This window comes from Pseudothauera rhizosphaerae (assembly GCF_004801305.1).
Classification (GTDB): Bacteria; Pseudomonadota; Gammaproteobacteria; order Burkholderiales; family Rhodocyclaceae; genus Pseudothauera; species Pseudothauera rhizosphaerae.
Map to the genome: position 1 here is coordinate 55,699 of NZ_SSOD01000019.1, position 45,453 is coordinate 101,151.

At 69.8% G+C, this 45,453-nt stretch carries 49 protein-coding genes (1 of these 49 only partly in view); 14 read left to right on the forward strand and 35 right to left on the reverse strand.

The annotated features are described in order from the left end of the window. The 7 genes from E6O51_RS18760 to E6O51_RS18785 form a co-directional block, all read right to left on the reverse strand. A protein-coding gene (locus tag E6O51_RS18760) for an ExbD/TolR family protein (protein WP_136386547.1) crosses the window boundary here: on the reverse strand, positions 1-357 show its 5' portion. Its footprint begins 60 nt before the window's first position; the window shows 357 of its 417 coding nt (coding positions 1-357); the start codon lies at positions 355-357; its stop codon lies off the left edge, out of view. After that, entirely contained in the window at positions 357-1,127 is a 771-nt protein-coding gene (locus tag E6O51_RS18765; protein WP_136386548.1) for a MotA/TolQ/ExbB proton channel family protein, read from the reverse strand. Before E6O51_RS18765 ends, E6O51_RS18760 begins: the two co-directional genes overlap by 1 nt. A gap of 2 nt (positions 1,128-1,129) precedes the next feature. After that, positions 1,130-1,972, reverse strand: coding sequence for an energy transducer TonB (locus E6O51_RS18770; protein WP_136386549.1), 843 nt, complete (start codon positions 1,970-1,972; stop codon positions 1,130-1,132). A gap of 29 nt (positions 1,973-2,001) precedes the next feature. Beyond that, positions 2,002-2,142, reverse strand: a complete 141-nt coding sequence (locus E6O51_RS21940) for a hypothetical protein (protein ID WP_168735334.1) — start codon at positions 2,140-2,142, stop codon at positions 2,002-2,004. A 124-nt stretch (positions 2,143-2,266) separates the two neighbouring features. Continuing rightward, positions 2,267-2,743, reverse strand: coding sequence for a bacterioferritin (bfr, locus tag E6O51_RS18775; RefSeq protein WP_136386550.1), 477 nt, complete (start codon positions 2,741-2,743; stop codon positions 2,267-2,269). Beyond that, a complete protein-coding gene (locus E6O51_RS18780; RefSeq protein WP_136386551.1) occupies positions 2,740-2,967 on the reverse strand; it encodes a (2Fe-2S)-binding protein in 228 nt (75 codons plus the stop codon). The genes bfr and E6O51_RS18780 overlap by 4 nt, the downstream gene beginning before the upstream one ends. A 62-nt stretch (positions 2,968-3,029) precedes the next feature. After that, a complete protein-coding gene (locus tag E6O51_RS18785) occupies positions 3,030-3,224 on the reverse strand; it encodes a hemin uptake protein HemP (protein WP_230976849.1) in 195 nt (64 codons plus the stop codon). 249 nt (positions 3,225-3,473) lie between these two features. Here E6O51_RS18785 and E6O51_RS18790 point away from each other — a divergent pair, with 249 nt between their 5' ends. Next, positions 3,474-4,178 carry a fumarylacetoacetate hydrolase family protein gene (locus E6O51_RS18790; protein ID WP_136386552.1) on the forward strand — a complete coding sequence of 235 codons (705 nt, stop codon included), beginning with the start codon at positions 3,474-3,476 and terminating at the stop codon, positions 4,176-4,178. On the opposite strand, the gene E6O51_RS18795 is transcribed toward E6O51_RS18790, so the two are convergent. Then, complete coding sequence (locus E6O51_RS18795) at positions 4,179-5,402, reverse strand: AsmA family protein (protein ID WP_136386553.1); 1,224 nt, start codon at positions 5,400-5,402, stop codon at positions 4,179-4,181. It abuts the gene before it with no gap. Between the two features lie 157 nt (positions 5,403-5,559). On the opposite strand from E6O51_RS18795, the gene mscL reads away from it, so the two are divergent. Next, the gene (mscL, locus tag E6O51_RS18800) at positions 5,560-5,985 is read left to right on the forward strand and encodes a large conductance mechanosensitive channel protein MscL (protein ID WP_136386554.1); all 426 of its coding nucleotides are present in this window, start codon (positions 5,560-5,562) and stop codon (positions 5,983-5,985) included. 31 nt (positions 5,986-6,016) lie between these two features. On the opposite strand, the gene E6O51_RS18805 is transcribed toward mscL, so the two are convergent. Further along, positions 6,017-6,658 (reverse strand): MBL fold metallo-hydrolase, encoded by a 642-nt coding sequence (locus tag E6O51_RS18805; RefSeq protein ID WP_136386555.1) that lies wholly within the window; start codon positions 6,656-6,658, stop codon positions 6,017-6,019. 337 nt (positions 6,659-6,995) lie between these two features. Between E6O51_RS18805 and E6O51_RS18810 the strand changes: the two genes are divergently transcribed. Continuing rightward, positions 6,996-9,026, forward strand: coding sequence for a TonB-dependent receptor plug domain-containing protein (locus tag E6O51_RS18810; RefSeq protein WP_136386556.1), 2,031 nt, complete (start codon positions 6,996-6,998; stop codon positions 9,024-9,026). 23 nt (positions 9,027-9,049) lie between these two features. Here the strand turns inward: E6O51_RS18810 and E6O51_RS18815 are convergent, their stop codons facing one another. The 7 genes from E6O51_RS18815 to E6O51_RS18845 all read right to left on the reverse strand — a co-directional run bounded on the left by E6O51_RS18815 (position 9,050) and on the right by E6O51_RS18845 (position 17,036). Further along, the gene (locus E6O51_RS18815) at positions 9,050-10,864 is read right to left on the reverse strand and encodes a DUF4153 domain-containing protein (protein ID WP_211091462.1); all 1,815 of its coding nucleotides are present in this window, start codon (positions 10,862-10,864) and stop codon (positions 9,050-9,052) included. A 77-nt stretch (positions 10,865-10,941) separates the two neighbouring features. After that, positions 10,942-12,291: a di-heme oxidoreductase family protein gene (locus tag E6O51_RS18820; protein ID WP_136386557.1), complete on the reverse strand. Its 1,350-nt coding sequence runs from the start codon at positions 12,289-12,291 to the stop codon at positions 10,942-10,944. Then, positions 12,288-13,616, reverse strand: coding sequence for an ABC transporter substrate-binding protein (locus E6O51_RS18825; protein ID WP_136386558.1), 1,329 nt, complete (start codon positions 13,614-13,616; stop codon positions 12,288-12,290). Before E6O51_RS18825 ends, E6O51_RS18820 begins: the two co-directional genes overlap by 4 nt. 24 nt (positions 13,617-13,640) lie before the next feature. After that, positions 13,641-14,711: a molybdenum ABC transporter ATP-binding protein gene (gene modC / locus E6O51_RS18830; protein WP_230976850.1), complete on the reverse strand. Its 1,071-nt coding sequence runs from the start codon at positions 14,709-14,711 to the stop codon at positions 13,641-13,643. Then, on the reverse strand, positions 14,708-15,397 hold the full coding sequence (modB, locus tag E6O51_RS18835; protein WP_136386559.1) for a molybdate ABC transporter permease subunit: 690 nt from the start codon (positions 15,395-15,397) through the stop codon (positions 14,708-14,710). The genes modC and modB (E6O51_RS18835) overlap by 4 nt, the downstream gene beginning before the upstream one ends. Positions 15,398-15,417: 20 nt before the next feature. Beyond that, on the reverse strand, positions 15,418-16,179 hold the full coding sequence (gene modA, locus E6O51_RS18840) for a molybdate ABC transporter substrate-binding protein (protein ID WP_136386560.1): 762 nt from the start codon (positions 16,177-16,179) through the stop codon (positions 15,418-15,420). Positions 16,180-16,214: 35 nt separating this feature from the next. Beyond that, entirely contained in the window at positions 16,215-17,036 is an 822-nt protein-coding gene (locus E6O51_RS18845) for a TOBE domain-containing protein (RefSeq protein WP_136386561.1), read from the reverse strand. Positions 17,037-17,219: 183 nt separating this feature from the next. Here E6O51_RS18845 and E6O51_RS18850 point away from each other — a divergent pair, with 183 nt between their 5' ends. Beyond that, entirely contained in the window at positions 17,220-18,170 is a 951-nt protein-coding gene (locus E6O51_RS18850) for an ABC transporter ATP-binding protein (RefSeq protein WP_136386562.1), read from the forward strand. On the opposite strand, the gene modB (E6O51_RS18855) is transcribed toward E6O51_RS18850, so the two are convergent. The 4 genes from modB (E6O51_RS18855) to modD are packed head-to-tail and all read right to left on the reverse strand — an operon-like array spanning position 18,124 to position 20,863. After that, a complete protein-coding gene (modB, locus tag E6O51_RS18855) occupies positions 18,124-18,807 on the reverse strand; it encodes a molybdate ABC transporter permease subunit (RefSeq protein ID WP_136386563.1) in 684 nt (227 codons plus the stop codon). The genes E6O51_RS18850 and modB (E6O51_RS18855) overlap by 47 nt on opposite strands. Positions 18,808-18,818: 11 nt before the next feature. Beyond that, positions 18,819-19,574: a molybdate ABC transporter substrate-binding protein gene (modA, locus tag E6O51_RS18860; protein ID WP_136386564.1), complete on the reverse strand. Its 756-nt coding sequence runs from the start codon at positions 19,572-19,574 to the stop codon at positions 18,819-18,821. Between the two features lie 46 nt (positions 19,575-19,620). Then, positions 19,621-20,013: a hypothetical protein gene (locus tag E6O51_RS18865; RefSeq protein ID WP_136386565.1), complete on the reverse strand. Its 393-nt coding sequence runs from the start codon at positions 20,011-20,013 to the stop codon at positions 19,621-19,623. Beyond that, positions 20,006-20,863: a ModD protein gene (gene modD, locus E6O51_RS18870; RefSeq protein WP_136386566.1), complete on the reverse strand. Its 858-nt coding sequence runs from the start codon at positions 20,861-20,863 to the stop codon at positions 20,006-20,008. The genes E6O51_RS18865 and modD overlap by 8 nt, the downstream gene beginning before the upstream one ends. A 209-nt stretch (positions 20,864-21,072) precedes the next feature. Here modD and E6O51_RS18875 point away from each other — a divergent pair, with 209 nt between their 5' ends. Both E6O51_RS18875 and E6O51_RS18880 read left to right on the forward strand, forming a co-directional pair. After that, entirely contained in the window at positions 21,073-21,501 is a 429-nt protein-coding gene (locus tag E6O51_RS18875; RefSeq protein ID WP_136386567.1) for a TOBE domain-containing protein, read from the forward strand. 199 nt (positions 21,502-21,700) lie between these two features. Then, positions 21,701-22,261 carry a hypothetical protein gene (locus E6O51_RS18880; protein ID WP_136386568.1) on the forward strand — a complete coding sequence of 187 codons (561 nt, stop codon included), beginning with the start codon at positions 21,701-21,703 and terminating at the stop codon, positions 22,259-22,261. 39 nt (positions 22,262-22,300) lie between these two features. Here the strand turns inward: E6O51_RS18880 and recD are convergent, their stop codons facing one another. From recD to nifH, 12 genes are all read right to left on the reverse strand, one after another. After that, positions 22,301-24,127 carry an exodeoxyribonuclease V subunit alpha gene (gene recD / locus E6O51_RS18885; RefSeq protein WP_136386569.1) on the reverse strand — a complete coding sequence of 609 codons (1,827 nt, stop codon included), beginning with the start codon at positions 24,125-24,127 and terminating at the stop codon, positions 22,301-22,303. Positions 24,128-24,131: 4 nt separating this feature from the next. Continuing rightward, on the reverse strand, positions 24,132-27,788 hold the full coding sequence (gene recB, locus E6O51_RS18890) for an exodeoxyribonuclease V subunit beta (protein WP_136386570.1): 3,657 nt from the start codon (positions 27,786-27,788) through the stop codon (positions 24,132-24,134). Between the two features lie 45 nt (positions 27,789-27,833). Then, complete coding sequence (locus tag E6O51_RS18895) at positions 27,834-29,474, reverse strand: methyl-accepting chemotaxis protein (RefSeq protein ID WP_136386571.1); 1,641 nt, start codon at positions 29,472-29,474, stop codon at positions 27,834-27,836. Between the two features lie 70 nt (positions 29,475-29,544). Next, entirely contained in the window at positions 29,545-30,117 is a 573-nt protein-coding gene (locus E6O51_RS18900; RefSeq protein WP_136386572.1) for a DNA-deoxyinosine glycosylase, read from the reverse strand. Next, on the reverse strand, positions 30,114-30,662 hold the full coding sequence (thpR, locus tag E6O51_RS18905; protein WP_211091463.1) for an RNA 2',3'-cyclic phosphodiesterase: 549 nt from the start codon (positions 30,660-30,662) through the stop codon (positions 30,114-30,116). The genes E6O51_RS18900 and thpR overlap by 4 nt, the downstream gene beginning before the upstream one ends. Positions 30,663-30,750: 88 nt before the next feature. Next, positions 30,751-31,023 carry a DUF6129 family protein gene (locus E6O51_RS21945; protein ID WP_168735331.1) on the reverse strand — a complete coding sequence of 91 codons (273 nt, stop codon included), beginning with the start codon at positions 31,021-31,023 and terminating at the stop codon, positions 30,751-30,753. Then, positions 31,020-31,742 (reverse strand): dinitrogenase iron-molybdenum cofactor biosynthesis protein, encoded by a 723-nt coding sequence (locus E6O51_RS18910; RefSeq protein WP_136386573.1) that lies wholly within the window; start codon positions 31,740-31,742, stop codon positions 31,020-31,022. The genes E6O51_RS21945 and E6O51_RS18910 overlap by 4 nt, the downstream gene beginning before the upstream one ends. A 64-nt stretch (positions 31,743-31,806) precedes the next feature. Then, a complete protein-coding gene (locus tag E6O51_RS18915) occupies positions 31,807-32,004 on the reverse strand; it encodes a 4Fe-4S dicluster domain-containing protein (RefSeq protein ID WP_136386574.1) in 198 nt (65 codons plus the stop codon). Positions 32,005-32,028: 24 nt separating this feature from the next. Beyond that, positions 32,029-32,253, reverse strand: a complete 225-nt coding sequence (gene nifT / locus E6O51_RS18920; RefSeq protein ID WP_136386575.1) for a putative nitrogen fixation protein NifT — start codon at positions 32,251-32,253, stop codon at positions 32,029-32,031. A 60-nt stretch (positions 32,254-32,313) separates the two neighbouring features. Further along, positions 32,314-33,882 (reverse strand): nitrogenase molybdenum-iron protein subunit beta, encoded by a 1,569-nt coding sequence (gene nifK, locus E6O51_RS18925; protein ID WP_136386576.1) that lies wholly within the window; start codon positions 33,880-33,882, stop codon positions 32,314-32,316. Positions 33,883-34,051: 169 nt separating this feature from the next. After that, complete coding sequence (gene nifD / locus E6O51_RS18930) at positions 34,052-35,527, reverse strand: nitrogenase molybdenum-iron protein alpha chain (RefSeq protein ID WP_136386577.1); 1,476 nt, start codon at positions 35,525-35,527, stop codon at positions 34,052-34,054. Positions 35,528-35,641: 114 nt separating this feature from the next. Beyond that, a complete protein-coding gene (gene nifH / locus E6O51_RS18935) occupies positions 35,642-36,529 on the reverse strand; it encodes a nitrogenase iron protein (RefSeq protein WP_136386578.1) in 888 nt (295 codons plus the stop codon). A 244-nt stretch (positions 36,530-36,773) separates the two neighbouring features. On the opposite strand from nifH, the gene E6O51_RS18940 reads away from it, so the two are divergent. Beyond that, a complete protein-coding gene (locus E6O51_RS18940; RefSeq protein WP_211091464.1) occupies positions 36,774-37,556 on the forward strand; it encodes an NAD(+)--dinitrogen-reductase ADP-D-ribosyltransferase in 783 nt (260 codons plus the stop codon). Positions 37,557-37,605: 49 nt separating this feature from the next. Here E6O51_RS18940 and E6O51_RS22470 read toward each other — a convergent pair whose 3' ends face one another. Both E6O51_RS22470 and E6O51_RS18950 read right to left on the reverse strand, forming a co-directional pair. Continuing rightward, on the reverse strand, positions 37,606-39,099 hold the full coding sequence (locus E6O51_RS22470; RefSeq protein ID WP_136386580.1) for a methyl-accepting chemotaxis protein: 1,494 nt from the start codon (positions 39,097-39,099) through the stop codon (positions 37,606-37,608). 10 nt (positions 39,100-39,109) lie between these two features. Then, a complete protein-coding gene (locus E6O51_RS18950) occupies positions 39,110-39,634 on the reverse strand; it encodes a PAS domain-containing protein (protein ID WP_230976851.1) in 525 nt (174 codons plus the stop codon). A gap of 230 nt (positions 39,635-39,864) precedes the next feature. On the opposite strand from E6O51_RS18950, the gene E6O51_RS18955 reads away from it, so the two are divergent. The 4 genes from E6O51_RS18955 to E6O51_RS18970 all read left to right on the forward strand — a co-directional run bounded on the left by E6O51_RS18955 (position 39,865) and on the right by E6O51_RS18970 (position 42,396). Further along, positions 39,865-40,713: an SIR2 family protein gene (locus E6O51_RS18955; protein WP_136386581.1), complete on the forward strand. Its 849-nt coding sequence runs from the start codon at positions 39,865-39,867 to the stop codon at positions 40,711-40,713. Between the two features lie 2 nt (positions 40,714-40,715). Further along, positions 40,716-41,033 (forward strand): hemerythrin domain-containing protein, encoded by a 318-nt coding sequence (locus E6O51_RS18960; RefSeq protein WP_230976852.1) that lies wholly within the window; start codon positions 40,716-40,718, stop codon positions 41,031-41,033. Between the two features lie 68 nt (positions 41,034-41,101). Further along, complete coding sequence (locus tag E6O51_RS18965; RefSeq protein ID WP_136386582.1) at positions 41,102-41,515, forward strand: acyl-CoA thioesterase; 414 nt, start codon at positions 41,102-41,104, stop codon at positions 41,513-41,515. Between the two features lie 14 nt (positions 41,516-41,529). Then, positions 41,530-42,396: a tRNA nucleotidyltransferase gene (locus E6O51_RS18970; RefSeq protein WP_136386583.1), complete on the forward strand. Its 867-nt coding sequence runs from the start codon at positions 41,530-41,532 to the stop codon at positions 42,394-42,396. 12 nt (positions 42,397-42,408) lie between these two features. Here E6O51_RS18970 and E6O51_RS18975 read toward each other — a convergent pair whose 3' ends face one another. After that, positions 42,409-43,320 (reverse strand): aldo/keto reductase, encoded by a 912-nt coding sequence (locus E6O51_RS18975; RefSeq protein ID WP_230976853.1) that lies wholly within the window; start codon positions 43,318-43,320, stop codon positions 42,409-42,411. A gap of 190 nt (positions 43,321-43,510) precedes the next feature. Here E6O51_RS18975 and E6O51_RS18980 point away from each other — a divergent pair, with 190 nt between their 5' ends. The 3 genes from E6O51_RS18980 to E6O51_RS18990 all read left to right on the forward strand — a co-directional run bounded on the left by E6O51_RS18980 (position 43,511) and on the right by E6O51_RS18990 (position 45,396). After that, complete coding sequence (locus E6O51_RS18980; protein WP_136386585.1) at positions 43,511-43,954, forward strand: NfeD family protein; 444 nt, start codon at positions 43,511-43,513, stop codon at positions 43,952-43,954. A gap of 58 nt (positions 43,955-44,012) precedes the next feature. Continuing rightward, positions 44,013-44,876 carry an SPFH domain-containing protein gene (locus E6O51_RS18985; protein ID WP_136386586.1) on the forward strand — a complete coding sequence of 288 codons (864 nt, stop codon included), beginning with the start codon at positions 44,013-44,015 and terminating at the stop codon, positions 44,874-44,876. 91 nt (positions 44,877-44,967) lie between these two features. Further along, on the forward strand, positions 44,968-45,396 hold the full coding sequence (locus E6O51_RS18990; RefSeq protein ID WP_136386587.1) for a hypothetical protein: 429 nt from the start codon (positions 44,968-44,970) through the stop codon (positions 45,394-45,396). Positions 45,397-45,453 lie beyond the last annotated feature (57 nt).

The window sequence follows — 45,453 nt, forward strand, 5'->3', positions numbered from 1 at the left end:
CATCACCTCGGCGATCTTCTGGTAGCGCGTCTCGCGGTCGGCACGCAGGTGCAGTTCCGGCTGCGGCACGGCGGCGGCGGCGATGGCCAGGCGGCCCGCCAGGTCGGCATCGGTGATCGGCTCGTCGTTCCAGTACAGCTTGCCGTCGCCGTCCATCGCCAAGGCCACCGTCTCCGGCTTTTCCTCGTTGGGCTGGCTGGAGGCGGCCGGCAGGTCGATCTTGACGCCGTGGGTGAGCAGGGGCGCGGTGATCATGAACACGATCAGCAGCACCAGCATCACGTCGATCAGCGGCACCATGTTGATCTCGCTCATGGCGTTGTTGCCGCCGCCCTGGTTGAAGCCGCCGAAAGCCATCACGCCGCTCCCGCGCTGGGCCGCAGCGACACGGAGTTCTTCGCGCCGCGCGCCTCTCGCGCCGCACCGGCATCGGGCTGCGCGGCCAGGCGCGAACCGGTGGTGAACCAGGCGTGCAGGTCGTGGGCAAAGGCGTCGAGTTCGGAGAGTTCCAGCCGGTTGGCACGGCTGATGGCGTTGTAGGCGAGCACTGCGGGGATGGCCACGAACAGGCCGAAGGCGGTCATGATCAGCGCTTCGCCCACCGGCCCGGCCACCTTGTCCAGCGTCGCCATGCCGGAGACGCTGATGTTCACCAGCGCATGGTAGATGCCCCACACGGTGCCGAACAGGCCGATGAAGGGCGCCGTGGAGCCGATCGACGCCAGCATGGTCAGGCCGGATTCGAGCTGCGCGGTGGACAGCGCGATGGACTTGCGCAGCGCGCGGGTGACGAATTCGTCCGTATCGAGCTTGCCGCCCAGGGATTGCTGGTAGGTGTGCTGGCGCACGTGGTCGGCCGCCGCCGCCCCCTGGCGCGCCAGGGCTTCGAAGGGCGAATCGGGCGCCAGGGTACGCAGGCGGTCCAGGCCGTCTTCCAGGTCGGGGGCGGCCCAGAAGGCCTCCACCGCACGGTCGTGGCGGCGGGCCTGGAACTGGCGCACCACGCGCACCAGGATCAGGTACCAACTGGTCACCGACATCAGCACCAGGGCAAAGGCGACCAGGCGGATCGCCAGGTCAGACTGCGCCCACAGGTGGGCCAGGCCGAAGCTTTGTTGCACGTCCACGTTCAGGATCCTTCCAAGTTGAAAACGTAGGGTATCAGCACCACGGATTCGATAGCACGATCACCGCGCCGGGCGGGCGTGAACCGACAGCGGTGCGCGGCCTCGCTCGCCGCCTTGTCGAGGCGGCCGGAGCCGGAACTGTTGGCAAGTTCGACGTGCGCCGGCCGGCCGTCGGACGACACGCGCACCCGCACCATCACCCGGCCTTCCTCGCGCATGCGGCGGGAAAGGGCGGGGTAAGGCGGCTTCCTACAGTCGAGGTAGTCGGCGGAGACGCGCGCCGCGCTCTCCACGGACATGGACGCGTCGCCCTGCGACGGCGCGGCGGCGGCGACCGACGGTGCGGCCGGAGCGGGTTCGGACTCGGCGGCTTGAGCCACCTCCTCCACTTGCGGCTGTTCGGGCTCTTTCTCGGCGGTCAGTGCGCTGGGGGATTCGCTGACGACCGGCACGGGCCTGGGTTTGGGCTTGTGCTTGACCACCGGCTTCGGCTTGACGACCGGCTTGGGCGGGACGGGTTCCGGCGGTACGGGAGCGGGTGGCACTTCGGCGGGCGGTGCGGGTTGTTCGGCGGCGATAAGCGCCACCTGCAACGACGCCGCGCCGACAAGAGCCGGCTGCCAGTCGGTTTGCGTCAGGGCGTAGAGGCCTCCGCCATGGGCGAACACGACCAGGGCCAGGGCGAAACCGCGCGTGCCGCGGCGCGGACCGCCGATGCGCCCACGCCGGCTCATGGAGGGCACCGCTGCACGCGGGGCGGCCGGCCTGGTGTTGACGCGCTCCGCCGCCACGTCGTGGGGCGGAAAGGCGGTCGAGACTGAAAGCGCATGATCGGCTGCACTCATGATTCCGCGGTTCCCGTCCGGCCGTCCATTCACACGCCTGCGCCGGGCGTCAGCGAGCCCATCGCGAGATTCATCAGCACCGCCGCCGCCACCAGGTAAAGCACTACCCGCCGCGCCGCGAACGCAGCACCGGCCAGCCGCGCCGGCAATCCCCGCATGGTCGAAAACATGGCAAACCAGTCCTATCTCTAAGCTCGGCGCTGGCTAGCCCGCTGCGAGGCGGGGCATGGCTGGCATGCGGCGCGTCCGGGCCGCCCGGTGCGGCGGGTGGCCGAGCCCCGCCGCCTGTGTCGCTTACTCTTCCCCGCCCATCTGCGACTGCAGGTAATTGTGCAGCCCGACCTTGTCGATCAGTTCGAACTGGGTCTCGAGGTAGTCGATGTGTTCCTCGGTCTCTTCCAGGATGTCCTCGAAGATTTCGCGGGACACGTAGTCCTTACAGGACTCGCAGTACGCAATGGCTTCCACCAGTTGCGCGCGCGCCTCGGTTTCCAGCTTCAGGTCGCCCTGCAGGCATTCCGGCACGTTCTCGCCGATCAGCAGCTTGTCGAGGTTCTGCAGGTTGGGCAGGCCTTCGAGGAACAGCACGCGCTCGATGAGCTTGTCGGCGTGCTTCATCTCCTCGATGGATTCCTTGTATTCGTGCTTGCCCAGGCCGTTGAGCCCCCAGTTCTTGAACATCCTGGCGTGCAGGAAGTACTGGTTGATCGCTGTCAGTTCGGTTGTGAGTTGCTTGTTCAGGTATTGAATGACCTTCTTGTCGCCTTTCATCGCGCCTCCATCACCAGAGAGAATGCTGCCGGAAACGCCTGCGGCGTGCTCGCGGCCTGCGACCCCAGCGCCGACTTGAGGCAGGAATGCGCGCAAGTCGCACAACGACCGCAATCGGCGGCCACCCCGAGGTGGTCGCGCAGGTCGCGCATGCGCTTGACGCCCTGCTCCACGGCATCGTGGATGTGGCGCTCGGTCACCGCGTTGCAAACACAGACGTACATGACAGTCTAGCCCCTGGTGATGGTCACGACCAGCGCGGCGGGCCGCGCTGCACGGATTTCAGCTACTTCGTCAGGATCAGCTTGCCCGCCCGCGTTGCGCGCAATGCATACAGCGCGTCGCCGTGGCGGATCAGCACGCACGAGCGGCCCTGCAGAATCTGCTCGCTCGCGATCGGCTGCCCTTCGCCGCGCGGCAGTTCCGGCTCGGCCATGTCGGCCGCGGCGGACTGCGCATCGGGACACGTGGCACTGGGCATGTGATCCATCTGAGTGAAAAACTAAATAAAACAAGAATGATTCGCATTAAATCACTCGGTGACCACAGGGTCAACCCGCTTCTCTCCATGCAGGAAGCGTGCCTTGCCCGCAGGCGACGGCCGCGCCCCGCGCCCGTGCCACGCAGCGGTGCAGGACGCGCGGCCACTGCGGGAATGTCGGTATGTCGGTCCGGCGCACGGAATGCGACAATCCGGCCCATCTCTGTCGCCCATCCAACAGGAGCCCCCATGTCCGACCAGTACGTCATCGCCCAGCCCGCCCAGCCCGCCGTGCCGGTAGCCGGCGGCGGGCTGTTCCCGGTGCGCCGGATTTACTGCGTGGCGCGCAACTATGCCGCCCACGCGAGGGAGATGGGTGCCGACCCCACGCGCGAGGCGCCGTTCTTCTTCACCAAGCCGGCCGACGCGGTGCTGCCCGTGCGCAACGGGGAGGCCGGGCACTTCCCCTACCCGCCGGCCACGCGCGACGTGCATCACGAACTGGAACTGGTGGTGGCGCTCGGCCGGGGCGGCCATGACCTGTCCGCCGAACAGGCCGCCGCCTGCATCTGGGGCTACGCCGTGGGACTGGACATGACGCGGCGCGACCTGCAGGCCGAAGCCAAGGCCAAGGGCCGGCCGTGGGACGTGGCCAAGGCCTTCGACGCCGCCGCCCCCGTGTCCGAGATCGTGCCGGCAAACGGGCGGGTGCTCGCCGCGGGCGAGATCGTCCTGACGGTCAACGGCGAGACCCGCCAGCGCGGCGATCTGGGCGACATGATCTGGTCGATCCCCGAAGTGATCGCCTTCTTTTCCCGCTACTACCATCTGCAGCCGGGCGACCTGATCTTCACCGGCACGCCAGAGGGCGTGGGGCCGGTGGTACCCGGCGACCGTCTGAGCGGGCGCGTCGCCGGCGTCGGCACGCTGGAAATCGAGGTGGTGGGGCGCTGATCAGCGGCCAGGCGTCGCGCCAGTGAGGCGCAGCCGGGCATTGCGGCTTTCCAGCCCGCCCACACTCAGGCGGCCGACGCGGACCTCGCCGGTGAGCGGCCAGTCCTGCCAGCGCGGCGGGCCGCCTTCCCCTTCCGTATCGCCGGGCGGCAGGCGGGCACGCAGGGCATCGAGGTCCAGCCGTTCCACCGCCAGGTCCAGATCGAGCACACCGCCGAGGGGCCACGACCAGCGGCCGGCAAGGGGACTGCCGGCGAGCGAGCCGTCTACCGTTCCATCGAGCACACCATCGCCGAGACCGTAGCCGGCGCGCAGCTCGGCGTCGAACTGCGCCGCCGCGAGCGACAGCGTGCCGCCCGCGCGCCATCCTGCGGCATTCCTTCCGGCCTCGTCGGCCTTCGCATTTACGGCCACCGGCCCCCAGGGGCCGGCCAGCGCGGCATCGACGGCCAGTGTCTGCAACACCGCTTCATCCGTGCCGAATCCGGCCTGCCCGAGCGTGAGCCGCCCCCCATCCATCCGCCAACCGCCGGACAGTTCGCCGCCCAGTTCAGCGGACAGTGCCTGCAGGCGCAGGCCGCGCTCATCGGCCTGGTAGGCCATCGCGCCAGCCAGGCGCAGAACGCCGGTGACCGGCGCCTGCAGTTCAGCCGCCGCCTGCAACTCCAGCCGGCCCGCCTCTCCCGGGGCCAGGGGCCCGGCAGTGAGGGCGGGCAGCGTCAGCCGCAGGCGCACGCCGCGCCGCGGGTCTTCCAGTTCCACTTCGGCGTCGGCGAGTTCGAGGCGCCCGATGCGCGGCAGCGCCAGGCCACCATCCGCCTCGGCGGACGGCGCCGGCAGCAGCCAGTCGAGCACGCTGGGCCGGCCCTGCGCGTCCACATCCACGCGCAAACGCAGGCCGCGCACCTTGACCAGGTTGATGCGCGGCGGTGCCGCCAGCAGCTCGCGCGGGGCGAACTCGATGGCGATCTCCTCGACCGCCGCCAGCCGGCCGCCGTCCGCGCCGGTCAGTGCGATGCCGCGCAGGGCGAGCGCGCCCTCCGGCCACACCTGCCACTGCGCCGGCGCGGCGACGCTCACCTGGGGCAGCAGCCGCGCCTGCAGGGCCGCTTCCACGCCGCCCCGCAGCCATTCGCCGCCGCGCCACAGCAGCACGCCGACGGCCGCGCCCAGCAGCAGGACGGGCAGCAGCAGGACAAGGGCAAGGCGGCGCAGGAATTTCATCGGTTCAGGACCAGGCGGCGGCCGCGGGCGCGGCCGATGCACGATGGTAACGGCATCTGCAGGATTGAAAGGATCATGGACCGGTGGCTATGATGCGGGCGTGCCGAAAACCACAACCCCCAAGGCACCCCTACCCTTCCAGACAGGAGAACCCAGCATGAGCTTCATCCAGGAATTCAAGGAATTCGCGATGCGCGGCAATGTCATCGACCTCGCGGTCGGTGTCATCATCGGCGGCGCCTTCGGCAAGATCGTCGATTCGCTGGTCAAGGACATCGTGATGCCCATCGTCGGCCGCCTGGTCGGCGGGGTCGATTTCCGCCATCTCTATTTCAACCTCGGCAGCGAGAGCTACGAGACGCTGGAAGCGGCCGAGAAGGCCGGCGCGCCGCTGGTGAAGTACGGCGCCTTCATCAACACCGCCATCGACTTCCTGATCATCGCCCTCGCGATCTTCGTCGCCATCAAGGCCATCAACAAGCTCAAGCGCGCCGAACCGCCGGCGCCGGAACCGGAACCCGCGCCGGAACCGGAAGACGTCAAGCTGCTGCGCGAAATCCGCGACGCTCTCCAGCAGCGCTGATACACCCGTCCGCCTGCGGCGCGGACCGCGCTCAGGCGTAGTCGCCCACGTAAGGGTTGCCCGCGCGTTCGTCGCCGAAGGTGGAGCGCGGGCCGTGGCCGGGCACGAAGGTCACGTCGTCGCCGAGCGGGAAGAGCTTTTCCCGGATCGAGGCGATCAGCGCATCGTAGTCGCCGCGCGGAAAATCGGTGCGGCCGATGGAGCCGGCGAACAGCACATCGCCGACGATGGCGAGCCGGCTCGGCGCATGGAAGAACACCACGTGGCCCGGCGTGTGGCCGGGGGTGTGGATGACCTGCAGGGTCTCCTTGCCCACGGTCACCGTGTCACCGTCTTCCAGCCAGCGGTCCGGCTCGAAGGCTTCCACGTCCGGGAAGCCGAACATCTTGCTCTGCTGCGGCATGCCGGCAATCCAGAAGCGATCCTCCCGCTGTGGGCCTTCCACCGGCACCGCCAGCCTGCGGGCCAGCACCGCGGTGCCGCCGGCATGGTCGATGTGGCCGTGGGTGATCAGGATCTTCTCCACCTGCACGCCTTCCTCCCGCACCGCGGCCAGGATGCGCTCCAGGTCGCCGCCCGGGTCCACCACCGCGGCACGCCCGGTGGCATCGCACCACAGCAGGGAGCAGTTCTGTTCGAAAGGCGTGACGGGAATGGTGCGGCAGTGAAGCATGGGGCGTACCGGCTATGGGAAACGAGACAGCCCCCAGTCTAGCCCAAGCCTGCCCGTACTCACAGGTCGCGGCGGCAGGCTCGGCCCCGGTGTAGCATCCACGACATTTGTTGTATAGAACGCTACATATAAAAATCTCCCTCGGGTTGATGCCCAATCTTTCCGCAGGTCGGCTTCATTAGGCTTTCTTGTGGGACGAAGCATTCCTTTCTCTGCAGTGCCGCGGTCCGTTATTTATATTGGTACATATATTGCGTACCACTTCCGCGGTAGGCGCCCTTCCGCTGAAGGTTCTGCCTCTCCCCGCCCCTTCACTCGCTCAAAGGAAAGGATGCACATGAAGCTCAAACGCATGCCTGCGCGCTGTACGCTCGCGATCGCCGTCGCCATGGCCGTGCACGGCGGTGCCCGCGCCGCCGAGGCCGGCCACGTATTCACCCTCGGGCAGATCACCGTGACCGGCCAGCACGAGGACGACACCCCCATCGGCGCCGCCACGCTGGACCGGGAGCAACTGCGCGATTTCACCCGCGACGGCCTCCCCGAAGCGCTCGACATCATGCCCGGCGTGATCACCACTCCCGGCGACAGCCGCCGCAACGAGACCGCGATCAGCGTGCGCGGCTTCGGCCGCTGGCAGGTGCCGCTGCTGATGGACGGCATCCGCCTCTACCTGCCCGCCGACAACCGCATCGACTTCGACCGCTTCCTGACCCCCGACCTGGCCGAAATCCAGGTCTCCAAGGGCTACGTGTCGGTACTCAACGGCCCCGACGGCATGGGCGGGGCGATCAACCTGGTGACGCGCAAGCCCGTCCAGCCCTTCGAGGCGGAAGTACGCGCCGCGGCCAATCTCGGCGGCAAGGGGCAGTATGACGGCTATACCGCCTACGCCAACCTGGGCGGCAGGAACGACACCTGGTACTGGCAGGCCAGCGCCCAGCAGCGCGACATCGACCAGTGGCGCCTGTCGGAGGACTTCAAGTCCACGCCGCTGGAAGACGGCGGCAAGCGCGACAACAGCGCCAAGAAGGACTGGCGCGTGAACCTGAAGGCCGGCTTCACGCCCAATGCCACCGACGAGTATTCGCTCAACTTCGTCAAGCAGAGCGGCGAGAAGACCCAGATCAGCTCGGTGATCAACGACGACAACCAGTGGTGGGAATGGCCGACCTGGGACACCTGGAATCTGTACTGGCTCTCCCACACCGAACTGGGCGGCAAGACCTGGCTGAAGACCCGCCTCTACTACAACAAGTTCGACAACAGCCTGGTGCGCAACAACCTCAGCAGCGGCCAGAGCTGGCAAAGCTGGTACGACGACGCGGCCTACGGCGGCAGCGTGGAAGTCGGCACCGACTACCTCGCCGGCCATACGCTCAAGGGCTCGATCCACTACCGCCGCGACGAACATACGGAGCACGAGGTCACCATCCTCACCGGCGTCTCGGAACCCAAGCAGGACAACATCGAATCGACCTGGTCGTTCGCGCTGGAGGAAACCTGGCACGTCACGCCGCAATTCGACCTCGTCGCCGGCGTCAGCCGCGACCTGCGCGACGCGAAGAAAGCGGAGGACTACACCGGCGGCGCGATGATCGACTACGACATCGACGACAACGACGCCTGGAACTACCAGGGCGCGGCCATCTGGCGCTACCGGGACGGCGGCAAGCTGCATTTCTCCGCGTCCAGGCGTACCCGCTTCCCGACCGTGTTCGAGCGCTTCAGCACGCGCTTCGACAGGGCCTCGTCCAATCCCTTCCTGGACCCGGAGCGCGCGCTGAACCTGGAACTTGGCATTGAGGACACCCTGGCCCCCGGCGTGCGCGGCAGCGCGGCGGTCTTCCACAGCCGCATCGACGACCTGATCCAGTCGGTGCCGGTGGATCTGGACGGCAACGGCACCATCGCCAGCAACGAAAACCAGAACCAGAACGTGGGCAAGGCCACCTTCAAGGGCGTCGAACTCACCCTCACGGCGGACCTGTCGGCGCGGCTCGAAGTGGGCGGCAACTACACCTACATCGACAGCGAGGTGGACGATCCGAACGACCCGGACGTCCGGCTGACCACGGCGCCGCGCCACAAGGCCTTCGTATACGCCAAGTGGCGTCCCTTCGATGCGCTCGCGGTGATTCCGGCCGTCGAATACGCCAGCCGGCGCTGGTCGACGCCCGCCACCGGCAGCGATTACGTGCGCACCGACGACTACACCCTGGTCAGCGTGAAGCTGGACTACCGCGTCGCCCCCAACTGGGACCTGTCGCTGACCGCGCGCAATCTGTTCGACAAGGACTACGAGATCACCGAGGGCTATCCCCAGCAGGGACGCAACTTCGTGCTCGCCACGCGCTACCGGTTCTAGAGGCGTTCAGCGGGGGGCCGCGGCTAGTCGTCCAGCCGCGCCCCCCGGCCGGCCGCTTCCAGATCGGGCCAGCGCCGGTGCCGCACGCCCAGGCTCCCGGCCTGCAGCGCCGCCGCCACCTCCGCCTCCCTGCCGTGCCATTGCGCCCGGCCGGCCGGTTCCCAACCTGCCCCCGTGTGCGCCCACAAGGTGCAATACACCCCGTAGCGGCGGCCCACGTCGCACAGCAGATGCTCGGCGCTGCCGTCGCCATCCAGGTCTGGCGTCAGCAGCACGCAACGGCTGTCGGCCTGCAGGCAGGCCAGGGTCGCCTGGCCGTCGGTCTTCAGCAGCGCTTCCAGCCAGGCTTCGTCCGCCGGCGCGGCGCCGTCGGCGAGCTGGATCAACGCGCGCGCCTCGGCCGGGGTTTTCACCGCACTGCGCGCCAGTTCCTCCACCGGGCGCGCGCCTTCGTAGCGCTCCCGGCGCTGCAGGATGCGTTCGAGCACGGCCAGGCGCTGGGCATCGCCGGCAAACGGCGGCTGTTCGCGCAGGGCCTCGGCGGCGCGATAGCCCCGGCGGCCGAGATCGAAACGCAGCACTTCCAGGTCGCGCAGGTAAACGCGCTCATCCTGCCCGGCCGGCCCCGCCTGCAAGCGGGCGGACTGGCTGGCGGCGGCCAGCCGCAGCGGATCGAGCAGCGGCGAATTGACCAGCACCGCGAGGGCGACCACCACCCACGACAGCACCCGGTTGACGCCGGCCAACGGCGCCAGCCAGCCCTCGCCGCGCCCGCGCAGCACCGCCCAGGCGTAGCCGAGGGCATGGCCGCTCAGCACCAGGGCGATCAGCACCGCCCAGAACCGGTCCGTGGTCCAGCCGTACTGGGCCACGCGCAGCCACAGGGCGTACAGGGCCAGCGCGGCGAACACCGGCAGCGCCAGCAGGCCGCCTTCGACCAGGCGCCGCAGGAACGCCGGATAAGGCCGCCCGCCGCGGCCGTCTTGGTACACCGCATTGACGAAGAGCACCAGCAGGGCGAGCAGGCAGATCAGGATGCTTGCCGCCGAACGCGTACGCCACAGCGGTTCCAGCCCGGTAAACGGCAGCACCGCGACGAACAGCAGGGCGATGAAGGCGAGCAGGGGCAGCAGGCCCTTGAAAACCGCGAACAGGATGAGCCGCGCCACCTGCACCGGCCGCCGCTGGGTGCGGCCGATCAGGATGCCGAGCCCGACCATGGTGCCGGTGGCGAGGTAGATGACGGGGCGCTCGCGCAGGATGCGGCGGAACAGGTCGATGTTCACCAGCTCGAACAGGGCCGCCCACAGGTGGAGCACCGCCCAGCAGATGCCAGTGAAGGCCGCCGCCAGCAGCAGCGTGAGGGCGTTCTGCCAGGCATGCTCCACCAGTTCCGCGTAGGGTGCGCGCCAGTTCCCGTGCGTCAGCCTGCACTGCAGCCAGGGCAGGGCGACGAACAGGCCGATGCCGGCGGTGACGCCGAAGGGGCCGAGCACGCTGGCGCTGCGCAGGCCGGGCGCGCCGGTGGCGCTCCACGCCGCCCAGGCCGCGAGCAGCAGGAAAAGCGCTGCCACCGCGGCCGCCTGCTGCCAGAAGCGGCGGTCGTCCAGGCGTTCCACCGACAGGCTCATCAGCGTCGGCACGGCGAGCACCAGGGTGTACCAGCACACCCGCCCGCCGAGTTCGGAGAACGGCCACCAGGCGTGCCGCAGGCCGGTTTCGGCGAGGTACAGCAACCCGCCCTGCAACACGGCGAGGAGCACGATGAAGCCGCGCACGTCGCGCGACAGTGCGGTGCCGGCGTCCGGGGAAGAGGTGGAGGAAGGAGCGAGCATCATGGCAGACCCGGCGGAAACCGAAGACGGATGATGATCGCATCGAACGCCGCTGCCGGGCAATTCCGCCCGGCCCTTCCTTACAGCGAACGCAGGAAGGCGAGCAGCGCTTCGCGCTCGGCGCGCGGCAGGCGGGCGAAGCGGTCGCGCGCGGCCTGCGCCTCGCCGCCGTGCCACAGGATGGCCTCGACCGGGTTGCGGGCGCGGCCGTCGTGCAGCAATTCGGTGTGGCCGTTCACCCGCTCCACCAGGCCCAGCCCCCACAGGGGCGCGGTGCGCCATTCCCGCCCGCCGGCCTCGTAGTCCAGGCGGCCGTCGGCCAAGCCCTCGCCCATGTCGTGCACCAGCAGGTCGGTGTAAGGGGCGAACTCCCGCTCCGACAGGCGCGGAAAGCGCGGATGGACGCCGGTCTTGAGCGTCGGCCGGTGGCACGCGGCGCAGCCCGTGGCGGCGAACAGCGCCTCGCCGCGGCGCACCTGGGGTTCGTCGGCGCCGCGCCGGGCCGGCACCGCGAGGTGGGCGAAGTAGAACTCCATCTCGTCGAGCTGGGCGTCGGTGAGTTCCGGCTCCCCGCCGTGGGCTGCCTGCCCGCACGCGGCCTGGGCCGGGGTGCAGTTCTGCGCGGGAAACAGGGAGGACGTGATGCCCAGGTCGCCCACCATCGCCGCGGCGATCTGCTGGCGCAGGTCGGCGGTGTTGGCCTTGTAGCCGAAGCGCCCGGCCACGGTTTCACCGCGGCCCACGTGCCAGACGCGGTTCACGCGCCCGCGCACGCCATCCGGCTTGGGTTCGCGCGCCAGGGCTTCGAGGGTGGCGGACGGCACGGCGTCGAGCAGGCCGACGCCGAACACCGGCGGGCCGACGCGCAGCGAATGGCGGAATTCGCCCAGCGGACCGTAGCCCAGTTCGCGGAAAGCCAGCCGCGGGCGGCGCAGTTCGACGCGCTCGCCGTCGGCGAGCACGGCCTCGCGGTATTCCCACTCGATGGCCGCGCGGCCCTCGCCCGCCACGCCGGGGATCGCCTCCTCGTTGAACTGGTCGCCGTAGGCCGGGTGCGGCTGCGGGCCGCCGTGGGGGTCGCGCCCGGCCACCGACAGGCGCACCAGCATGGACTGCAGGCGCTCCTCCGGCCCCTCCGGCGCGCGGCCCCGGCCGTTGTTCGGGTGGCAGCCGATACAGGTCAGGCGGTTGTAGAGCGGCCCCAGCCCGTCGATGGACTCGTCCCGCGCCGGCGCCACCAGCCAGACCTGGCGGAACAGCCCGCGGCCGGCACGGAAGCGCTGCAGCTCGTATTCGCCCAGGCCGGGAAAGGGCAATGCGTAGGCTTCGCGGCTGGCGTCGCGCACAAGGTGGTCCTGGGCCGCGGCGGGCGCGGCCAGCCACGGCAGCAGGCACAGCCAGTGCCAACCCGGACGGCGGATGCCCCTCATGCGCCCGCCTCGTCCAGACGGCGCTCGGCCTCGGTCCAGGCTTTCACCGCTTCCCACTGCCAGCCGATCTCCACCTGGCGCAACGCCTCGTCGGCCCCCTCCACCCGGTTGCGGAACAGGGCCAGCAGTTCCGGCGCCGCAGCCTCCCGTTCGGTGAGCGGCGGCGTGCCCAGCAGGGCGCGCACCGCGCGCAGGTCGCGGCCGGCCCGCTCGGCGGCATGGATGCGCGCCCACAGGCGGGTGTAGCGTTCGTGCCCCGCCGCGCCCTGGATGAACATCTGTTCGAACAGCGAGGCCACCAGCGCCAGGCGCTCACGGCCGGCGTCGTTGTCGTAGTCGTAGGCACCGGCCGCGGCGGCGGCGAAGGGGTCGTGGTAGCCGGCGGGCAGGCCGGCATAGGCCGATGGCCGCACCGGCAGTTTGCGGATGTCGGGGTCGGCCAGCAGGCGCTGCCCGGCTTCCGACAGCACGAAGCGGGCGAAGGCGCGCGCGCCCTCCGGGTTGGCCGCGCCGGCGGTGATGGCCACGTGGGCCGGGTTGATGCCGCCATGGCGCGGGTAGGCGAAATGCAGCGGTGCGCCGCCGGCGATGGCCGCGGCGACGAAGAAATCGATGGACAGCCCCACCGCGGCGCGCCCCGGGCCAATTTCCTCGGCCACCCGGCGGCCGCCGCTGCCGATCAGCGCGGCGAGCCCGGCGATCTCGCTCCACAGGGCCCAGCCCTGCCGCCAGCCGTAGGCCTGCAGCACGATGTCCACCAGCACCGGGGCGAAACCCACCCGCGCCGGGTTGGGGAGTGCGATGTGCCCGGCCAGGCGCGGGTCGGCCAGATCGGTCCAGTCTTTCGGTACGGCCACGCCGAGGCGGGCGAGCTCGGCCGGGTCGAAGACGAAGCCGTAGCCCGCCATCTCGGTGGCGAGGTAGAAACCGTCCGCGTCGGCCAGCCGGGTGTTGCCGATGCGCTCGGGCAAGCCGGCGCGGTCGATGCCGATGGGCTGGAAGGCGCCGGCCGCCTTGAGGCGCTCGAAGGTGCGCGGCGAAGCCGCCCAGTACACGTCTGTGCCCCCCTGCCCGGGCTCCGACAGGTAAGGCAGGGCTTCGCTGGGGTTGCGCCACAGGATGCGCAGGCGGTACTCCGGATGGGCCTTCTCGAAGGCCACCTCGAAGCGGCTCATGACCTCCTCCGGGTAGCCGGTCATGACCACCACCGGGGCCGGTGCCGGCGGAGCCGCCGTCAGCCGGGAAGCGCACATCAGCAGGGCGCCGCCGCCGAGGGCGGCCAGCGCCCGGCGTCGGCCGGGCCGGGAAGGCTGGGCCGGTTTCATCTCACGATCTCCGTCTTGTGTCGTTCAGGCCAGCAACGCCACCGTCTTGATCTGCGCCCACATGCGCAGCCCCGGTTCGATCTGCAACTGGTCGAGCGCGCGCCGCGTGATGCGCGCGATGAGCGGCGTGCCGTCGGCTTCCAGGCGCACCAGCACGTGGGCCGGGGTATCGGCGTCGGCCACTTCGGTGACCACCGCGGGCAGCAGGTTGGTGATGCTGGTGCCCTCGATCCTGCAGAAGGCCAGGCTGACGTCGCGCGCATGGACGCGGAAGCGCAGCCGGCTGCCGACCGCCTCCGGGCGCCGCGCGACGTACACGCTGCCGCCGGGGAAATCCAGCCGGGTCAGGTGGTAGCGCTCGTCGTGGGCGCCCACCGTGGCTTCGATGACCACGCCGGCGTCCTCGGCCAGCGCCGTCGGCAGGTCGAGGCGGGACAAGGTGTCGCGCAGCGTGCCGCAGGCCACAGCCTTGCCCTCTTCCAGCAGCACCACGTGGTCGGCCAGGCGTGCGACCTCTCCGGGCGCATGGCTGACGTAGAGCACCGGGATGTCCAGTTCGTCGTGCAGGCGCTCCAGGTAGGGCAGGATCTCCTGCTTGCGGGCGTGGTCGAGGGCGGACAGGGGCTCGTCCATCAGCAGCAGGCGCGGGCTGGACAGCAGCGCGCGGGCGAGTGCCACGCGCTGGCGCTCGCCGCCGGAAAGCTGGTCCGGATGGCGGTCCAGCAGGTGGCCGATGCCGAAGAGTTCCACCACCTCGTCCCAGCCCACGCGGCGCTCGGCCGGCGGGGTGCGGTCGAGGCCGTAGCGCATGTTGGCCGCGGCGTTCAGGTGGGGGAACAGGTTGCCTTCCTGGAACACGTAGCCGATGGGCCGCTTGTGCACCGGCAGGAAGCGGTCGCCGTCCTGCCATACCTCGCCGTCCACGCTCAGGTAGCCGCCCGGCGCGTGCTCCAGGCCGGCCACGCAGCGCAGGACGGTGGTCTTGCCCGAGCCGGAACGGCCGAACAGGGCGATGACGCCGTGGGAGGGCAGGTCCAGGTCCACGTCGAGGACGAAATCCCCGCGGTCGAGGCGGAAGCGCGCGACGATGCTCACGATCCCACCCCCACGACCTTGAAGCGGCGGTTGATGGCATACACCGTGAGCAGCAGGGAGAAGGCCAGTACCACGAGGATCAGCGCCAGGGCATGGGCGGAGGCGAAGTCCAGCGCCTCCACGTGGTTGAAGATGGCGATGGAGGCCACCTGGGTGCGCCCCGGGATGTTGCCGCCCACCATGATGATCACGCCGAACTCGCCCAGGGTATGGGCGAAGGACAGCACCGCGGCGGTCAGGAAGCCCCGCCGCGCCAGCGGCAGGGAGACGGTCAGGAAGCGGTCCAGGGGCGTGGCCCGCAGCGTGGCCGCCGCCTCCAGCACGCGCGTGCTGGTGGCGGCGAAGGCGTTCTGCACGGGCTGCACGACGAAGGGCAGGGAATACACCATGGAGCCGATCACCAGGCCGGGAAAGCTGAAGGCCAGGTGCCCCACGCCGATCCTCTCGAAGAAGCCGCCCACCACCCCGCGCGGCCCCAGCAGCAGCAGCAGGTAGAAACCCAGCACCGTGGGCGGCAGCACCAGCGGCAGCGACACCATCGCCTCCACCACGGTCCTGCCGCGCCAGCGCGTGTTCGCCAGCCACCACGCCAGCGGCGTACAGAGTACGAGCAGGATGGACGTACTGATGAGGGCGAGCTTGAAGGTGATCCATAGCGCGGTGACGTCCTGCGGGCCCAGGTGCATACGGTGCTGTCCCCGTGCCCTTATTCGAAGCCGTAGCCGGCCGCTTCGATCACTTCACGGGCTTTCGCATCGGTGCGCAGCCAGGTCAGGAAGTGAATGGCGGCGGGCACGTCATCGGCGCGCGTGAGCACCACCGCGGACTGGGCGATGGGGGTATACAGGTCGGACGGCGGAATCCAGTGGGAGCCGGCGATGCCTTCCGGCGTCTTGACCTGGGCCAGCGCCACGAAGCCCAGTTCGGCCGCGCCGGACCCCACCTGGCTGTGGGTCTGGCCGATGGAATTGCCCTTGACGATGCGGCTGTCCCGCTCCAGCGCATCCCAAACGCCCAGATGGGTCAGGATCTGCTGGGCGGCGGCGCCGTAGGGGGCGTTACGCGGCTCGGCGATGGCCAGATGGCGGAACTTGCCTGTCTTCAGCACCTTGCCTTCGGCATCCACCACGCCGGGCGTGGCGCTCCACAACACCGGCACACCCAGGGCATAGACGAAACGCGTGCCATTGATGGCATGGCCTTCCTTGGCGAGCCGCTCGGGCCGCTCGCTGTCGGCGGACAGGAACACGTCGAAGGGGGCGCCGTTGACGATCTGGGTGTAGAACGCGCCGGACGAGCCGGAGCTGAGGGTGAGGGTGTTGCCGCTGGCGGCCTGGTAGATCGGGGCCAGCTTCTGCAGGGTGCCGTGGAAGTTGGCCGCCACGGCGACCTTGATCTCGGCGGCGGAGGCCAGCGCCGGCAGGACGGCGGCGGCCAGGACGGCAAGGATGCGGAAAAGGGATTTCATCGTTTGCTCCGGAACATTGAGGTGGAAGGAAACGCTCAGTCGTAACTCGCCAGGATCACGCTGGACGACTTGAATATGGCGCAGGCGCGCGTACCGACGGCCAGTCCGAGGTTCTCGCAACTGCCGTGGGTGACCACCGCGGTGACGTTCTTGCCCGAGGGCAGCAGCAGCGTGACCTCGTCGTTCACCGAACCTTCGTGGATGGCGAAGACCTCGCCCCACAACTGGTTGCGGGCGGTCAGGCGGACCTCGGCGTCGGTGGACAGCAGCACCGAGGACGACTTCACCAGGGCGAACACTTCCTTGCCGATGATCAGCCCCAGGTTCTCGGCGCTGGCCTTGGTGATCACCGCGACGATCTCGGTGTGCTTGTCCAGGCGCAGGCGCACCTCGTAATCCACCTCGCCGTCGCGCAGCGCGACGATGGGGCCGAAGAACTGGTTGCGCGCGCTGTTCTTCATGGACATGCGGTGCATCAGGCGGCGGAAGTCGCCGATGCTCACCGGGCCGTCGTCGGCCAGGCGCTCGGCCACGCGCTCCAGCGCGGCCTGGGTTTCCAGCTCCAGCGCGCGGTACATGGCCACCATGCGCCGGCCGTAGTCGGTGAGCAGCGTGCCGCCGCCCTGGCGGCCGCCGGTCACGCGCACCACCAGGGGCTCGGGGGACAGGTTGTTCATGGTGTCCACCGCGTCCCAGGCGGCCTTGTAGGACAGCGGCACGGCCTTGGCAGCCTGATTGATCGAACCCAGCCGGTCTATCGCCTCCAACAGGCGCACCCGCGTGTCGGACAGCGTGCTGCCCGCCGGCGCGTCGATCGACAGGCGCCCCGTGAGGCGCTCGGGACAGTGCGGAGTCATGTTCTCTCCTGGATATGTTGAACGATATACAGCGATAATCGTGCCACGCGCACCATGCCTCGATTTCACGGATAGGCCGGACAGAACTGGCGGTCAGGGGCAGAAGATGCGCGATTAGTTATATGTAGTCAATACTACAACGTGTCGCCATTGCGACATCCGCCGCCACCCGGAACGAATGCCATGTCCGCCCTCCATTGCGCCGATCCCGACCTCTTCAGCTTCGAGCTGCACAAGCGCATGCACGCCGCCCGGGGCAGCCAGGCCGCCCATCCTGCATTCGAACTGCACGTCGCCCTGTCCCTGCGGCGCGGCGACTGCCTGGCGGTGCTGGGCGCCTCGGGCGCGGGCAAGACCACGCTGTTGCGCCTGCTCGCCGGCCTGACGCCCGCCGACGGCGGCCACATCCACGCCTTCGGGCGCTGCTGGCTGGACGGTGCGCGCAGCCTCGCGCTGCCCACGCGCAAGCGCCGCATCGGCTACGTGTTCCAAGACTACGCGCTGTTTCCCCACATGAGCGTGCGCGGCAACGTGCGCTTCGCCCTGCGCCGCGGCGCGCCCGAGAGGCTGGCCGACGAGTTGCTGGAAACCGTGGGCCTGTCGGCCCTGGCCGGACGCAGGCCGGCGCAGTTGTCCGGCGGGCAGCAGCAGCGCTTGGCACTGGCGCGCGCCATCGCCGCGGAGCCGGACCTGCTGCTGCTGGACGAGCCCCTGTCGGCCCTGGACGCCGGCCTGCGCCGCAGCCTCCAGGACGAGCTGATCGCCCTGCGGCGGCGGTACGGCCTGACCACCCTCGTCGTCACCCACGACCCGGGCGAGGCGGTGCGCTTGGCCGGCCGCGCGATCCTGCTCGAAGGCGGGCGCATCGTGGCCGACGCCACGCCCGCGGAACTGTTCGGCGGACGCGGCGAAGCCCTGACCCTGGGCGGGCGGGTGCTGGACGTGGAGGCCGGCGCGGACGGCCCCCTGTACCGCATCGATGCCGACGGGCGCACCCTGCTGGCCCGCGCCGCCGACGGCGCCGCGCTGGCGCCCGGCAGCATGGTCACCCTGGTCGCCGAGCGCTGGACCGCCCGGCCCGTTCCCCTCACACCGCCCCAAGACGCCGCAGCCCCCAGAACATCGCCAGGGTGAGCACCCCGAGCAGGGCGGAGAGCACCGCGGCGCGCTGGAAATCGCCGCCGCTCACGGCGTTGTAGATCTCCAGCGACACCGTGTTGGTGCGGCCGATCACGTTGCCGCCCAGCATCAGCGTGATGCCGACTTCGCCCAGGGAGCGGCCCAGGCCCAGCACCAGCCCGGCGGCCAGCGCGCGGCGCACGTTGGGCAGCAGCACGTGGAAGAAGATCTGCACCTCGTTCTTGCCCAGGGTGCGCGCGGCCTCGGCCAGCCGCGCCGAGGCCGATTCCAGCGCCGCCTGCACCGGCTTGACCACCAGCGGCAGGCCGGCGATGAAGGAGGCGAACAGCACGCCCCAGAAGGAAAACACGATCTCGACGCCCACGGCGTCCAGCCAGCCGCCCACGGGCCCGCGCCGGCCGAACAGCAGCAGCAGGGCGAAGCCGGTGGCGATGGGCGGGAACACCAGCGGCAGGGTCACCAGCGCGTCCAGCGCCCCCCGCCCCGGCCAGCCCGGGCGCGCCAGCAGCGCGCCGAGCGCAAGGCCGGCAGTCAGGTGCAGGCCCAGCGTGGCCAGTGCCACCTGGGCGGTGAGCCGGAGGGCGTGGCGGACCTCCGCCTCGCCCAGCACGGCCGCCGCGGCGTCGAGCATGCCCGGGGGCCTCAGAGCCCGTGGCGGGACAGGATCGCGCGCGCCTCGGCGGAGCCCAGGTAGGTCTCCAGCGCGGCCACGGCGGCGCTCCCCTCCTGCCCGGCCACCACGCCGATGACGATCTGCACCGGGTCGTAGAGCTTCTGGTCGATTTCCAGATGGCCGCCGATGCGGTCGGCGATGCCCACCGCGTCGGTCAGGTTGATGAAGCCGGCATCCACCTCGCCGCTGACCAGGTAGGACGACACCTGCGGCACCGTGGACACCGGCAGCAGGCGCTCGCCGATGCGGGCCTTCAGGCCGCTGCGCTCCAGGAACTGGGTGGCGGCCTTGCCGTACACCGCGTGGATGGGGTCGGGCAGGGCCACGCGCGTCACGTCCGGGCCGGCCAGATCCTCCACATTGGACAGGGTCTTGCCCTTCGCCCACGCCACCACCAGGCGCCCGGTGCCGGCCGGCAGGTAGCGCGAGAACTGCACGTTCTTCGCGTTCTCGAGGAAGGCGCGGTCGCCGAACACCACCGCCACCTTGCCGCCCTGGGCCACCTGGCCGAGGATCTGGCCCATGTGGCCGTACATCTGCTCGACGCGGATGCCGCTGCGGCGCTCGAAGTCCTGCGCCAGTTCGGTCACCGGGCGGCGGTAGCCCGCGCCGGCCGCGACCAACAGGGCGTCCTGCGCCGCGGCAGGCAGGCCCAGGACCAGCAGCGCCAGCGGCACCAGATACCGGCGGCCGGCCCGAAGAACACCTTGGATGAAGGATTGCATGACGGTTTTACTCCGCTGATGGACAAAAAGGCTCCGCGCCGGCGACTCAGCGCGGCATCGATTCGCTGAACACGTAGAAGGGCTGCGGCGCCACGCAGCGCTCGTTGCCCATCACCACGCGGCGCACCAGCCAGCGTTCGTCGCGCAGGCGCCAGGCGGTCACCGACTCGCCGGCGGTCGCCACCAGGTAGAACTCCTCGTCGTCGTCCGAGCAGGGCTCGCTCATCGTCCACGCGTGGGCGTAGTAGCACGGCGTGCCGTCCGCATCGCGCCCGAACACGCGCTGGGCGGCCAGTTCTTCATCCCGGTGGATCTCGAAATCGAGGGGCGCGACGACCTGGTCGCGCCAGGCGACGGGCAGTCCCTCGCGCCAGGGGTGTTCCTCCGGCCAGAGGGAGCGGTGCTGGCAGGCGATGGGGGTATGCGGGCGTTCACACATGGCGGGCTCCGTTGCCCAGGCGTTCGAAGCGCACGGCGACGTCCGCGGGCGGTGCGTTGTAGGGTGCCGAAGTGGCGATCATGTCCGCGCCGGCCACGGCATAGGCCGCCGCGTTCAGCGCGTTGACGCCGCCGGTGGCGACCAGCAGCGGCGTGAAACCGGCCGCCCGCAGGCGTTCGCGCAGGGCGGCCACCGCGGGCGGAGGGAATTTCTCCAGTTGCAGGATCTCGGCGCCCGCGGCGGCCCAGGCCAGCGCCTCGTCCACGTCGCCCACTTCCACCACGGCGCGCTTTTCCGGCTGCAGCGCGCGCAGCCGGCGCACCACGGCGCCCGGCTGCAGGTCGAGGAAGAGGCGGTGCTCGGCGAACACCAGCAGGGTTTCCGACAGGCCCAGGCGGTGCACGATGGCGCCGCCGGCGCGCACCGCCTTGATGGACAGGGCCTTGGTGCCGGGCACGTTCTTGCGCGTGCAGGCCACCGCCAGCGGGCGCGCCGCGTCAACGATGGCCGCCGCCGCGGTGGCCACTCCGCTCATCCACTCGACGAGGTTCTGCGCCGTCTTCCACGCCCGGTGCAGCGCACCGGCCGGCCCTTCGGCGGACAGCAGCAGGGCGCCTTCCGCAACCTGGGAGCCGGAACCGGCGAAGGCCAGGCAGCGCGTCGCGCCAGCCAGTTCGAACAGCCGGCGGGCCTCCTCCAGGCCACAGGCGCACATGGCGCCGCGGGCGCGGAACTCCGTGCGCGCAGGCGCCGCGGCGATGCCCAGGGTTTCGGTGGTGAGGTCGCCCGCCGGCACGTCGTCGGCCAGCAGGCGGGTCAGGGCTTCGTCGGACAGGGCACAGTCGTTCATCGGTCTGGCAACTCGAATTTTATTTAGAGGCATATATAGCGATTTTCATGCCCGCTGGCTTTGCGTTATTCGTACCGCTATGGTTGAGATCGAACAGCGCAAACTCCTAGAATCCATCGCACTGAACACGCGTATTCAGTGTCGGCATTCTATGTAGCCAACGACACAACGCGTAAGTTACCCGACAATGGCCGAACAAGGAGAACGCCATGAAAGTCAGCGCCCGCAACGTCTTCCGCGGCAAGGTGGCCGCCACGCGGCCCGGCACCGTGAATGCGGAAGTGGACATCGACCTGGGTGGCGGCGACAGCCTGGTGGCCGTGGTCACCCTCGGCAGCCTCAACGAACTGGGCCTGGCCGTCGGCAGCGACGTGGTCGCGCTGGTCAAGGCGCCCTGGGTGATGGTGCTGACCGACGCGGGCGACGTGAAGCTCTCCGCTCGCAACATCCTCTCGGGCACCGTCAAGGCGGTCGAGATCGGCGCGGTGAACGCCGAAGTCACCATCGCCCTGCGCGGCGGCACCGAAGTGGCGTCCATCATCACCCGCGAGGCAGTGAGCGATCTGGGCCTCAAGCCCGGCGTCGCGGCGACCGCGGTGATCAAGGCCTCGCACGTGATCCTGGGCGTGCCGCGCTGAGACGGCAGCCGACGTTCGGACGTCGCAAACCCGACAATTCTTGTAGCACAGCCGCCCCACCGGCGAACCGGCGCGCCACCCACGGGGGCGGCGCATCGCCTGTGGCGGAGCGGTATTGCGCCGCACGCCGCCCGTCCGGAGCAGCTTGGCGCACTTCCTGCTGGAGCGAAGCATTTCATCCACTTCACGAGGACGTGAAATGCTGCTCAAGCGTTACGAAGAACAGGCCCTGCTGTTCAACTCCAACTTCACCGAGGCCGCCGGCCCGGGCCTGACCGCCTACCGCGGCGACCTGGTACTGACCGAAGGCGAGGTGGCCGACGCCTCCGGCCGCCGCAAGCCGCCCACTGCCAGCGTGCGCCAGGCCGTGCTGCTGGCCACCGCCGACAAGCTGGTGCTGGCCGCGGGGCTGCTGGACGAGCTCGCCAAGCTTCCGCTGTTCGTCGAACGCTACGGCGCCGACTTCGCCCCGGATATGCAGGCGGTGTTCTTCGTGAACAACATCGGCAAGCCGGTGCGCGTCACGCTGGGCGGGGTGAAGTTCCAGCTCCTGCCGCTGGAAGACGGCATGGTGTGGAACGAACTGCTGGAAGAACTGCGCCTGGAAAAGAGCGACCTCAAGGGCCAGAGCGCCGGCGAGAAGGTGGCGACCGTCTGTTCGTCCCTGAAGAGCTTTGCCCTCAAGGGCGCGGAAGCCACGCTGGAAGCGGCGCTGGCCGACACCATCGAAGTCAGGCACGGCGGGCGCGGCCCGGTGTGAGCGCGCGAGCCGCCGCCCGTCCGTAGCCCGGAATCCGGGTTACGGTGCCAGCCGGTCCGCGAGGCCGGAATGGCGCACGGTGCGGCGGGCGCAGGCGGCGGCGAAGGCCGCCGCGCTGCCGGCCAGCGCCACCCGGCGCGCGGCGCGGGTCACGCCCGTGTAGAGCAGTTCGCGGGTGAGCACGGGCGACTCCGCATCCGGCAACACCATCAGCACTTCCTCGAATTCCGAACCCTGGGCCTTGTGCACGGTGAGCGCGAAAGCCGTATCGACGGCCGGCAGGCGCACGGGCGACAGCGCCCGGAAACCGCCGCCCGCGGCGGGGAACCAGACCTGCAGGCGGCCGTCGGCGTCGGCCAGCGTCAGGCCCACGTCGCCGTTGAAGAGCCCCAGCAGGTAGTCGTTGCGCAGCACGATCACCGGGCGGCCCGGATACCACTCCGCGCCGGCGCCCGGATCGGCCGCATGGGCCAGCGCCCCGCGCAGCCACTCGGCCAGGCGGGCGTTGAGGGCACGCACGCCGCGCGGGCCGTCGTGCACCGCGGCCAGCACGCGGAAACGATCGAAGGCGGCGAAGGCCGCGGCCGGATCGTTTCCTCCGTGGCGCAGGGCGTCCGCGTAGGCTCCATAGCCGGCCTCGCAGCGGGCCAGCACTTCCGCGGCCGGCGCGCGACCGGCGTCTTCCAGCCAGCCCAGCGCCGGATCGGCCGCCTCCCGCAGCCAGGCCAGCAGGGCGGCGGCTTCGCCCCCGTTGATGCCGGCGGCCAGACGGCCGATGCCGGAGCCGGCGGCGAAGCGGTGGCTTTCCCGCAGCCACACCACGCTGTCCGGCAGGGCTGCGGGCTCCCCCGCGTCGGCCGGGCGGTGGCCGGCGAGATCTTCCAGCGCGGCGGCGCATTCATCGGAAAAGCGGCTGCCAGCGGACAGTTCGGCGAACACCGCACCAGCCTCCACGGCGGCGAGCTGGTCCTTGTCCCCCAGCAGGATCAGGCGCGCGGCCGGCGGCACGGCGTCCACCAGGCGGGCGGCCAGCGCCAGGTCCAGCATGGAGGCTTCATCCACCACCACCACGTCGAAGGGCAGCGGATTGCCGGCGTGGAGGCGGAAGCGGCCAGCCTGCGGGGTGACGCCCAGCAGGCGGTGCACGGTCCAGGCCTCTTGCGGCAAGCGGGCACGCAGGTCGGCGGGAAGGCGTTCGGAGCGCGCCCGCAGGGCTTCCAGCATGCGCGCGGCGGCCTTGCCGGTGGGGGCGGCGAGCGCGATGCGCAGATCGGCGCGCAGACTCAGCAGACAGCCCAGCAGCGCGGCCACGGTGGTGGTCTTGCCGGTGCCGGGGCCGCCGCTGATGACGGTGAGGCGGCGCAGCAGGGCGAGCGCCACGGCGAGCTTCTGCCAGTCGGGGCGGCCGTCGGCGCGGGGCGGGAAGAAGTCCGCCAGCAGCGCGCCCAGCGCCTGGGGATCGCCCTCGCCCGCGGCCCGCGCGGTACGGGCGCGCAGCGCGGCGGCGAGCCGGCCTTCCAGGTCGTAGTGGCGGCGCAGGTAGAGCCGTCCGGCCCCGTCCAGCACCAGCGGATGGGCGCTGCCCGGCAGCCGGGCCGCATCCTCCCCGGCGACCACGCCGCTTTCCAGCAGGTGTTCGCGCAGGGCGGCGGGGTCGTCCTCGCCGGCCAGTTCTTCCAGCGGCAGGCAGACGTGGCCGGCACTGCCGGCCAGGGCGAGCTGGCGCGCGGCGCGGGCGAGGGCCTGCCGGGCCGCGGGCGGCGCCCCCAGCGCGGCGGACCAGGCGGCGGCGTGCTCGGCGAAACCGGCGGCCAGGTCCTGGGCGGCGGCGGGCTGGGTGTCGGGGATCAGGGCAGCGCCGTTCATGGTGTCAGGCGGGCAGCGCCGCCGGTTCGCCGGCCAGCAGGCGGTCGAGGGCGTCGATCACCGCGGCGGAGGGGCGATGATGGAAGACCCCGGCGGGGACGCCGTCCACCCGCCAGCCGGGACGCACGCCGCGCACGAAGAGGTAGAGCGCGCCGCCGAAGTGGCGCCCGTAGTCGTAGCCCGGCAGGCTGCGGCGCAGGTGGCGGTGTACGGCCACGGTGTAGAGCAGGTGCTGCAGGTGGTAGCCGTGGGCGGTCATCGCGGCTTCCAGCGCGGGCCCGGCGTAATCCTGGACGCGCGTGCCCAGGTGGTTGGATTTCCAGTCCAGCACCCAGTAGCGCCCGCCGTGCTCGAACAGCAGGTCGATGTAGCCTTTCAGGTAGCCGGCCAGTTCGCCGAAGCCCAGTTGCGGCATGCGGTAGCCGTGGGCGGCCAGCCAGGCGTTGAGGGCGGAGGCGGCCAGGCGGGGCGCCGGCAGGTGGAAGCCCATCTCGATGCTGCGGCGGGCGGCCGGCACGGTTTGCAGGCGCAGGCCGGGGATCAGCTCGGTGGCAAGCACGTCGTCCAGCATGGCCTGCAACATCGGCTTCAATGCCGACGGCTCGCCGCCGCGCTGGGGGTGATCCGCCAGGGCGCGGCCGATGGCCTGCTCCCAACCGGACGGATCGGTGAAGTCCGCGTGTTCGAACACCGCGTGGATGCAGTCGCCGGCCGCGGGACCGCGGGGAAAGCGCAGGATGTCGCCGGGGGGCGGCGCGGCGTCCTCGGCGGCGCCTTCCTCCGGCGCCGGGCGGACGCGGGCGTCGTGGTCGCGGGCGGCCTGTTCGTGGGAGGCGCCGGAGACCAGCGCGCTGAAGCTGCCGATGCGCCAGCCGTCGGGAATCGCCGGCGGGGTCAGCGCGCGCGGGGCCCGTGCGGCGTCGTGGGCGGCAGCCAGCGGTACGCCGGGCGCGGCGGGCAGGTCGTGCAGGGCGATGCCGGGGTCGCCCCCGGCCAGGTCCGCCCAGGCGGCCTCGATCGCTTCGACATCGAGTCTGGCGCCGAACCAGTCGGCCGGCGACAGGCCGGCGCCGGCCGCCATCCAGTTGAGCAGGCTGCGGGCGCTCTCGGTGTGGCTCACGCCGTTGCGCACCGGCTTGGCGTAGCAGCCCACCGTCAGGTAGCAGCGATACACGGCGCGGGTGAGCGCCACGTAGATGAGGCGCAGGTCCTCGGCGGCGGCTTCGAGCCTGAGGCGCGCCTTGACGGCGTCCGCGTCGTCCGGCGCGCGGCGGTAGTCGAGCAGCAGCTCGCCCGCGTCGTCGTGCCAGACGCCGGGCAGGCCGCCCGCGCCGCGGGCGTGGCCGTCGAACAGGAAGGGGCAGAACACCACGCCGTATTCGAGGCCCTTGGCGCGGTGGATGGTGACGATCTGCACCAGGTTGCGGTCGGATTCCAGGCGCAGTTGGGCGGCCTCGCCGCCGTTGGCTTCGGCGCGGCGGGTGGCCAGCGTGCGCAGCAGGGCTTCGGGCGCGGCGCCGCCGGCGGCCTGCTGCAGCAGTTCGGCCAGATGCATGAGGTTGGTCAGGCGCCGTTCGCCGTCCGCGCGCGCGAGCAGGCGGGCGGCGACGCCCTCGTCGGCCATCCAGCGCCGCAGCACGACGCCGAAGCCGCGCGCCAGCCACAGCTCGCGCCAGCGCGCGAAGCGCTCCAGCAGGGCGGGCAGGCCGGCCTCGTCGGCAGCCAGGGCCGCCAGCGCGGCGGCGTCCCGCCCCATGGCGGCGGTGGACAGGGCCGCCAGCACACGCGGAGCGCGGGTGGGTTCGGCGATGGCGAGCAGCACCCGTTCCAGTTCCTCGGCGTCCTCGCCATGGAACACGCTGGTCTGTGCCAGTTCCACGCTGCCCACGCCGAGGGCGGCGAGCGCGCGCCGCATCAGGCTGCCCTGGCGGTGGCTGCGCACCAGTACGGCGACGTCCGCCGGCGCCAGCGGCCGCTCGCCGATGCACACCGCGCCGGCCTGGGCCGCGGCGAGCAGGCGGGCGATCTCGGCGGCGGCGGCCCGCGCCGCGGCGGGCAGCGCTTCGCCGCGCAGCAGGCGCCGGGCGGGGTCGCCGGCCGCGGCGGGCAGGCGCCACAGGCGCAGCGCGGCCGGTTCCGCACCCGAGGGCGTGCGATCGACGAAGGGCGGGCGCGGACGGGTACCCGGCTCCACCGGCGCGTAGTCGAGGCCGGGCAGCATGAACACCGCCGGATTGGCTTCGAACAGGCGGTTGCAGGCGGCGATCAGCGCCGGCGTGGAGCGCTGGTTGTGGGCCAGGCCGTAGCGCGCGTCGGCCCGCTCGCGGGCGGCGAGGTAGGCGAAGAGATCCGCGCTGCGGAAGCTGTAGATAGCCTGCTTGGGGTCGCCCACCAGGAAGAGCCGCCCGCGCGCGCCGGGGCGGTCGTAGATGCTCGAGAAGATGGAAAACTGCAGCGGATCGGTGTCCTGGAACTCGTCGATGAGCGCGGCCGGGTAGCGCGCGTGCAACGCACTGGCGAGCCAGGGCTGGGAGCCGTCGGTGAGCGCCCGGTGGGCGTTCCACAGGATGTCGTCGAAGGCGATCTGGCGCCGGGCGCGCTTGCGGGTGCGCAGGGCCTCGGCGCATTCGGCGAGGCAGTCGCGCAGCAGGGCGAGGCGGGCCGCTTCCAGGGCGTCGTCGAGGACAGCGCGGGCGGCCAACAGATCACCGGCCGCGTCGAAGAAGGGATGGGCGGGCGGTGGGGTGCCGCCGGTGGATTTTTCCGCCAGCCTGGCGGCGGTGAAGAGATCGAGCCTGTTTTCCTTCTCCGCCGGCAAGGGGTACAGGGCATCGCCGCTGGCGAGCCATCCCGCCCATTGCGCTTCCGCGGCGGCAATGGTCTCCGGCTTGTAGGCGGCCTTGTGCAGCTTCACCCCGGGCGCTTCCAGCACGGCGCGGGCGGCGGCGAGTTCCCCGGCCTGCACCTGCAGCGCGGCCCAGGCGGTGTGCAGCGCCGCCTCGGCTTCATCCGGCGCGGGCGCGAGGTCGGCATCCCACAACCGGCGCGCGAGCGGGCGGGCCATGTCGGTCTTCAATTGCTCCGCCCAGCTCGCGGGGCAGTCGCCCCTGTCCCACAGCAGGCGGGCCAGGGCGGGCGGCAGCGCGCCGCCGGCCACGCGGCGGCGCCAGAAGTCCGCCACCACTTCGCCGCGCAGGTCGGCGTCGTCCTCCACCAGTTCCAGCGCATAGGGCTGGCCGGCGGCGAAGGGGGTGTCGGCCAGCGCGCGCTGGCAGAAGCCGTGGATGGTGAAGATGGCCGCCTCGTCGAACACCTGCAGCGCACGGCGCAGGCGTTCGGCCATGGCGGCATGGGCGATGCCGGCCGCCGCGCTCGCTTCGATCAGGCGCGGCACGAAGGGGTCCGCGCCGGGATCGCCGCCGTCGAGCACGCGCAGGGTGTCCACGATGCGTTCGCGGATGCGGGTGGACAGTTCCGCGGTGGCGGCCTTGGTGAAGGTGACCACCAGCACCTGGTCCACCGCCAGGCCGCCTTCCAGCAGCAGGCGCAGGTAGAGCCCGCAGATGCTCCAGGTCTTGCCGGTGCCGGCCGAGGCCTCGATCAGGCGGATGCCGGCCAGCGGGTAGGCGAAGACGTCGGGAGCGGAGTCGGGCGCGGCCATGCGGCCGATGATAGCGCGGTTGGCAGAGGCCGCGCCGCCGTCGGCTCAGTGCCGGAAGCGCCCCACCAGTTCGCCGAGCTGGCGCGCCACCTGTTCCAGGCTGTGGGCCGATTCGGCGGTCTGCTGCATGGAGGCGCTGGTTTCCTCCACCATCTGCGCGATGCTCTCGACCTGCTGGGCGATGGCGTTGCTGGCGGCGCTCTGTTCGCGGGTGGCCAGCGCCACGTCGCGGATGCGCGCCAGCGTGGCGCCGGCGCCGTCGCGGATGTCGCGCAGGGACTGGGCTGCCTCCTGGGCCAGGTCCACGCCCCGCTCGACCTGGGGCAGGGCCTGGTCCATGGCGCCCACGGCGCTCGCGGTGTCGCTCTGGATGGCGCTGATCATGCCACCGATCTCCTCGGTGGCGGCCGAGGTGCGCTCGGCGAGCTTGCGCACCTCGTCGGCCACCACGGCGAAACCGCGGCCCTGCTCGCCGGCCCGCGCGGCCTCGATGGCGGCGTTGAGCGCGAGCAGGTTGGTCTGGGCGGCGATCTCCTTGATCACGCTGGCGATGGAGGAGATCTCGTTGGTCCGCGTTTCCAGGGAGCGGATCATCTCCGCGGCCGAGGACACGGTGCCGGCGATGCGGTGCATCTCGTCGGTGGCGGTGGCCACCTTCTGCTCGCCGCTCTCGGCCAGGTTGGCGGCCGAGGAGGAGTTGTCCTCGGTGTCGCGCGCCGAATCGGAGATGTGGTTGATGGAGACGGTCATCTCCTCGATGGCCGCGGCCATGGAGGAGGTGGAATCGGCCTGGCGGTGCGCCGCCACGGCGACCTGGCCGGAGGCGTGGGAGATGCTCTCCGCGGTGTCCTTGAGGGTGTGCGCGCCGTTGGCGATCTGCCCCACCATGTCGCGGATCGAACCCAGCATGCGGGACAGGCCGTGCAGCAGGCTGCCGGGCGCGGCGCCCGGCACGTTCACGGTCAGGTCGCCGCTCGCGGCGCGCTCCATGATCGCCATCGCCTCGGCCGGTTCGCCGCCGATCTGGCGCAGCACCGAGCGGGCAATGACGATGCCCAGGCCGACGATCACCAGCAGAATGACGCCGCTCACCGCCAGGTCGACCAGCAGGCGCGACCAGAACGCGGTCTTGACGTCATCCACGTATACGCCGGCGCCGATCACCCAGTTCCACGGCTTGAAGGCTGCGGCGTACTGCAGCTTGTCCACCGGCACGGTACTGCCGGGGCGAGGAAAGGAGGTATCGGCGAAGCCGGCACCCTTGGCGCTGGCCACGGCGATGATGTCCCGGAGGGTGTAGCGGCCGGCACTGTCGCGCACTTCGCCGGAAATGTCGCGCCCGTTCCAGTCGGTGCGGATCGGGTGCATCACCGTGACGCCGTTGGTGGCCAGGATGTAGACGTACTCGGACTTGCCGTCCGCGCCGCCGAAACGCATGTGCTCCAACGCGCCCTTGGCGAGTTCCTGTGCCTCGGCTTCCGGCAGCCCGCCGGCCGCGGCGCGCGCATGGTAGCCGGCGACGACCTGCAGCGCAGACTGAATCACCGACTGCACCTGCAGCTTGCGGGCGTCCATCAGGTCTGCCCGGGTCGCCAAGGCACCCAGCACGACGGTGAGCGCGAGGCCGGCAAAGGCGGCCAGCACCATCAGGACGATCTTGGTCTTCAGTTTCAGCGAATCGAGCATGGCTGCCATTCTCACAGGAACACTACGGGCGCATCGGTCGGCCGGCACGCCTATGCGCACCGTTCTGCAGTTATCGGGTGCCTTTCTGATTAACTTTAGGCACCCCCCACGAAGGGGGCAAAGCCTCCTTCGCAGGCGCTCCGCAGGCGTCCCCCAGCGCCTGCCACGCCTCGAGCTTGCGCGCCAGGTCGAGCGCGGCGTGGGCCGGGCTGGTGGAGGGCAGGCGCAGCATCGGCAGCGCCGCCCATTCTCCCTGGGGCAACACGTGGCGGCGGTAGCAGGCTTCGGCCGCGGCGCCGTTGAAGAAGATGCTGCGGATGCCCGGATGGGCGGCGAGAAAGCCGCGGAAATCGTTGGGCACGATGCTGTCGGCGGCGATGGCCGAATCCAGGCTGCCCGGGCGCACGCAGGAGGCGAGCACGTCCCACAGCGCCACTCCGGCGGCCTGCAGCGCGGCCGCGCGCTCGGCGTAGGCGGCGCGCGGGTCGAAGCCGAACAGCGCGCCCATGATGGGCCAGAAGGCGTTGCGCGGATGGGCGTAATACTGCCCGGCGGCGAGGGAGGCCGCGCCCGGCATGCTGCCCAGCACCAGCACGCGGGCGTCCGGCGCGGCGATGGGCGGAAAGCTGAATACCTGGGTCATTGCGCCGCCTCCGCTGCGGGATAGCGCGCCAGTACGCGGTAGCCGCCGTCCGCCCCCAGGTCGGAGGCCGCCAGCACGTAGCCGGACACCGCCCAGCGCAGGGCTGCCGGCTTCTCCGGCGGGCGGGCGCCGGGCGCGCGGCGCGCCAGCGTGAGGTGGGGCCGGAAGGGGCGCGCTTCCACCGGCAGTCCGGCGCGGCGCAGGACCCCGGCCAGGGCTGCGTGCAGGGCGGCCAGCGGGGGCGGCACCGCCTCGGCTTCCAGCACGGCCAGGCCGCGCGGCCACGGCGCGGATCGGGTCAGTTCCAGTTCGAACGGGGAGAAGGGCACGGCCAGCGCGTCCGCCAGCGCGGGGACGCGGTCGCGCGCCACCGCGCCGATGAAGTGCAGGGTCAGGTGCAGCTTGTCGGTGCGCACCCGGCGCGCACCGGGTGGCCAGTGCCAAGCGTCGCGCGCGCGGGCGAGGGCCGAGCGCAGGCGCCGGTCCGGCCACAGGGCGAGGAACAGGCGCTCGGTCGGGGGAGGGGGTGCGGCGGACGCATTCACGCCCGCGATTCTATGTGGGAGCGGGCTTGCCCGCGATACCGCCCGCGGGAGGGAAGCGCCGCATCGCGGGCAAGCCCGCTCCCACCATTCAGTCGTCCGGCTGGACCTCGGCGACGACCAGGCCGATGGCCGCCCCGGGATCGGTGGTGAGGGACAGGCAGTGGTCGCCGCCGGCGATGTAGTACAGCGCCCAACCCTCGCCCTCCGCCACGGCCCTGAGGCGCGGCGGGACGTCGTCGTCCGAACAGGCGACGAAGCGCAGGCCGGGCCACTGCCTGCGCAGCGCCTCCACCGCGGTCTCGCCGTAGCCGTGGCTGGCGAGCGCCGCACAGGCGGTGTCGACGACCTCGGCGCCTATCATGCCTCGGCCTCGGCCGCGGGCACGAAGCGGGCCAGCGAACGCGCTTCCTTGCCCAGCGCGCGCGCGAGCCAGGGCGGCGGGCTGTTGAGCACCTTCTGCAACTGCCCCAGCACCTCGCGCGCCGCGCCGCCGGCGGGGAACTTGACCGGATGAACGCCGGCACGCACCACCTTGGCAGCGGCGGGGCCGCCGATGGATTGCACGTACACGAGCTGGCAGCCGGCCAGCAGTGCCGCGCGTGCGGTGTTGCGGTCCTCGGCGCCGTCGGCTTCCAGCGTGGAGCGCACGCCGGTGAGCCAGATGCCGTCCTCGGCCACGCGGTAGATCAGGAAGCGGTTGCAGGAGCCGAAGTGGCCGTCGAGCTGTTCGCCGTTGTTGGAGGCCACCGCCACGGTGAGCGCGGCGTCGCCCTGTGGCACGTCGGCTTCGGGCACTGGCGCGTCGTCGGACAGGCCTTCGCCCCACAGGTAGCGCACCGCGCTCTTCAGCGCGCTGGCTTCGACGCCGGGGTCGACGATCTCGTCGCCCTGCAGCATGGCCTTGAGGTCGGCCACGGTCATGCGCGCGAGCTTCTCGTCGGTGACCGGCAGGCCGAGGCGTTCGCCCAGCGCATGGACGAAGGCGGCGACGTTGACGCCAGGCAGGGTGCGCGCGGCCATGGCGATGCGCAGGGCGGTCTCGCGCGAGACCGGGCTGCCGGTGGGGGCGGTTGCGTTCATGGCGGTGCTCCTGGGTGTTCGGAGCGGTGCGGCGGCACCAGCCGCCCCACCGCGGGCGTCCTCGTCAGATGAAGACGATGGTGTTGTCGGCACCGGGGCAGACGGACACGCACTGGGGCTCGTCGTACCCGTCTTCGCACTCCGTACAGGTGTCGGCGTTGATCTTGAAGATGCCGCCCTTGTCGGTGATCGACTTGGTCGGGCACACCGGCTTGCAGTCGCCACAGGACGTGCATTCGTCAACGAGGATCTTGAGAGCCATGATGGGTCTCCTGGTGTTGAAAGATCATTCCGGCGCGTCGACGCGCTTGGCACGCAGCGACACGGGCAGCTTGGGCGGCGCATCCAGCGGATCGACATAGTAGGTACCGCCATTGGCCAGCTTCAGCTCGCCACCCCACTTGTCGGCCTGGTCGAATTCGATCGAGACGATGTTGTCTTCCAGGTCGCGCTTGGGCAGGTAGAACGACAGCCCGCCCGAAGCGGTCTTGCGGATCATGATGTTGGCCATGTGAACTCCTGAAGCGCGGGCCGCCCCCTTGCGGGGACGGCACCGCGCATCGACCGCGACTTAGCGAACGAGGTCGTAGTTGTAGTCGGTGGTCCCCATGCCGCGGGTCTCGTCGTCGAGCTTTTCCAGCACGGCGTTGACCAGGGTGGTGAGGATGTACATCGCGCCCTCGTAGCCCAGGGTGGTCATGCGGTGCAGATGGTGGCGGTCGAAGATCGGGAAGCCGAGGCGGATCAGCGGGACTTCGAACTGCGGACCCTTGTGGGCGGTGTCGCGCTGGATGTACTTGCCGTAGGAGTTGCCGATGAGGAAATCGGGCTTCTCGGTGAAGCACAGGCTGCGCATGTGCCACAGGTCGTTGCCGACGTACACCTTGGCCTTGGCGCCGAACGGGCTGGAGGCCAGCAGCTTCTCCATGGCCTTGCCCCAGCGCTTGTTGGCGTTGTTGGACAGCACGTGCAGCGGCTCGGCGCCCAGTTCCAGCAGGAACTGGGTCATGCCCATGACGAAGTCGGGGTCGCCGTACAGCGCGAACTTCTTGCCGTGCAGCCAGGTGTGGCTGTCCTGGATCATGTCCACCAGGCGGCCGCGTTCCACCTCCAGCGAGGCCGGGATTTCCTTGCCGGTGATCTCGGAGACCTTCATCAGGAACTCGTCGGTCCACTCCAGGCCCATGGGGATGTTGAGCTTGGGCACTTCGTGGTTCCAGGTGTTCTCGACGAACTTCCTGGTCTTCTCGAGCTGCCAGGGCTGCAGCAGGATGGTGTTGTGGGCGTTGGGCGCGTCCTTGATCTCATCCAGCGTGGTGCCGCCGGCGTACATGCGGTATTCGCCGTCCGACGGGGTGTCCAGCACCTCGGTGGGGTTGGAGAGGATGGTGGCATCGACGCCCATTTCCTTCATCAGGCGGGCGATGACGCGGTAGTTGCCCAGGTAGGTCTCGAAGCCCGGCACGAAGTTGAGCTTGCCGTTGCTGCCCGCCTTCTTGCCTTCCATGTGGTTGAGGGTGAAGTAGCGCGCGATGCCCTCGAACATGTTGTCCCAGCCGGTGGTGTGGCTGCCGACGAAGGACGGGGTGTGGGCGAACGGGACCGGGAAGTCCTGGGCGATGTGGCCTTCCTTCTTGGAGTTGTTGATGAAGGCGTTGAGGTCGTCGCCGATGACCTCGGCCATGCAGGTGGTGGAGACCGCGATCACTTCGGGCTTGTACAGCGCCTTGGCGTTTTCCAGGCCGTCGAACATGTTCTTCTGGCCGCCGAACACCGCCGCGTCTTCGGTCATGGAGTCGGACACGCAGGCGATCGGCTCCTTGAAGTGGCGGTTGAAGTAGGTGCGGAAGTAGGCCACGCAACCCTGCGAGCCATGCACGTAGGGCAGGGTCTTCTCGAAGCCCAGCGCGCACAGCACCGCGCCCAGCGGCTGGCAGGCCTTGGCGGGGTTGATGGTGAGCGCTTCGCGGGCGAAGTTGAGCTCCTGGTATTCCTTGGTGGTGGTCCACTCGAAGGTTTCGGCGATCTTGTCGTCGGGAACCTTCTCTTCGTAGAGGTCCTGCTTGCGCTTCAGCGATTCCTTGTAGTCATCGGCGCGGAACAGCGGATAGCACGGCTTGATGTCGTCAACGATCTGCATTTGAGGCTCCTTGGCCCGGCCACCCATCTGTGGACGCGGGCGTGAGGTTTGTTCCTTGCGGTACGGCAGCCCGCACTCCGCCCGGGCGGTACCCGAACGGGCCCTGCCGGAACCCCCGGGCCTGGCCCGGGGCGGACGGAACTGCGTGCGGCTGCCGAACCAGTCGGCTTTAGGCGGCGGCCTTCACTTCTTCGGGCGCGGCGCTCTTCTTCCACGGCGGGACCTGCTTGCCCCAGCACGGGTTGTTGAGCGTCATGTCCATGTCGCGCGCGAAGATCGCGAAACCGTCGTAGCCGTGGTACGGGCCGGAGTAGTCCCACGAGTGCATCTGGCGGAAGGGGATGCCCATCTTCTGGAAGATGTACTTTTCCTTGATGCCGGAACCGACCAGGTCGGGCTTGATGCGCTTGACGAACTCTTCCAGCTCGAAGCCGGTGACGTCGTCGTACAGCAGCGTGGCGTTGCCCATTTCCTTGATGGTGCGGTCGTAGTCGTCGTTGTGGGCGAACTCGTAGCCCGTGCCGACCACTTCCATGCCCAGGTCCTCGTAGGCGCCGATGACGTGACGCGGACGCAGGCCGCCCACGTACAGCATGACGCGCTTGCCCTGCAGGCGCGGCTTGTACTTGGCGATGACGGCTTCCATCATCGGCTTGTACTTGGCGATCACGCGCTCCGCGCCTTCCTTGATGTTGTCGTCGAAGAAGGCGGCGATGCGGCGCAGGGATTCCTCGATCTTGGTCGGGCCGAAGAAGTTGTACTCCATCCAGGGGATGCCGTACTTCTCTTCCATGTGCCGGCTGATGTAGTTCATCGAGCGGTAGCAGTGCAACAGGTTGAGCTTGGCCTTGGGGGTGTTCTCCATTTCGGCCAGGGTGCCGTCGCCGGACCACTGGGCGATCACGCGCAGTCCCATCTCTTCGAGGAAGATGCGCGAAGCCCAGGCGTCGCCGCCGATGTTGTAGTCGCCGATGATGGTGACGTCGTAGGGGGTGGATTCGAATTCCTTGCCGTCGCGGTTGGACAGCACCCAGTCGCGGATGGCGTCGTTGGCGATGTGGTGGCCCAGGGACTGGGACACGCCGCGGAAGCCTTCGCAGCGCACCGGCACCACGACCTTGTTGATTTCCTTCGCCGCCTTCTTGGAGACGGCTTCGATGTCGTCGCCGATCAGGCCGATGGGGCACTCGGACTGCACGGAGATGCCCTTGTTGAGCGGGAAGAGCTGCTCGATTTCGGTGATGATCTTGGCCAGCTTCTTGTCGCCGCCGAAGACGATGTCCTTCTCCTGGAAGTCCGAGGTGAAGTTGATTTCAGCGAAGGTGTTCACGCCGGTGGCACCGACGTAGTAGTTGCGGCGGCCGCCACGGGAATACTGGCCGCAGCCGACCGGGCCGTGGGAGATGTGGATCATGTCCTTGACCGGACCCCACACCACGCCACGCGAACCGGCATAGGCACAGCCGCGGATGGTCATCACGCCCGGCTGCGACTTGCGGTTGGAGGTGATGCACTTCTTCGACTGTTCGACGGCCTGGTCGTTGACCGCCAGGTGCTTGGCGCGGTCCTTCTTGGCCTTCTCGGGATAAACCTCGAGAACCTCCTGGATCAGGCTCTCGGTTTCTTCACGGGTGAGCGTAGACATCCTGCTTCTCCTGTTCGCGCCGGCACCAATCCGTGCACGGCGCGCGTAGGTTTGCTCGATACCCGGCGGCACGCTGGCGAGCGCACCGCCGGGCTGCTTCCTGCCCGGCGGCGATCAGGCAGCGGCGGCGGCTTCGGCGGCGGTCTTGCCGACGATGGACTCGTCTTCCACTTCCATGATGCCGAACTCCATCAGCAGCTCTTCGAGTTCGTCCATGGTGCAAGGCGTCGGGATCACGAACTTCTGGTTGGCGATGATCTTCTGCGCCAGGGCACGGTACTCGTCGGCCTGCTTGGCCTTGGGGTCGTACTCGATGACGGTCATGCGGCGGATTTCGGCGTGCTGCACCACGTTGTCGCGCGGCACGAAGTGGATCATCTGGGTGCCCAGCTTGGCAGCCAGGGCCATGATCAGTTCGTCTTCGCGGTCGGTGTTGCGGCTGTTGCAGATCAGGCCGGCCAGGCGCACGCCGCCGGAGTTGGCGTACTTCACGATGCCCTTGGAGATGTTGTTGGCCGCGTACATGGCCATCATCTCGCCGGAGCACACGATGTAGATTTCCTGCGCCTTGTTCTCGCGGATGGGCATGGCGAAACCGCCACAGACCACGTCACCCAGCACGTCGTAGAACACGAAGTCCAGGTCTTCGTCGTAGGCGCCTTCCTCTTCCAGGAAGTTGATCGCGGTGATCACGCCACGGCCGGCGCAGCCCACGCCGGGTTCCGGACCGCCGGACTCGACGCACTTGACGCCGCCGAAGCCCACGGACATGACGTCCTCGAGTTCCAGGTCTTCCACGGAGCCGGCTTCGGCCGCCAGTTCCATGACCGAGTTCTGCGCCTTGCTGTGCAGGATCAGGCGGGTGGAGTCGGCCTTCGGGTCGCAGCCGACGATCATCACCTTCTTGCCGGCTTCGGCCAGCGCGGCGACGAGGTTCTGGGTGGTGGTGGACTTACCGATGCCGCCCTTGCCGTAGATAGCGGCTTGACGAAGCTTTGCCATGATGCGTTACTCCTCTGTCGAAACGGGATTCGTGATTCGATCGTGTAGTACTGGACCACGGCCACTCTTCCGCAAGGACTGTGCCAATCCCGAAAACAACACATAACGCATTGAAATGAAAGAATTCATCGGCGGAGAGACGGCCGCCATCACGGCTGACGCATGCGACAAATCCCCTACAATTTGTAGGGCCACGGACATTCCCCCCGCCCTTGCCCGCCTGAGCGCACCGCCGGCCGCGCGGTTGCCCGTCAATCGCTGCAACCTGCCCGCGGAAGCCCTCGCCAGCCTGGCCTTCCAGCTCGCCCCCGTGCCCCTGGAGGTGGACGGCGTACTGCCGCTGCACGCCCCCCTGTTCGAACGCCTGTCGCTTGTCGACGATGCGACAGACCGCGCCCGCATCTTCATGCAGTACATGACCGCCCACTTCCTGCTCGACGACCCGCCCGCGCTGGGACTCACCGGCAGCGCCCGCGTAGACCGCAGCCGGCTGGACTACCTGCGCCTGCTGCGCGGCTGGCTGTTCGACTCCGAAGGACGCGAGGGCGCAGTGCTGAAAAGCTGGGTGGAATCCCGCTTCGGCCTCCTCACCGCCTTCCACCACGGCCCGCTGGGCGAAGCCGACGACCCCGCGCGCACGGCCTTCGAGCACGAACGCGCAGCGGGCCTGTACGGCACCGGCGCGCTCGAGGCGCAGGTGGACCTGCTCTACGCCTACACCCAGCACGAACTCGCGCGCCGCGACCCCGGGCGCAGCCACCTCACGCTATACCGCGGCCTCAACGGACGCGACGCGCTCCCCGAACTCGCACGCCTGCCGGACGGCTGTACGGTGGTGGTGCTCAACAACCTGAGTTCGTTTTCCGCCAGCCAGGAGCGCGCCGACGAGTTCGGCGACCGCGTGCTGGCCTGTGAGGTGCCCCTGCCCAAGGTGCTCGCCTTCTCCCGCCTGCTGCCCGGCCGGCTGCAGGGGGAGGACGAATACCTGGTGATCGGCGGCGTCGCCGCGGTGCGCCGGGTGGATTGAGGCGGGCCGGCGGCGGCGCCCGCCGGCCCGGACGGTGTTCGATCGCGGGTCAGCGCGGGTGGTGCTCGGCCACCATCGCGTCTATCGCCGCCAGCACCTCGGCACTGGCCGCTTCCGCCTCGCGCATCGTGTCCAGCATGCGCTCGCACAGCGCCGGGTCGTTCTCCCAGTCCTGCGCCAGCAGGCCCAGCACCCCGTGCACGCGTCCATGCACACGCTGGTTGGGTTTTTCCATGCGCGCGTAGGCGCCGGTGGCGGCGAAGCGCGCACGGCCGCTGCCTTCGTGGTACCAGCGCCCCAGCTCGGCCTCCCGTGCGCCCAGTGCGGCCCGCGCGGCCTCCTCGCCTTCGCCGTTGTGCTCGATCGCCACGTAGGCGTTCTGCATGTAGAGCACGTGGTCCAGCTTGGCGAGCGAGGCGTCCGACAGATCCCGCGCGCGGCCCAGCAGTTCCAGCGTGCGCCCGGAGGATTCGGCCAGGCGCTCGAAGTGGGCACGGAACTCGGTGGCCTGCCCCGCCGCCGCGGCCGACACCTCGCTGGCATGCCCGGTCTGGCCGATCATGCCGTCCACCCGCCCGCGCAGGCCCTCGATGATGCCGCCCACCTCGGCCGCGGCGCTCTTGGTGCGCTCGGCGAGCTTGCGCACCTCGTCGGCCACCACCGCGAAGCCGCGCCCAGCCTCGCCGGCGCGGGCGGCTTCGATGGCGGCGTTGAGCGCGAGCAGATTGGTCTGGTCGGAAATCTCCGCGATGATCAGGATGGTGCGGTCGATCTGCCGGCTGGCCTCGCCCAGTTCCTCGGCGGCGCGGCGCATCTCCGCCATGCGCGTGCCGATGCCCTCCAGCGCGCCGCCGATGGCCTCGGAAGTCTGCCGGCTATCGCGGGCGGCGGCGAGGTTCTCGTCGGCAATGCGCGTCACCTCGTCCATTTCACGGCTCACCGCGCTCAGGTCGGCCTGGTTGCCCTGCAGATTGTCGAGCAGTTTTCCCATGTTGAGCCCGTGCATGCCGGAACTCAGCCGGTTGCGCGCGATGTAGTGGGCGTTGTCCTCCATGGCCTGCAGGGCTTCGTTGACGCTCCGCAGCGATTCGGCGAACTGCCCGGGCATGGCGGCGGCGAGCGCGCGGCGGTGGTATTCGCCGCGCGCGGCGCGCGCAAAGCAGGTGGACACTTCCTTGAAGTAGGTCTCCACCAGATCGAGCATCTCGTTCAGTTCCCAGGCCACCTGGCCCACCTCCCCCAGCCTGGCGGTACCGGTGATGCGCTTGTGCAGGCGGCCCTGGCGCGCCTCGTGCAACACCGCGCGCATGCAGCCCAGGGCGCCCAGCGGGCGGCGGAACTGGCGCACCGCGAACACGGCGAAAACTGCCGCCAGCAGCGGAAACGCCACGTGCGTGTAATTGAAGCCGCTGCGCACCGCCTCCACCGCGGCCAGGGCGACGGTGATGGCGCAGAACACGCCGCACACCACGACGAAGCGGCGGGAGAGGAACAGCGAATGGTGGCTCTGGTGGTGGCGGCCCGCCTCGATTCCATGCGGCATGATGTACTCCTCAACCCAGTTGCAGGGCCAGCACGAAACGTTCGTAGGCTTCGCCGCCGAGGCGTTCGGCCAGCAGCGCGCGTGAAGCCTCCATGGCACGCGCCGGCCCGGCCCCGCGTTCCGCAGCGAGCATCTCGGCGTACAGGCGGGCGGCGGCCTGCACACCGCGCGCCGAGGGCCGGCGGCGCACGGAAAAATAACCCACCACCTCGCGGCCCGCCTCGCGGTCCGGGGTGACGTTGGCGAACACCCAGTAATGGTCGCCGTTGGCAGTCAGGTTCTTGACGAAGCCGAAGAACTCCTGCCCGGCCTGCAGGGTTTCCCACATCATCTGGAAAACGCCGCGCGGCATGTCCGGATGGCGCACGATGTTGTGCTGCACGCCCAGCAACTCCGGCTCCGCATAGTCGCAGATGCGCATGAAGGCGCGGTTGGCGTAGGTGATCCGCCCTTTCAGGTCGGTCTTGCTGACGATCTGCTCGTCCGCGTCGAGCATCACTTCGCGCCCGCTGATCACGATCTTGGTGTTCTTCACTCTGTTCCCCAAACCGCGGCGCTACCGTCCGCGGAAGCCTCCGCAGTCGTATCGGCACGACGAAAGTAATATTTAGCCCCAATGTCGGGTTTGTCGCAAAGACGACATGCCCGTGATCGTCAGATTTGCCACGAAGCCGCGGCGCGGCGGGGAGGAAGGCACGGGCGCCGGCATGGCATCGTTCTTGCGCGCCCATTCGGGACCCCACGCACAACCCGACAGGAAAACCCATGGACGCAACCCTCGCAGAGATCCGCGCCGGCCTCGCCGCCGGCAACGTGGTGCCCTTTCTCGGCGCCGACGTGCTCGCCGACGTGCGCCACACCCAGGACGGCCGCAAGATTCCCGCCACCAGCGACGAACTCATCCTGGCCCTGAACAACGGCCAGCCCATGGCCCCGCGCCTGATGTACGAATTCCCCCGCGCGGCCATGAACATCGAACTCAAGCGCGGGCGCAGCACCGTCAACCGGTCGTTGCTGGGCATCTACGGCGACAACGGCTGGAGCGAGGCCGCCGTGCACCGCTGGCTGGCGGAGCAGAAGCTGCCCTACGTCATCGACCTGAACCGGGACACCGGCCTGCAGAAGCTCTACGCCGACCGCCCGCACACGCTGATCGTGGGCACCGCGCGCATCGCCAGCGGCCTGCGCTACAAACTCTACCGCCACGACGGCCAGGCTTACGGCCCCGCCACGGCGGAAGAGAGCGAGATCGACACCTCCGCCCCCATCCTGTTCAAGCCCTGTGGCACGCCCTGGCCCGAACCCCAGTGGATCGCCTCCGACGCGGACTACGTGGACTACATCACCGAGCTGATGGGCGGCTTCGCCATCCCCCCCTTCCTCAAGGAACGCCGCCAGGGCCTCAAGTACCTGGTGGTGGGCGCGCGCCTGAACCGGGACACCATCCGCATGCTGCTGTCGGACTTCATCTACGGCGCGGCGCAGCCCTCCGGCTGGGCGCTGATCGCCGAGCCCAACGACAAGGAACGCCGCTTCTGTGCGCGCCTGGGCCTGACCGTGGTGGAAACCGACGTGCGCGACCTGGCCGGCCTGACCGAGACCGCGGCGGCCTGAACGTGATCGCCTTCATCGAGGACCGCCACGCCCTCGGCGTGGCGGACATGGACGCCACCCACCGGGAGTTCGTGGACCTGGCCGCCGCCCTCATGGCCGCGGACGACGCGCGCTTTCCCGCCATCGGCGAACACGTGAACGAACACCAGCGCGTGCTCGGCGAGCTGATGGCCTTCGGCCGCGGCGTGCAGGCCGGGCGGCTCAAATTCGCCCGTGCCTACGTGCAGCAGAGCCTGCCCGAATGGTTCGACCTGCACCTGTCCACCATGGACGCCGCGCTGGCCGCCCACCTCAAGCGCAGCGCCGCCACCGCCGCCTGATCCGCAGACCCCCGTGCCGGACGGCGCGCTACGATGGGAGCATTTCCCCCGTCGCAAAGGACCGCAGCATGAACACCCCCGCCCCCACCGATGCCCCCGAACGCCCCCAGGGCGAACCCGCCATCCGCACCATCGCCATGCCCGCCGACGCCAACCCGGCCGGCGACATCTTCGGCGGCTGGCTGATGGCGCAGATGGACCTGGCCGCCGGCAACGTCGCCGCCCGCCGCGCCCGGGGCCGCTGCGCCACGGTGTCGGTGGACCGCATCAACTTCCTGCAGCCGGTGTACGTGGGCGACGAAGTGAGCCTGTACGCGGACATCACCCGCATCGGCCGCACCTCCATGACCATCCGCGTGGAAGCCTGGCGCCGGGCGCGGGACGGCGAGGACCAGGTGCGGGTCACCGACGCCCACTTCGTCTTCGTCGCCCTGGACCAGGGCGGCCGTCCGCGCATCATCGGCCCCGGCCCCCAGGGCTGAGTTCCGCGACGGCGATGCCACCGGATTCCAGCGACCCCCTGCGCCCCTTCCGCCGGACGCTGCACGCCGGCCCCGAATTCTCCATCCTGCGCCTGGCCGCCCTCGCGGCCTGCGAGGACGGCGAACTCGACCCCGAAACCCTGGACCTCATGGCGCAACAGGTGGAAAGCGGCTCCCTGGCCCACGTCTGGCCGCCGCTGCTGTGGCCCGAGCTGCAGGTCGGCCTCATGGGCACCGCGCCCTCGCGCATGTTCCGCGTGCTGCGCCGCTGCGGCGCCCTGCGCCTGCTGCTGCCGGAACTCGACGCCCTCTGGGGCGTGCCCCAGCGCGGCCACGACACCCACCAGATCGACGTGGGCGACCACCAGATGCGCGTGCTGGACGAGGCCGCCCGCTGCGGCGCCCCGGTGGAAGTGCGCTTCGCCGCGCTGGGCTACAGCTTCGGCAAGTCCGATTCGCCGCCCGAGCACCTGCCCGACCACTACCGCCACATCGAGCGGGCGATTCCGCGGATCGATGCCGTGTGCGCCCGCCTCGGCGTCCCCGAGTCCTGCCGCGACCTGGCCCAACTCGCCGTGCTCGAACTGGAACGGGTGCACCGCGCCGCCGAAATGCGCGCCGGCTCCATCAGCGCCCTGCTGGAACGGGTGGCAGCCTTCGACCAACCCAACCGCTTCCGCAACCTGCTCACCCTGTGCGCCTGCGATTTCCACGCCTACCCGGGCAAAAGCGTCCTCCCCTACCCCAAGACCGCGCTGATGGAACGCGCCCTGGCCGCCACCCAGGCGGCCGTACCCGACGACGGGCAATCTCTCGCCGAAGCCCGCGCCCTGGCGGTAGCCCGGGCGCTGCGCTCCCTGCGCTGGGACGAGGCGGACTGAGACGGCACCGCCCTACAGCCGCTCGAAATCCGCCGCCATGCGCCGGCGCAGCGCCCCATCCGGCAGCGGCCCGGCCAGCGCCCCCATGTTCTCCCTCATATGCGCCGGCCGGGAGGTGGCGGGAATCGCACAGGTCACCGCCGGGTGCGAGATGACGAACTTCAGGAACACCTGCGCCCAGTTCGTACAGCCGATCTCCGCCGCCCAGCCCGGCAGCGCCACCCCCCTCACGCGGCCGAACAACCGCCCGCCGTCGAAGGGCCGGTTGATCAACACCGCGCAGCCCCGCTCCGCCGCCAGCGGCAACAGCCGTTCCTCCACTTCCCGATGTGCCAGGTTGTAGGTGAACTGCGCGAAATCCAGCCGCTCGCGCCGCAGGATGCGCTCGAACTCCCCGTGCCGGCTGCCGTGGGACGTGGTGATGCCGATGTGGCCCACCCACCCCTCCGCCTTCATGCGCTGCAGCGTCGGCAGGTGGGCCTCCCAGTCCAGCAGGTTGTGCACCTGCATCAGGTCGAAGCGCGGCAGCCCCCACAGCTCCCGCGAGCGCGCCATCTGCTGCTCGCCCATCCACCGCCCCGGCGTCCACACCTTGGTCGCCGAGAACAGCGCCCCCGCCCCCGGACTCTGGGGCAGCAGTTCCCCCAGCACCGCCTCCGCACTGCCGTACATGGGCGAAGAATCGATCAGCCGCCCGCCCGCGGCGAAAAATTCCTGCAGCACCTGCCAGCGGACCGTCATCACCTCGGTGTCGCCGCGATCCACGTCGAAGGTGATCCACGTCCCCATGCCGATGGCCGGCAGTCGCTCGCCGGTGGAAGGCACCGACCGCAACACCGGTTCCGCGGCCTGTACCACCGGCAGGCGCGGCAACTCCAGCGCACCCAGCGCCGCCAGCGCCAGAAAACGGCGCCGGGAAAACATGCGTCCATTCATCCGCCTTCCTCCTGCAAACGGCGCAAGTTCGACCGCCCCGGCGCGGGCACGGTTCAGGCGGCGGCGCTCACGGCAAGGCAGGGATGTTGTGCCATTCCGCACAACCCATGGATTTGCACGGCAGGCGAACGAACCGGAAAATACTCGTCCGGGCTAGAATGCCGCCACGGAGGTTCCCATGAATCTGGAATGGTGGCACTGGGCGGTCGGCGGCATCGTCCTCATCCTGCTGGAACTCGCGGTTCCGGCCTTCTTCGTCATCTGGTTCGGCTTCGGCGCCCTGCTCGTGGCCCTCGTCCTGTGGCTGGCGGACGGGCTTTCCCTCACCACGCAGATCGGCCTGTGGGCGGCGGCCTCGGTGGCCATGACGGTGCTGTGGTTCCGCGTCTTCGAAACGCGCCGCCACAAGACCCTGGCGGGCACGGCCGGCGGCGAGGTCATCGGCGAAGTCGGCCTGCTGGTCGGCGCCGTCGAGCCCTACGGCCGCGGCAAGGTCCGCTTCCAGCGCCCCATCCTGGGCCACGACGAATGGGTCTGCCTGGCCGATGCCGCGATTCCCGCCGGCGAGCGTGTGCGCGTGGTCGCCATCGAAGGCAGCTTCCTCAAGGTGGTCCGCGCCTGAACGGCCGGCACCGCCCCGTTTCCCCTTCCCTTTCCCGCATCCCTACCGGAGTCGCCGCATGAACGCAGGTCTCGCCATCGCCATTGCCTTGCTGGTTTTCGTCGCCGTCACCATCGCCAAGGGCGTGCGCATCGTGCCCCAGGGCGAGGAATGGATCGTCGAACGGCTGGGCAAGTACCACGGCACCCTCAAGCCCGGCCTGAACATCCTGATCCCCTACCTGGACAGGGTGGCCTACAAGCTCGTCACCAAGGACATCATCCTCGACGTGCAGGAGCAGGAAGTCATCACCCGCGACAACGCCGTCATCCGCACCAACGCCGTGGCCTTCATCAAGGTCACCGACCCGGTGCGCGCCGTGTATGGCGTCACCGACTTCTCCGAAGCCATCCGCAACCTCATCATGACCACCCTGCGCGCCATCGTGGGCGAGATGGAGCTGGACGAGGCGCTGTCCTCCCGCGACAAGATCAAGGCGCGGCTGCGGGAAAGCATCGCCGACGAGGCCGTGGATTGGGGCCTTACCGTCAAATCTGTGGAAATCCAGGACATCAACCCCTCCGACTCCATGCAGCGCGCCATGGAAATGCAGGCCGCCGCCGAACGCGAACGGAAAGCCGCCGTGACCAAGGCCGAAGGCGCCAAACAGGCCGCCATCCTGGAAGCCGAAGCCCGCCTCGAATCCGCCAAGCGCGACGCCAACGCCCAGGTCATGCTGGCCGAAGCCTCCGCCGAATCCATCCGCCGCGTGGCGGTCGCCATCGGCACTGAGAGCACACCGATGCTTTACCTGCTGGGGGAGAAGTACATCGCCTCGCTGGAACGGCTGGGTCAGGCGGGAAGTTCGAAAGTGGTGGTGCTGCCGGCGGATTTGCAGGAGACGTTGCGGGGGTTGGTGGGGAAACTTGGGGGGCGCGGGTAACGGAACCGGTTCTTGCGGCCCCTTCATAATTCACCAGATATTTTATCGTCAACCCACCGTTATTCAAGATCACTCAATGAGTTCTGCAAGGATGAAACTACTAATCGCCTTGTTCAGTTTTGCATTTGCTCTCAACGTCTCGGCGAACAGCCAGAAAAGCATTAATGGCACATGGATGGTCGACTTGGAAGCGACTGAGCGCACCGTGACGGCGATGACTCCAAGGAACGATGCCGCGGAGGTAGCACGAGGGTTCGTCGCGATGGGTGCGTACATGATATTCGTGACGCTCACCATAGACGATGACCTTGCTAAGCTTGAAGTACTTACCCCCGGCGAATCCAAGGACAACACCGAAGACGAGTTCAAACGAGAACTACAGAATGGCAATGATCGAAGCTATATCTCCACAGCCACGCCGTCAAAGGGCACGCTCACGATTACCGCCGTTAAGGAAGTGCTGAACAAATGCCCGCGGACCGATTTCGAGCGCGTATCAGTGACGGGCTTTCGACTTTGATGGCGTTTTTCGCTTCCGATCGGGTCGTCCTCGGGCTGTTGCCCTCCGTTTTTGCTC

Coding starts and splice junctions, on each gene's coding strand:
- E6O51_RS18865 (WP_136386565.1), bottom strand. CDS start 20,013: ATGTGTGAACGCCCGCATACCCCCATCGCCTGCCAGCACCGCTCCCTC.
- E6O51_RS18985 (WP_136386586.1), top strand. CDS start 44,013: ATGAACGCAGGTCTCGCCATCGCCATTGCCTTGCTGGTTTTCGTCGCC.
- E6O51_RS18815 (WP_211091462.1), bottom strand. CDS start 10,864: ATGATGCTCGCTCCTTCCTCCACCTCTTCCCCGGACGCCGGCACCGCA.
- E6O51_RS18845 (WP_136386561.1), bottom strand. CDS start 17,036: ATGACTCCGCACTGTCCCGAGCGCCTCACGGGGCGCCTGTCGATCGAC.
- nifK (WP_136386576.1), bottom strand. CDS start 33,882: ATGCAGATCGTTGACGACATCAAGCCGTGCTATCCGCTGTTCCGCGCC.
- modB (WP_136386563.1), bottom strand. CDS start 18,807: ATGCTCGACGCCGCGGCGGCCGTGCTGGGCGAGGCGGAGGTCCGCCAC.
- modA (WP_136386560.1), bottom strand. CDS start 16,179: ATGAAATCCCTTTTCCGCATCCTTGCCGTCCTGGCCGCCGCCGTCCTG.
- nifT (WP_136386575.1), bottom strand. CDS start 32,253: ATGGCCAACATCATGATCCGCAAGACCGCTTCGGGCGGGCTGTCGTTC.
- E6O51_RS18965 (WP_136386582.1), top strand. CDS start 41,102: ATGAACACCCCCGCCCCCACCGATGCCCCCGAACGCCCCCAGGGCGAA.
- E6O51_RS18785 (WP_230976849.1), bottom strand. CDS start 3,224: ATGCCCAGTGCCACGTGTCCCGATGCGCAGTCCGCCGCGGCCGACATG.
- mscL (WP_136386554.1), top strand. CDS start 5,560: ATGAGCTTCATCCAGGAATTCAAGGAATTCGCGATGCGCGGCAATGTC.
- E6O51_RS18990 (WP_136386587.1), top strand. CDS start 44,968: ATGAAACTACTAATCGCCTTGTTCAGTTTTGCATTTGCTCTCAACGTC.
- E6O51_RS18795 (WP_136386553.1), bottom strand. CDS start 5,402: ATGAAATTCCTGCGCCGCCTTGCCCTTGTCCTGCTGCTGCCCGTCCTG.
- E6O51_RS18875 (WP_136386567.1), top strand. CDS start 21,073: ATGAAAGTCAGCGCCCGCAACGTCTTCCGCGGCAAGGTGGCCGCCACG.
- E6O51_RS18820 (WP_136386557.1), bottom strand. CDS start 12,291: ATGAGGGGCATCCGCCGTCCGGGTTGGCACTGGCTGTGCCTGCTGCCG.
- E6O51_RS18975 (WP_230976853.1), bottom strand. CDS start 43,320: ATGTTTTCCCGGCGCCGTTTTCTGGCGCTGGCGGCGCTGGGTGCGCTG.
- E6O51_RS18980 (WP_136386585.1), top strand. CDS start 43,511: ATGAATCTGGAATGGTGGCACTGGGCGGTCGGCGGCATCGTCCTCATC.
- E6O51_RS18810 (WP_136386556.1), top strand. CDS start 6,996: ATGAAGCTCAAACGCATGCCTGCGCGCTGTACGCTCGCGATCGCCGTC.
- E6O51_RS21940 (WP_168735334.1), bottom strand. CDS start 2,142: ATGTTTTCGACCATGCGGGGATTGCCGGCGCGGCTGGCCGGTGCTGCG.
- E6O51_RS18805 (WP_136386555.1), bottom strand. CDS start 6,658: ATGCTTCACTGCCGCACCATTCCCGTCACGCCTTTCGAACAGAACTGC.
- E6O51_RS18850 (WP_136386562.1), top strand. CDS start 17,220: ATGTCCGCCCTCCATTGCGCCGATCCCGACCTCTTCAGCTTCGAGCTG.
- E6O51_RS18915 (WP_136386574.1), bottom strand. CDS start 32,004: ATGGCTCTCAAGATCCTCGTTGACGAATGCACGTCCTGTGGCGACTGC.
- recD (WP_136386569.1), bottom strand. CDS start 24,127: ATGAACGGCGCTGCCCTGATCCCCGACACCCAGCCCGCCGCCGCCCAG.
- E6O51_RS18880 (WP_136386568.1), top strand. CDS start 21,701: ATGCTGCTCAAGCGTTACGAAGAACAGGCCCTGCTGTTCAACTCCAAC.
- E6O51_RS18770 (WP_136386549.1), bottom strand. CDS start 1,972: ATGAGTGCAGCCGATCATGCGCTTTCAGTCTCGACCGCCTTTCCGCCC.
- E6O51_RS18780 (WP_136386551.1), bottom strand. CDS start 2,967: ATGTACGTCTGTGTTTGCAACGCGGTGACCGAGCGCCACATCCACGAT.
- bfr (WP_136386550.1), bottom strand. CDS start 2,743: ATGAAAGGCGACAAGAAGGTCATTCAATACCTGAACAAGCAACTCACA.
- E6O51_RS18970 (WP_136386583.1), top strand. CDS start 41,530: ATGCCACCGGATTCCAGCGACCCCCTGCGCCCCTTCCGCCGGACGCTG.
- E6O51_RS18955 (WP_136386581.1), top strand. CDS start 39,865: ATGGACGCAACCCTCGCAGAGATCCGCGCCGGCCTCGCCGCCGGCAAC.
- E6O51_RS18825 (WP_136386558.1), bottom strand. CDS start 13,616: ATGAAACCGGCCCAGCCTTCCCGGCCCGGCCGACGCCGGGCGCTGGCC.
- E6O51_RS18910 (WP_136386573.1), bottom strand. CDS start 31,742: ATGAACGCAACCGCCCCCACCGGCAGCCCGGTCTCGCGCGAGACCGCC.
- nifH (WP_136386578.1), bottom strand. CDS start 36,529: ATGGCAAAGCTTCGTCAAGCCGCTATCTACGGCAAGGGCGGCATCGGT.
- modD (WP_136386566.1), bottom strand. CDS start 20,863: ATGAACGACTGTGCCCTGTCCGACGAAGCCCTGACCCGCCTGCTGGCC.
- E6O51_RS22470 (WP_136386580.1), bottom strand. CDS start 39,099: ATGCCGCATGGAATCGAGGCGGGCCGCCACCACCAGAGCCACCATTCG.
- E6O51_RS18895 (WP_136386571.1), bottom strand. CDS start 29,474: ATGCTCGATTCGCTGAAACTGAAGACCAAGATCGTCCTGATGGTGCTG.
- modB (WP_136386559.1), bottom strand. CDS start 15,397: ATGCACCTGGGCCCGCAGGACGTCACCGCGCTATGGATCACCTTCAAG.
- modA (WP_136386564.1), bottom strand. CDS start 19,574: ATGCAATCCTTCATCCAAGGTGTTCTTCGGGCCGGCCGCCGGTATCTG.
- recB (WP_136386570.1), bottom strand. CDS start 27,788: ATGGCCGCGCCCGACTCCGCTCCCGACGTCTTCGCCTACCCGCTGGCC.
- nifD (WP_136386577.1), bottom strand. CDS start 35,527: ATGTCTACGCTCACCCGTGAAGAAACCGAGAGCCTGATCCAGGAGGTT.
- E6O51_RS18900 (WP_136386572.1), bottom strand. CDS start 30,117: ATGACCCAGGTATTCAGCTTTCCGCCCATCGCCGCGCCGGACGCCCGC.
- E6O51_RS18790 (WP_136386552.1), top strand. CDS start 3,474: ATGTCCGACCAGTACGTCATCGCCCAGCCCGCCCAGCCCGCCGTGCCG.
- E6O51_RS21945 (WP_168735331.1), bottom strand. CDS start 31,023: ATGATAGGCGCCGAGGTCGTCGACACCGCCTGTGCGGCGCTCGCCAGC.